Origin of the sequence: Enterobacter sp. BIGb0383 (genome assembly GCF_003751845.1) — a bacterium.
Classification (GTDB): domain Bacteria; phylum Pseudomonadota; class Gammaproteobacteria; order Enterobacterales; family Enterobacteriaceae; genus BIGb0383.
The window spans coordinates 1-57442 of the sequence record NZ_RJKQ01000003.1 but is presented as its reverse complement, the minus strand read 5'-3'; the positions used below and the strand labels follow the sequence as shown (position 1 = coordinate 57442).

Sequence of the window (57442 nt, the reverse complement as noted above, 5' to 3'; positions counted from 1 at the left end):
CGAGCAGTCCCGGGTGTCGCCAACCATGGCGCTGGCGGTAAAACCGGGCGTGGAGTGGCTGGATCTGTATACCACCTACGGGCGTTCCTGGCGTCCACCGGCGATCACTGAAACCCTCACCAGCGGCAGCGCCCACGGCGATTCCACGCAATACCCTAACCCGTTCCTGCAGGCGGAGCGTTCTAAGGCCTGGGAAGTGGGCGTGAATGTGCTGAAGTCAGGTCTGTTGCTGGACGAGGATCGTCTGGCGTTCAAAGCGGCCTACTTCGATACCCGGGTGTCGAACTATATCAGCATGGCGATTAACCGTGAGAAGCCCGGTATCACGCAGCCGGGGCTCGGCAATACCGCGTATGTGAATAACCTCAACAGCACCCGTTTCCGGGGAATTGAGTATCAGCTTAATTACGATGCGGGCTTCATTTATACCGATTTTACCTACACGCACATGATCGGCAAAAACGAATTCTGCTCGCGGAAAGCCTGGCTGGGCGGTAAGCAACAAGGGGCCGGGAGCGCCAATAACTGGTACTGGGAAGCGAATGATGATGCGAACAACTTCGTTGTCTGCGACGGCGGCAGCCAGTTCAGCTCCGCATCGTTTCTGCCCGGCGATCGTGGCTCGTTTACCCTCGGCGGACGCGCGTTCGACCGCAAGCTGGATGCCGGTGTCACGGTACGTTTTGCGCCGGGATATCAGGACCATAGCGTCCCGAGCAACGCCCCTTACCTGGCCGACTGGCCGCGTTACACCCTGTTTGATCTCTACGCCAGCTATCGCGTAACGGACAATCTGACGCTACGCGGGTCCGTTGAGAACGTCTCTAACCGCGCCTATGTGGTCAGCTACGGCGAAACCCTGGGCAATACCTTAGGCCGTGGACGTACCGTGCAGGGCGGCATCGAATATCGCTTTTAACCCCGTATGACGCGGCGCTGTTCGGGCGTGCCTGGCACGTAAAAAGGCCGCGATATCTGTAATATCAGGAGACCAATATGGCATTTTCAGTGAATTACGACAGCTCTGTAGGCAGCTATAGCATTCATGATTATTTGACTGAATGGTCAGCTACGTTTGGTGATGTTAACCACACCAACGGTAATGTGGATGACAGCAACACCGGCGGCTTCTACGGCGGTTCGCTGTCCGGAAGTCAGTACGCGATCACCAGCACCGCGAACAATATCACCTCATTCGTAGCAGAAGGAAACTTAACCTATACCCTGTTCGCTGACCCGGCGCACACGCTGTACGGTTCTGTGGATGGTCTGTCATTCGGTGACGGTCTCCAGGGCGGCTCTTCTTCGCCGTACAACATCCAGGCGCTGGACGTCAGCTTCAGCGGACTCGGTCTGAACAGCGCGCAGTCTGAAGGTCATAACGGCGTCGTGCACGAAGTGGTGTATGGCCTGATGTCCGGCGATACCAGCGCGCTGGAAACGGCGCTGAACGGCATCCTCGATCAGTACAACCTGAGCATTGACTCAACCTTCGATCAGATTGCGGCAGTGGTGGGTACATCCGCTACCGCAGAGCATACGGATCTGTTGGCGGCATAACCCCTCCGTTTCCCCGCTGCGGCGGGGAAACGGTTCAGGCAGGAGAGATAATGAGCGTAATTCAGGGACCTCAGGCCGGACGTCAGGAGATTCTGTCGGCGTTAGCAACCTGCCGACGCGGCTTCTGGTGCGTGGCGCTGTTTACCGCCGTGATTAATATTCTGATGCTCTCACCGGCACTGTATATGCTACAGGTCTACGATCGCGTCCTGCCGTCCGGCAATCTGACGACGCTGACCATGCTGACCGTGATGGTGGTCGGCCTGCTGCTGTTTATGGGTCTTATGGAATGGGTGCGCAGCGGGCTGGTTATTCGCCTCGGCGCGCAGCTGGATATGCGCCTGAACGCCCGCGTGTTTGACGCCGCGTTTGGCACCAATCTGAAAACGGGTAATGTCCTGGCGGGCCAGGCGTTAAACGATCTCACCAGTTTACGACAGTTCGCTACCGGTAGCGCGCTGTTCGCCTTTTTTGACGCGCCCTGGTTTCCCCTCTATCTGCTGGTGGTCTATCTGCTGCACCCGTGGCTTGGCGTCCTGGCCACCCTCGGCGCGGCGCTGCTGCTGGCCCTGGCCTGGCTTAATCTACGCCTGAGCCAGCCGCTGCTGGAGCGTGCCGGGAAGGTGGCGCTTCACGCCAGCCAGAGAGCTAACGGTCAACTGCGGCAGGCAGAGGCGATAGAAGCGATGGGCATGTTACAAACTCTGCGTCAGCGCTGGCGCTGCCAGCACGCCGAGTTTTTACATTTACAAAGTCGCGGCAGTGAGAAAATGGCGCTGATCACCTCCCTGACGCGCACGCTGCGCCTGGCCCTGCAGTCGCTGATGCTCGGCTGCGGCGCGCTGCTGGCGGTCAACGGCGATATCACCTCCGGGATGATGATTGCCGGTTCTATTCTCATTGGTCGCGTGCTGGGACCTATCGATCAGCTGATTGGCAGCTGGAAACAGTGGCTGGCGGCGCGTGAAGCCTGGCAGCGTCTGCAGGTGCTGCTGGAAGCGAATCCCCCACAGCCGACGCGTTTACCGCTGCCGGTGCCTCAGGGCAATTTGCGCGTTGAACAACTGACAATTGCCGCGCCGGGCAGCCGACAGCCTATCCTTATGCAGCTGCAGTTTGCGCTGGCTGCAGGCTCCGTTCTGGGCGTGATCGGCGCATCCGGCTCGGGTAAAACGCAGCTGATGAAACAGCTGGTCGGCGTGCAGAAACCGCTCTCCGGCAGCGTGCGGCTGGATGATGCGGAAATCCATCAATGGGATAAAACGGCGCTGGGTCCGCATATCGGCTACCTGCCGCAGGATATCCAGCTTTTTGCCGGGACGCTGGCGGAGAACATCGCCCGCTTTGGCGAGGTGGATGCCGACAGCGTGGTCCTGGCCGCGCAGATGGCCGGGATCCACGCGCTGATTTTACGCCTGCCGCAGGGCTATGACACGGTGCTGGGCGAAGGCGGTAGCGGCCTGTCGGGCGGCCAGCGTCAGCGGGTGGCGCTGGCCCGTGCGCTCTATGGCTTACCGGCGCTGGTGGTGCTGGACGAGCCGAACGCCAACCTGGATAAAGAGGGAGAAACGGCGCTTCAGCAGGCCATTTTGACGCTGAAAGAGAAAGGGAAAAGTGTGGTTCTGGTTACGCATAAGCCGGACATTCTGGCGATTACCGATCGTCTGCTGGTGCTGGCCGGTGGGCGGATGCAGCACGAAGGCCCGAGCGCCGAGGTGCTGAAAAAAATGCCGGGTATGGCCCGGCCGCAAACGACTGCCGCGGTCACTCCCATCGGCGCGGGCCGTCACGGCGGCTTTAACGTCGGCTATACCGCGGTATCGCCACGGGCGCGCGCTGAGGGGAAATCATGAAAGCGCTGGCGTTATCGGAGCAGCTGGCCGGGTATGAGGCCACCTTCAGTGAACGCGCCTTTTTACGCTGGGGCATGTGGCTGGTTATCGTCGGATTCGGCGGTTTTCTCAGCTGGGCCAGCTTCGCACCGCTCGATCGCGGTGTGCCCGTGTCCGGGAGCGTAGTCGTGACGGGCAACCGCAAAGCGGTGCAGCATCCTGGCGGCGGCGTGATTGCGCAGCTGCGCGTTCATGACGGGGAAAAGGTGCAGGCAGGCCAGGTGCTGGCGGTGATGAACACAGTGAGCACGCAGACCCGACGCGATGCGTTGCAAAGCCAGCTGCGCAGCCTGCAATTGCAGATGGCGCGCCTGCGGGCGGAGAGAACGGGGGAAAGCGATCTGGAACTGCTGCCGGAGCTGCTCGCGGCCAGAGATGAACCAGAAGTGATCGAGCAGCTGGCGCTTCAGCGCCAGCTATTGATTAACCGCCGGGCGGCCTTGCGCAGCGAGCTGGCGGCCATTGATGAAGGGGTTGCCGGTACCGAGGCGCTACTGGCCGGGATGCAGTCTTTACTGCGCAGCAAGCAACAGCAAAAACAATTGCTTAACGAGCAGCTCTCCGGCATCCGGGGCCTGGCCGCAAAAGGCTATGTGGCGCGTAATCAGCTCCTGTCGATGGAGGGACAACTCGCCAGCGTGGAGGGTGAAATTGCCGAAACCCACGGCAGTATCGGGCGTCTGCAGCGGCAGATCATCGAGCTGCGTTTACAGGCGCAGCAGCGTCGGGATGAGTACAGTAAAGAGGTCAATACCCAGCTGGCGGACGGCCAAGCGCAGATCGCCGCGTTGAAAAATCAGCTGGAGAAAGCCGAGGCCGACCTGCAGGACACCCAGATCCGCGCGCCGGTGACGGGCACCGTGGTCGGTATGGCGGTGTTTACAGAAGGCGGCGTTATTCAGGCAGGACAGCAGCTGATGGAGATTGTGCCCGAGGATTCACCGATGGAAGTCGAAGCCCGCGTGCCGGTGGAGCTTATCGATAAAGTGCACCCGGCCCTGCCGGTCGAGCTGCTCTTTTCAGCCTTCGACCAGAGCACCACGCCGCGCGTGGCAGGGGAAGTGACGATGGTGGGTGCGGACCGTTTAGTGGATGCCCAGACAGGTAAACCCTATTACGCGCTGCGCGTTAAGGTCACGCGGGAGGGTATGGATAAGCTGCAGGGATTAACGATTCGTCCCGGTATGCCGGTGGAGGGGTTTATCCGCACGGGCGAACGCTCGCTGATGAACTACCTACTTAAACCGTTGACCGACAGGCTGCATCTGGCGCTGACGGAGTCGTGATGGTACAGATGTTAAAACAGGGCCTTTCGGCCCTGTTTTTGTTTACTTCACTACGCGCAGTGCCGGTCGGCCACCGCCGCGAGGAGGCGGTTCGTCATCCGGACCGTCTTCGCTGTCGTCAGCATGATCGGGTTTGTCGCCGTCGATAACCGACATCACCGTTTCGCTTTCGCTGGCGGTAACGTCGCCGTCATCGTTCAGGCTGACAACGCCTTCATCATACGCGGCTTCCGGTTCAAACATCGTCCCGGCACCGTTTTCACGGGCGTAGATAGCCAGCACTGCCGCCATCGGCACGGAGACCTGACGCGGAATCCCGCCAAAGCGGGCATTAAAGCTCACTTCGTCGTTAGACAGTTCAAGCCCACCCACCGCACGCGGGGCAATGTTCAGCACGATCTGCCCGTCACGCGCATACTCCAGCGGCACACTGACGCCGGGTAAGGTGACATCAACCACCAGATGCGGCGTCAGCTGGTTGTCGAGCAACCAGTCATAAAACGCCCGCAGCAGGTAAGGACGACGTGGAGTCAGCTGAGACACATCCATTCAATTAACCCCGACCAAGGCGCATTTCACGCTCAGGTTCGGTTAAAGATGCCAGGAAGGAGTCACGCTCAAAGACGCGCGTCATATAGCCTTTCATCTCTTTCGAACCGGCACCGTTCAGATCAACACCCAGCACCGGCAGACGCCACAGCAGCGGGGCCAGGTAGCAGTCGACCAGGCTGAACTCGTCGCTCAGGAAATACGGCTTCTGGGTAAAGAGCGGAGCAATAGCCAGCAGCTCTTCACGCAGCTGCTTACGCGCGGCGTCAGCCTGTGCAGCAGTGCCGTCGACGATGACGTTCATCAACGTGTACCAGTCTTTCTCAATACGCTGCATATACAGGCGGCTTTCACCACGCGCAACCGGGTACACCGGCATCAGCGGCGGATGAGGGAAACGCTCATCCAGATATTCCATAATGATGCGTGACTCCCAAAGAGTCAGTTCGCGATCCACGAGCGTCGGCACGCTTTGACTTGGGTTGAGGTCAATCAGATCCTGAGGCGGATTATCCTTTTCCACATGCTCGATTTCGAAGCTGACACCTTTTTCGGCCAGCACGATGCGGACCTGGTGGCTATAGATGTCAGTAGGACCAGAAAACAGCGTCATTACCGAACGTTTGTTGGCAGCGACAGCCATGACAACCTCCAGCTATATTCAGAATTTTTACTGCAACCGACCACGCGTGGCCAGCCAGTGTGGGTATGCCATCCGTCGGTGTTCATGTCGGCTCAAAAGCGAACGCGCCATAAAACTCCCCCGATCTTTGGGCAGAAAATTGGTACGTAGTTTACCAGATTTTGTGGTCGTTGTGGTGAAGGGATACTGGAAATGCTGAAAAAGAGGTGATAAACAAATTATTCCTGTGGATAACGCGCGTTTTATCCATAAAAAAACCCGCCGAAGCGGGTTTTGTCGCCAATCGTTCTGCGTAAGCAGAAACGGATTAACGTTTGGAGAACTGCGGACGACGACGTGCTTTACGCAGGCCGACTTTCTTACGTTCAACTTCACGAGCATCGCGAGTTACGAAGCCAGCTTTACGCAGTTCAGAACGCAGAGATTCGTCGTACTCCATCAGAGCGCGGGTGATACCGTGACGGATCGCACCAGCCTGACCAGAAGTACCACCACCTTTAACGGTGATGTACAGATCGAATTTCTCAACCATGTCGACCAGTTCCAGCGGCTGACGAACTACCATGCGGGCAGTTTCACGACCAAAGTACTGTTCCAGCGAACGCTGGTTGATTACGATTTTACCGTTGCCCGGTTTGATAAACACGCGAGCGGCGGAGCTTTTGCGGCGACCAGTGCCGTAGTATTGATTTTCAGCCATTGCCTATAATCCCGATTAGATGTCAAGAACTTGCGGTTGCTGTGCCGCGTGGTTGTGCTCGTTGCCCGCGTAAACTTTCAGTTTACGGTACATAGCACGACCCAGCGGGCCCTTTGGCAACATGCCTTTAACCGCGATTTCAATGACGCGCTCAGGACGGCGAGCAATCATCTCTTCAAAGGTCGCTTGTTTGATACCACCGATGTGGCCAGTGTGGTGATAGTACACTTTGTCAGTACGCTTGTTGCCGGTAACAGCAACTTTTTCTGCGTTCAGAACAATGATGTAATCGCCAGTATCAACGTGCGGAGTGAATTCCGCTTTGTGCTTACCGCGCAGACGACGAGCCAGTTCGGTAGCCAGACGGCCCAGAGTTTTACCGGTCGCGTCAACAACATACCAGTCGCGTTTTACGGTTTCTGGTTTAGCTGTAAAAGTTTTCATTAAAAGCTTACCCAAATAAATAGTTTCACGTTGGTGAACGCCCAAACGCTTGAAATCAGTCGAGGTTCACACGATATCGTCCAGTAAACCCACCCCTTCGGATCTGTTTAACCGGCACACAAGGTTTTGGGAAAAAAACACTTGTAGTAACGTGGGGTCGCAGGATTATAGAGAAGTCGGGGTCAAAAATCGACCCCTATTTGTGATTTGATGCAGGTTTTACGGCATATGCTGGCGCTTGAGATATTCTTCGCTCTGCATCTCCTGCAAACGTGACAGGCAGCGCTGGAATTCAAACTTCAGTCGCTCTCCCTGATAGATGCTGTACAGCGGCTCCTGGGCGCTCACCACCAGCTTAACGTGGCGCTCATAGAACTCATCCACCAGCGCGATAAAGCGGCGCGCCTCGCTCTCCATCAGCGGTGACATCACCGGCACATCGAACAGCATTACCGTATGAAAAAGCCGGGACAGAGTAATGTAGTCATGCTGGCTACGGGCATCCATGCAGAGGGTCGCAAAAGAAACCGCCAGAGTTTGATTTTCTGCGCCCAGCGTCGGCAACGGTCGGTGGTTAATTTCCAGCGTCGCCGCCGCCGTGCGCTGCACGCCCGCGAGCGCCAGCCACAGCTTATCCATCTGCCGGGTCGTCTCTTCATTCAGCGGCGAAAGCCAGAGATGCGCCTGGGTCAGGGTCCGCAGACGGTAATCGATCCCGGCATCGACGTTCATAATGTCGCAGTGCGTATTAATGGCGTCAATCGCCGGCAGAAAACGGGCGCGCTGCAGACCGTTACGGTAGAGCTCATCCGGCGGAATGTTCGAGGTGGCCACCAGCGTAATACCGCGGGCAAACAGCGCTTTCATCAGGCCACCCAGCAGCATCGCGTCGGTGATATCAGAGACGAAAAACTCATCGAAACAGAGCACGTCCGTCTCCTGTTTGAAACGGTCAGCGATAATCTCCAGCGGATCGCTCTGTCCCTGCAGGGCGGTCAGCTCTTCATGTACCCGCAACATAAAGCGGTGAAAATGAAGCCGCTGCTTACGCGTGCCGGGGAGGCTCTGATAAAAAAGATCCATCAGCCAGGTTTTCCCGCGCCCTACGCCGCCCCACATATAGAGGCCGCGAACGGGCGCTGCCGTCGTGGCATCGCGTTTACCCAGCCATTTCCCGAGGGTCGCTCTCAGACCGCCGCCCGCAGCCGGGGCGTCCGGCCGGGCGATCAGCGACTGATAGATCGTCTCCAGGCGGTCAACCGCCTTTCGCTGAACATCATCTGGCTGGTGGCTGCCCTCATTCAGGGCCTGAAGGTAACGCGATGTCGGGGAAAGGCTTTGCATGATGGGGTTAATATTCCTTGATTTAATGCATGCAGCAGGTCACAGCTGACCAAAAAAAAGCCACTCTACACTACGCGATGCCGCCGCAGGATTCCACTTCTGTAGAAGAAGCGGTTATAGTGGCACTATCGGGCACGGGCAGGGAGACTCAAGCCGGTCCCCTTACCCTACGGAACCACAAAACAACGGGAGAAGTTCATGACCTGGGAATACGCGCTAATCGGTTTAGTCGTCGGTATCGTTATTGGTGCCGTCGCCATGCGTTTTGGCAACAGCAAGTTACGCCAGCAGCAGGCGCAGCAGTACGAACTGGATAAAAGCAAAGCGGAGCTGGAAGAGTACCGCGAAGAACTGGTCAGCCATTTTGCCCACAGCGCTGAGCTGCTCGATAATATGGCCGATGACTATCGCAAGCTCTACCAGCATATGGCCAAGAGCTCCAGCAGCCTGCTGCCGGAAATGTCAGCGGAAACTAATCCGTTCCGCAATCGTCTGGCCGATTCCGAAGCCGGTAACGATCAGGCACCGGTACAGATGCCACGCGACTATTCAGAAGGCGCGTCAGGCCTGCTGCGCGGTGCGGCGAAGCGCAATTAATCTGCTTTTTACGGGCGCATCCCCTGCGCCCGTTACCTCTTTCCCCATCCCCACTATGATTTAGTCATTGCCCTCTTTGTTACCAGGCCGTAAATTCAATAACATCAGCGCGTTTTTACGTCGTTTTCCTTACACCTCAGGTTATGAGAGCCAGCATCAATGAAGAAACAAACCCTGCTGTTAAGTGCATTAGCGTTAAGTATCGGGTTAGCCTTCTCCGCGCCGTTCACCGCGTCGGCGGCGCTGCCGTCACAGGTTCCCGGCCAGGCCGAGGTGCCGAGCCTGGCGCCGATGCTGGAAAAGGTTTTGCCTGCGGTGGTCAGCATTCAGGTTGAAGGGACGGCCGTACAGGCACAGAAAGTGCCGGAAGAGCTGAAAAAATTCTTCGGGGAAGGCGGTGGTGGCGGACGTCAGGCCCAGCCGTTTGAAGGCCTGGGTTCCGGGGTGATTATCGATGCGGCGAAGGGTTACGTGCTGACCAACAACCACGTCATCAACCAGGCGGAAAAAATCAGCATCCAACTGAACGACGGACGCGAATTCGACGCGAAGCTGATTGGCAGCGATGACCAGAGCGATATCGCCCTGCTGCAAATCCCCAACCCGACCGGCCTGACGCAAATTGCCATCGCTGACTCCGATGCCCTGCGGGTCGGTGACTTTGCCGTTGCGGTCGGTAACCCGTTCGGGCTGGGCCAGACCGCCACCTCCGGGATCGTCTCTGCGCTGGGCCGCAGCGGGCTGAATCTGGAAGGGCTGGAAAACTTTATTCAGACCGACGCCTCCATCAACCGCGGCAACTCGGGCGGCGCGCTGCTTAACCTGAAAGGCGAACTGATCGGGATTAATACCGCCATCCTGGCGCCGGGCGGCGGCAGCGTCGGGATTGGTTTTGCGATCCCCAGTAATATGGCGCGTACCTTGTCTCAGCAGCTGATCCAGTTCGGCGAAATCAAACGCGGACTGTTGGGTATTAAAGGCACGGAGCTGAATGCCGATCTCGCCAAAGCCTTTAACCTGAACGTTCAGCGCGGAGCCTTTGTCAGCGAAGTGATGCCCAATTCCGGGTCGGCAAAAGCCGGTGTGAAATCCGGAGATGTGATTGTCAGCCTCAACGGCAAGCCTCTGAGCAGCTTTGCCGAACTGCGCTCGCGGATCGCCACCACCGAACCGGGTTCAAAAGTGAAGCTTGGGATGCTGCGCGACGGCAAACCGCTTGAGGTGGAAGTGACCCTCGATAAAAACTCCACCTCCTCCGCCAGCGCGGAACTGATCGCCCCAGCGTTGCAGGGCGCGACCCTGAGCGACGGCCAGCTGAAAGACGGCACCAGGGGCATCCGCATTGATGAGGTCGAGAAGGAGAGTCCTGCCGCGCAGGCCGGGCTGCATAAGGATGATGTGATCATTAACATCAACCGCACCCGGGTGCAGTCGATCGCTGAAATGCGCAAGCTGCTCGAAACCAAACCGCCCGTTATCGCGCTGAACGTGATGCGTGGCAATGACAGCCTCTATCTGCTGATACGCTAACCGCGCTATGCCGGACATCGCCACAGCGTGGGATGTCCGGTTAACTCGTGATATGCTTTTAGCACTCTACTTCTTAACGATATCCGCATCATGCCTGTGAAGCTGCTACGCTCGGTAACAATCGGTCTGATTGTCGGCTGCCTTCTGGTGGTCGCCATCCCCTCATTGCGCCAGATGACCCCTATCTCAGCCGCGCCGTTTGATACCGCGAATGAAACGCCCGTGAGCTACAGCCATGCCGTTCGCCGTGCCGCGCCGGCGGTGGTGAATGTCTATACCGGCAGCGTGAACAGCACGTCCAGTAATCAGCTGGAGGTCCGCACCCTGGGTTCCGGGGTGATTATGGATGAGCGTGGCTATATCGTGACCAATAAACACGTTATCAATAATGCCGACCAAATCGTCGTCGCCCTGCAGGATGGGCGCGTCTTTGAGGCTCAGCTCATTGGCTCCGACGTGCTGACCGACCTGGCGGTCCTGAAAATTACCTCCAATAATGGGCTGCCGACGATCCCCATCAACCGCAAACGCATACCCCATATCGGCGACGTGGTGCTGGCGATTGGCAACCCCTATAACCTCGGGCAGACCATTACCCAGGGCATTATCAGCGCCACCGGGCGCATCGGTCTGAATCCAACCGGTCGCCAGAACTTCCTCCAGACCGACGCGTCAATCAATCACGGTAACTCCGGCGGCGCGCTGGTCAATTCGCTGGGCGAACTGGTCGGGATTAACACGCTCTCCTTTGATCAAAGTAACGACGGCGAAACACCGGAGGGGCTGGGCTTCGCCATTCCTTTCCAGCTCGCCGCCAAAATCATGGATAAGCTGATCCGCGACGGGCGTGTGATCCGCGGCTATTTCGGCATCAAAGGCGGGACGAGCGCAGGCCTTGAGCAAATCCAGGGAATTGTCGTCACCGAAGTCTATGACGGTGGCCCGGCGGCCGAAGCCGGTATTCAGATTCACGACGTGATTACCTCAGTGAACGGCAAACCGGCCCTTTCCACTCTGGAGACCATGGATCAGGTGGCGGAAATCCGTCCGGGGTCCGTGATCCCGGTAGAGGTCATGCGTAACGACCGCAAGCTCACCTTCCAGGTCACCGTCCAGGAATATCGCGACGAAAAGTAACGGACAAAAAAAACCGGAGCACAGTGGCTCCGGTTTTTTTATAGGGCGAGGATCTTATTTGTTAACAAACTCTTCGCCGAGCTGAATATCTTTCTTCAGGGTGTCGAGCATCCCTTCCAGCGCGTTCTGCTCAAAGGCGCTCAGTTGCCCAATCGCCTGGCGCTCTTCAATACCGTTTTTACCCAGCAGCAGCGGCTGTGAGAAGAAGCGGGCATGCTGGCCATCGCCTTCGACATAAGCGCATTCAACAACGCCTTTCTCGCCCTGCAGCGCACGCACCAGGGAGAGACCGAAACGTGCAGCAGCCTGACCCATAGAGAGGGTCGCAGAGCCGCCACCGGCTTTGGCTTCCACCACTTCGGTCCCGGCATTCTGAATACGTTTGGTCAGATCGGCCACTTCGTCTGCGGAGAAGCTTACGCCCGGGATCTGCGACAGCAGCGGCAGAATGGTCACGCCAGAGTGTCCGCCGATAACCGGCACGTCAATTTCCGTCGGCTGTTTGCCTTTCAGCTCCGCCACAAAGGTATTGGAGCGGATGATATCCAGCGTGGTCACGCCGAACAGTTTGTTTTTGTCATACACGCCGGCTTTTTTCAGCACTTCAGCAGCAATCGCCACCGTGGTGTTAACCGGGTTAGTAATAATACCGATGCACGCTTTCGGGCAGGTTTTCGCAATCTGCTGTACCAGATTTTTCACGATACCGGCGTTAACGTTAAACAGATCGGAACGGTCCATGCCCGGTTTACGGGCCACGCCCGCAGAGATCAGCACCAGCTCGGCACCTTCCAGCGCAGGCGTCGCGTCTTCGCCCGCGAAGCCTTTAATTTTTACCGCAGTCGGGATATGGCTGAGATCGACTGCCACACCCGGGGTAACGGGCGCGATATCATACAGGGAGAGTTCTGAGCCTGAAGGCAGTTGGGTCTTAAGTAGTAGGGCAAGCGCCTGGCCGATACCGCCAGCAGCGCCGAGGACTGCAACTTTCATCCTAAACTCCTTATTATGGTTAGTTTGAACCAGGCGTTGTCCGCAACGTCAGGCTGCAGGACACCACCCGTTATAACTCCGTTGCGGCGACCTTAATTCACGAGATTGCTAATTACAATCGTCATGCACAAAGAATGCGGTATGGCACCCGCCATTCTTCAGGATAGTCGCTGATGGTGACGAACGTCAGGATACGCGACAAGCCGAAACAACGTCTCAACAGGCGGTTACATTACACCCTCTTTAACTTTCAAAACAACATCATTTTGATAACATTTAATTTACTTTTAAGCTTATTTCACTCCCGTGATGTAAGCATGTTCCTCGATAACGTTTTTTGATAAAATCCGCCCCTTTCATAACATTATTTCAGACTTTCCCCTGGTAGATCGTTTGCATAAAAATTCATCCATATGCATAATAATGTTGTTCTTATCGCCATTACACGGGTGACTTATGCGCAGCTCCGCAAAACAAGAAGAATTAGTTAAAGCATTTAAGGCGTTACTTAAAGAAGAGAAATTCAGCTCTCAGGGCGAGATCGTGCAGGCTCTGCAGGACGGTGGCTTCGAGAATATCAACCAGTCCAAAGTATCGCGGATGCTGACTAAATTCGGTGCCGTTCGCACTCGTAATGCCAGAATGGAGATGGTTTACTGCCTGCCGACGGAGCTGGGCGTGCCGACCACATCCAGCCCGCTGAAGAACCTGGTCCTGGATATCGATTACAACGAATCAATGGTGATTATCCATACCAGTCCTGGCGCAGCACAGCTTATTGCTCGCCTGCTCGACTCCCTGGGCAAATCCGAAGGCATTCTCGGCACCATCGCCGGTGACGACACGATCTTCACGACGCCAGCTCGCGGTTTCTCGGTTAAAGACCTCTACGAAGCTATTCTGGTGCTGTTCGATCAGGAACTCTGATTCCCCCTCTTCTTTAGCTTTCTGTTTAACCTCCTGATGAGCATCAGGGGGTCGATTCCTCTATAGAGAATTTGACAGATAGTGCGATCTACTACCTTCCTTATGTGTCAAAGTGATTACTCCGGCGAAATAAAGCACAAAAGGTCAAATTGACTTATCGCCATGATTTTCCTCATTTTTCCTCTCTGCATGGCACTAACCCCGCTGTTTTTTATTCTCTTTCGCTATAAGAAATCATTCATTTATCACCTAATACCGCACGAAACAATTAGCAGGGTATTAATTTATCGGGTGATTAGTGTATACTTGATTTTGTGATGAGGGTCACGAAACGAAGACCCCAATAAATAATGAATACGACGAGGTAAGCAAAATGAAAACCACTATCGCTGCACTAAGCATCCTTTCTGTTCTCTCATTTGGCGCATTCGCTGCAGATTCCATCAGCGCCGAACAGGCCCAAAACCGCGAATCTATCGGCACCGTCTCCATTGGCTCCGTCAGCTCAACGCCGATGGATATGAACGCGATGCTGAATCAGAAAGCCGAACAGCAGGGCGCTTCCGCATACCGCGTGATTGAAGCCCGTACCGGCGACAACTGGCACGCCACCGCTGAACTGTACAAATAAGTTAAGTCCGGTCTGAAAGATGACAACGACGGGAAACCAGACGCCTGAAGCGCCGTCCCGTCGCTGAACACCCCTATTATTTTTGGAGTAACAATTATGAAACGCACATCTATCGTTGTATCACTGGGTCTGGCTTCCCTGGTCTCTTTCGGCGCCAGCGCCGCCGTTCACCAGGTCTCTGCTGAGCAGGCACAAAATCTGCAGCCTATGGGGACTATCTCTGTTTCTCAGACAGGGGGTTCACCGATGGATATGAGAGAGTTGCTGAACCAGAAAGCTGACCAGCAGGGCGCATCCGCTTACCGCGTGATTGAAGCCCGTACCGGCGACAGCTCGCACGCCACTGCAGAACTCTACAAATAGACCCTCGTCGTCTGTCCGACGACTTTTGCCCCCACGCTTGTCGGGGGCTTTTTTATGCCCGTCGTCAGCCCTGACGCACGTTAAAACGCAGACGCCCTTCCAGCTCCTCTTCCGCCTCATCAAACAGCAGGATTAGCGCGCCATAGCGGCGGCGACGCCGTTCCGTCAGATGCACAAATTCGATCTCCAGCGGTAAAGGCAGCGTCCCGCCCGTCACCACATCCCACAGGGAATCGAGATCGTGAACCTTTTCCGGTTCGAGATCTAACTGCCGGGCGAAGGCCCGGAAGAAAGCGCTTTGATTCGTAATCACATCAAAGTCAAAGGTATAGATATTCATTGCCAGACACCCAACCCGATCGGGCGGCTTCCGCCGCCTCTGTGCTTATAATCCCCCAAGGTGCAGGGTTTTCACTTGCAGAAACTCCTCCAGACCCAGAACCGAACCTTCTCGTCCCAGCCCGGACTCTTTCACCCCGCCAAACGGGCCCAGCTCGGTGGATACGGCACACTCATTAATGCCGATCATGCCGCTTTCCAGCGCCTGCGAGACGCGGAAGACGCGCTGCAGATTCTGCGTGTAGAAGTAAGCCGCCAGCCCGAAGGGCGTATTGTTGGCACGCTGGATCACCTCATCTTCCGAGGTAAAGCGGAAACAGGCCGCAACAGGGCCAAACGTCTCCTCCTGCGCCAGCTTCATGCCGTCACTACACTCGCCCAGCACCGTCGGCTGCCAGAAGTTACCCCCGTTAGCATGTGGCTTGCCTCCCACCAGCGCTTTTGCGCCTTTCGCCAGCGCATCCTCAACGTGTTCGCGTACTTTATCCACGGCGGAGGATTCAATCAGCGGGCCAACCTCAATACCCTCATCCAGCCCGTTGCCAACCCGCAGCGCCTGCACGGCTTTGCTGAGCCTGCCGACAAAATCGTCATAGACGGATTCATGGATATAAAACCGGTTAACGCTGACGCAGACCTGACCAGCATTACGGAATTTATTGGCGATTGCCCCTTTCACCGCCGCGTCGATATCCGCATCGTCAAAGACGATATAGGGCGCATTGCCCCCCAGCTCCATGGACACTTTTTTCATCGTTTCTGCCGCGTTGCGTACCAGCGTTTTACCGACGGAGGTTGAACCGGTAAACGAGATTTTACGCACCGCGTGGCTGGCCATAATGGCATCGCTGATTTCCTGCGTATTCCCGGCTACGGCGTTAAGTACGCCATCGGGAATACCGGCTTTTTTCGCCAGAGCGAGCAGCGCAAAAGCGCTTAACGGCGTATTGTTCGCCGGTTTAATCACCCCGGTACAGCCTGCGGCCAGAGCCGGGCCGAGCTTGCGGGTGAGCATCGCCATCGGGAAATTCCACGGCGTAATGGCCGCAACCACGCCGACGGGTTCACGGGTGGCCAGAATGCGCGAGCCGGGTTTGGCCTGGGGAATAATCTCCCCGTTTGCACGCTTGCCCTGCTCGGCAAACCACTGAATAAAGCTGGCGGCGTACTCGACTTCGCCCTCCGCTTCTTTCAATGGTTTGCCCTGCTCGGTGGTCATCAGCCGCGCCAGCCAGCTTTTATGCTCAATAATCAGCTGATACCAGCGGTACAGCAGTTCCGAACGCTCTTTTGCGGTTCTCGCCCGCCAGGCAGGGAACGCACGGCTGGCCGCGGCAATCGCTTCTTCCGTCTCTTTCGTGCCGGCTTTGGCGACTTTCGCGACAACCTCGCCCGTCGCCGGGTTAAGCACATCAAAGGTGGTCGACAGAGGTTTCCAGACGCCATCGGCCAGATAGCCTGTCTGGAAGAGTTCATTATCCTGGAGAGTCCGACGGGTCATTGTTCCTCCTGTTACGTCATTTTCCCGGGTACCGAATAAGTATAGCCATAAAAAAACCGACGCCTCTGGCATCGGTTTTCAGGGTTAACTCAGGGTCAGCGCATGCTGGTAACGATGCAGCATCCCGGCCAGCCTTTTGACCGGCTCGGTCACCTGCGGCGGTGCCTGGCAGAGAGACAGTTTCTCCTGGTAGACCTCCAGCTCTTCCAGCAGGCGGGAGAAATAGTAACGCCGCTTTTCGTCGCTGCCGGCAGAGATCACTCTGTCCGCCGTGCGACGCATCTGGCGGTGAAACGCCGAAAGATCGTCATTAATCGGCACCGGCGCATCCCGCAGCCGCTGGTGAGCAATAATCATCGACAGGGCCAGGCGGAATTTCGCCACATCACCGGGAAACTTATTCAGCAACAGAAACAGCTGCTGATAGAGCGCCGGAAGATGATTCTCTTTACGCCGGGCGCTGTTGGTCGTGAGCGAAGAAACCGCTGCCGCCACAAACTGGTTCAGCAGCATCCTTCCCGTCCGCGCCTGCGAGTTGTCCCGCACCAGTAAAATCACCATCAGCGCCAGCACGCAGCCAACAATCTGGCCCAGGGCGCTATCGAGGAACTGGCTGAAGTGGAAGGTCATCGGGTTATCCAGCACGATAATATTAATGGTGCTGGCCAGCGCGCCCAGCGAACCCAGCCGTCGCTTCTGCACTTCAATACCGATAAAGAACGCCAGCACCGCCAGGCTCAGGCAGAGCAGCAGCATACTTTGCTGGGTCGACGGAATGACCACAAGGAAATAGAACGCCCCAATCGGCAGGGCCGCAAACGTACCGTAGACAAAATCAATCGCCACCATTCGCGGATTCGGCAGGCGCATCGCCAGCGAGGTCACCACCGCGATCATCACCATGGTGCCGTTACCCGACGTCCAGCCGGTCCACAGCCAGAAAAGCGCGCCGAGCATGCAGGAGATCGTGGTGCGCCAGAAATTGACCATCGCGTGGTGACGCTCGGCAGAGGCCGCTTTCACCACCACTTCACCTTTAAGCACGTCTTCTTCAACGGCGCTGATACTGGTGTTGCCCGTCACGCCGCGTTTAAGCAGAAGATAGCGCGTTGCCGCCCCGACCCAGCTATAGATTGTCACCGGCGTATCGCGCTCTCCGGTCCAGACAATCGCCCGCCGCATGCGCTTAAGCTGTTTACGCACGTCCTGTACGTTCTCCACCGGCTCGGCAAAAAGCTCGCGGAAGGTGTCGGTTATCAGCTCAGGGCGGGTATTCTGAATCAGGTACGTTTCACAGGACTGGGTGATCAGCGTCAGCGAGAGGGTATCTATCCCTTTCAGCCGCCGTACCGCACGCGCCCAGCGGGAGGACTCCATATTCAGGTTGCTGCGCATTCCCGCCAGCCCGGTCGTCCGACGCACCAGCGCACCCCAGGCTTTATCCACCTCTTCGCTGTCGCCATGTTTAATACAGAGCTGCATCAGCTGGTACTGGGCGACGATCAGGCTATCCAGTTCGCGATCGATTTCCTGCTTGATGGAGCGCGGGGAGAACAGCAGATCCGCCACGATAGCACAGACGATCCCGACGACGATTTCGCTACAGCGCTCGACGGCAAACTGCGGAGTCAGCAGCGGCTCCGTCTGAATGGTGATCACAATGATCAGCGCCGTATAACCGGCCAGCCCCCAGGCGTAGGAGTTTTCAACGCGAACCAGCGAGGAAACCCAGGTGCAGAACCCGGCCCAGACGCAGCACACCATTACCATCAGCAGCGGCGCACGGATCATCAGCATAATAATGATCAGCGCCGCGATACAGCCAATGAAGGTGCCGATAATACGCAGCATCGCGCGATAGCGGATCGCCCCGGAGTAGGGTTCCCCCCCGGCGGCAAAGGCCGGTCCTGCCGTGACGATCGCCGCAGTAAGCACCGCCCAGCGCGGCGTTTCCAGCTGAAAATGAAAGCCAATAAACAGCGCCAGCACGATGGCGCTGGCCAGCTTCAGCGCAAAGCGCACGTGCTGGCTGGCAATGGAGAAAATGCCCATAACGATTAACCAAACTCACGCAGACGATGAACCACCTTCTGCATAAAGTTCATCTGGCGGCTATCTGGATCGCTGGCACCGGTAATGACCACCGTGGCAGTCGTCCCCGCCGGCCAGAGATTACCCTGCTCTTCGCTCAGGCGAATACGCACCGGTACACGCTGCGCCAGACGCACCCATTCCAGATTTGAATCGACCGTTGCCATGCCTTTGCTGTCACTGCTGCTGCTGGCATTGGTCACGCCCGCCGCCACGCTATCGACCACCCCTTTCAGCGTCCGGCTGCTGCCCAGCGGCGTGATTTCGACATAATAGCCGGGACGCACGCCCTCCAGCTTGGTCTCTTCCAGATAGGCCAGCACATAGAACGAATGCTGTTTGACCAGCGCCACCGCCGTCGAACCACGGGTTATAAACTCACCTGCGTAGACGTTCAGGTTGGTGACCCAGCCGTCCGCCGGCGCGCGGATCACGGTGCGATCCAGATCCAGCTTAGCCAGATCGCGCGTCGCCTGTGCTTTTGCCAGCTGGTGCTGCACGGTCTGCAGAACGTTGTTAGCCTGATCGATCTCTTCCCGCGACATCGCCTGGATCCCAAGCTTATTACGCCGTCCGGCTTCCAGACGCTTCTCGGTCGCCAGCGCCTGATAGTAGGCAACGTCGGCCTGCGCCTCTTCCAGCGCCTTCTGATAGCGCGGCTGGTCGATGGTAAACAGCACCTGGTTTTTCTTCACCAGTTGGTTATCCTTGACGCTCACCTGGGTAATCAGCCCGGCAACATCCGGGGCGATAGCGACCACGTCCGCGCTAAAGCGCGCATCACGCGTCCACGGGGATTCTGTGTAGTAAGCCCAGGCGCGAAAAATGGCAATAAAGGCCAGCACGACAAGGACAAGCGTGATGGCAGTGCGGGAGATTTTTGTTGTTAGTGTTTTCACATCTACCTCAGACAAACAGGCGCGATAACAGATAAAACAGGCAGCAATAGAGCGCGGCATTAAACAGCGCCGGGTGCCAGACGAAGTCGTAAATGCCGGTCGGAACCAGCAGACGACGCACCAGCCAGAAAATCGCCAGTGATAAGAGCAATTCAAAGAAGATCGGCGGGAAAGAGAGGCCGAAAATCACAATAACGGGAAACAGACTCATGTTGACCTTGATTAGAGAGTGCAGGCGAGCGCGGTGTATTAGTTACTCAGCTAACAATATATTAACGTAACTGTTATGCCTTCATCTATAATGTGTGATCTAAATCACTTTTAAGCCAGAGTGAACAATGGAACGATTAAAACGTATGTCGGTGTTTGCCAAAGTGGTCGAATTTGGCTCCTTTACCGCCGCCGCCAGAAATCTGGAAATGAGCGTTTCGTCGGTCAGCCAGACCGTCGCGAAGCTGGAAGATGAATTACAGGTCAAGCTGCTCAACCGCAGCACGCGCAGCCTCGGGCTGACCGAAGCAGGCAAAATCTACTATCAGGGCTGTCGGAGAATGTTGCACGAAGTCCGCGACGTGCATGAGCAGCTTTACGCTTTTAATAACACGCCAATTGGCACGCTGCGCATCGGCTGTTCTTCAACCATGGCACAAAATGTCCTCGCCGGGATCACCGCTGAGATGCTGAAAGAGTATCCTGGCCTCGCCGTGGATCTGGTCACCGGCATCCCGGCACCGGATCTGATCGCCGACGGTCTGGACGTGGCGATCCGCGTCGGCGCGCTGCAGGACTCCAGCCTTTTCTCGCGACGTCTGGGGGCTATGCCGATGGTAGTCTGCGCCTCGAAAGGTTACCTGGCCCAGTACGGCAACCCGGAAAAACCGGCCGACTTAGCCAACCACAGCTGGCTGCAGTACAGCGTCCGCCCGGACAATGAATTCGAACTGATCGCCCCGGAAGGCATCTCAACACGCCTGATCCCGCAGGGTCGCTTTGTCACCAACGATCCGATGACGTTAACTCGCTGGCTCACGGCGGGCGCCGGGATCGCCTACGTCCCGCTAATGTGGGTGATCGACCAGATCAACCGGGGCGAGCTGGAGATCCTGCTCCCGCGCTACCAGTCGGATCCGCGTCCGGTTTACGCCCTGTATACGGAAAAGGATAAGCTCCCGCTGAAGGTGCAGGTCTGCATTAACGCGCTGACGGACTATTTTATTGGCGTGGCGAAGATTTATCAGGAGATGCACGGACGGGGAAGAGAGAAATAGGAGATGCCCTCTCCACCGGAGAGGGCAAGGCCGTTAACTCAGGCAGTACCGCCGACGGTCAGGCCGTCGACTTTCAGGGTCGGCTGGCCGACGCCAACCGGCAGGCTCTGACCCTCTTTGCCGCAGACACCCACGCCGCTGTCCAGCTTGAGATCGTTACCGACCATCGAGACCTGCTGCATCGCTTCGATGCCGGAGCCAATCAGCGTCGCGCCTTTCACCGCCTTCGTCACTTTCCCTTTCTCGATCAGGTAAGCTTCGGAGGTGGAGAACACAAACTTGCCGGAGGTAATATCGACCTGACCGCCGCCAAAGTTCGGCGCGAAAATACCGTAATCCACGGACTCGATAATTTCCTGCGGCGTGGATTTACCCGCCAGCATATAGGTGTTGGTCATACGCGGCATCGGCAGGTGCGCATAGGATTCACGACGGCCGTTGCCGGTAGGCGCAACGCCCATCAGACGCGCATTCAGCTTGTCCTGCATATAGCCTTTCAGCACGCCGTTTTCGATCAGCACATTGTACTGGCCCGGTGTCCCTTCATCGTCAATGGCCACGGAACCGCGACGATCGACCATCGTGCCGTCATCGACAATGGTGCAGAGTTCTGACGCCACCAGCTGGCCCATCTGGCCGCTGAAGACGGAAGTGCCGCGACGGTTGAAGTCGCCTTCCAGGCCATGACCCACCGCTTCATGCAGCAGTACGCCCGGCCAGCCGGCGCCCAGTACCACGGGCAGCATGCCCGCAGGTGCCGCGACCGCAGACAGATTCACCAGCGCCATTCGCACGGCTTCTCTCGCCCAGGCATCGGCACGCACATCGCCGTCGACGTCGGCCAGGAACCAGTCATAGCCAAAACGTCCGCCGCCGCCGCTGGCGCCGCGCTCGCGTTTACCGTCGTCTTCCACCAGCACGCTGACGGAGAGACGCACCAGCGGACGTACGTCCGCAGCGAGGGTGCCGTCGGTCGCCGCCACCAGAATCAGCTCATAGACGCCGGTCAGGCTGGCTGAGACTTCCTGCACGCGTTTATCTTCCGCCCGCGCCACGCGATCGACCCGGCGCAGAATATCCAGTTTCTCTTCACGGCTCATGCTCTGCAGCGGATCGAGCGTGGTATAGAGCGCCGGGTACTCGACCGCACCCAGGGTTTTCACCCGGCCATCGCCGCTGTCGCGCACGATGGTACGTGCGGCCTGGGCACTTTTCTCCAGCGCCTGCAGGCTGATCTGGTCCGCATAGGCGAAACCGGTTTTTTCACCGCTCACGGCCCGGACGCCAACGCCCTGATCGATGTTGTAAGAACCATCTTTGATGATGCTGTCTTCCAGAACCCAGGATTCGTGGTAGCTCGACTGGAAATAGAGATCGCCATAATCCAGACGGCGCTCGGTCAGCTGACCAAGGATGGCAAACAGATCCTGATGATTCAGGCCATTCGCAGAAAGCAATTGTTCACTTACCCGATTCAGACTCATTATTTCGCTACTCTTCTGTTGCCGCGTCAACGCGGTAAAAGTTCCTGATATTAGGGTGAGGCAATTAACCGCCGTCGTCAAATCATTGCGCTTTCTCGCTGCGCGGCTGGCGCAGCACCTCGTTAACGCGAGGCTGATCGACAGGGCCGGTGATGCGGTAGCGCAGAATGGAGACTTTATTCCACAGCGGCCCCAGCACTTTACTGGCGGCGAAAACCGCCGCGCCGACGATAGGGTTAACGGCAAAGGCGGCCGCCACGCCGACGGTGGCGGAAATTTCCGGCGCGACGACGGCTTCCAGATCCAGCTCGCGCCGGACCAGGTCAACGGAGCCTTTCATGGCGATATCCGCTTCCAGACCGTCAACCAGGGTATCGTCCGTATGCAGAATGCCGTCTTTAATCCAGGCGGTACTGCGGATGGAGTCAAAATAGAATCCTTCGCTGAAGGTATCGCTGAAGTCAAAACGCAGTTTGCGCAGCAGGGCATCGACGCTGAGCAGGCGCAGCAGCTGCCCGGCATGGCCGGTACTCAGGTCGGCGATTTCCCCTTTGCCGATCCGCGCACGCAGGATCCCGTTCAGCGAGGCTTCTTCCGGTTTCCAGGGCTGATTGCGCCAGTGCAGATCGTAGTCAATATCGAAGGAGGAGCCGCGGACCGGCGTCGACAAACCGAAGAAGCTCATCGCAGAATCCACTTTATTCCCGTGCAGCTTGCCCTTCAGCGAGGTGCGCACGGTATCCGCGCCGTTCACCCAGACGCCGTCGGCGGTCAACCGCGCAAAACCGGTGTCCAGCAGGCCGTTACTGAGGGTCAGGGTATCACCGCTAATCGCCACGTCAGCATCGATACGCCCGTATTTCTGTCCCCACAGCCAGCACTCGGCACAGCGCAGCTGCACGTCAGGCCAGCCACGGAAATCAATCTGGCTGTCGTTGTCCAGCGGGAAGCTGGCGCTGGGATCGCCGCCGCTGACGCTGGATTTCATCATCGGGTTGTAATAGAGGTAGCCAATCGACGCCTGCCAGGGCGCATTGTCCCGCAGGGTCAGCGTGGCTTTGATTTCCCGGCCCTGAGCGTCAATCACGGTGCCGTTTGCCGACGGGCGAGAGGTCAGGCTGACATTATTCCACTGCTGCCCGCCCAGCGATAATGAGGGAGTACGCAGGGTCACGCGCTGCGGGAACTGCGCGGCGCCGCTGGCGTTATCCGCCGCCCCCTGGCGGAAGAGCGCCAGCCACTGCGCACCGTCCAGCGGCGGCAGGTTCAGCTCCACGCCGGATTCTTCCGGCAGCGGCGGCAGCGTCCGGCTGTCCGACGTCCAGATAGCGCGGTCGAGAGTCAGCTTGCGGTTCAACAGCCAGCGGCTGTTAACGTGATTATCGCCCCCGACGTTGCCGGTCAGATCGAAGTGATTCATGTCGCCGTCGACGTTAATTTTCACCGGCAGCGCGTCGCCGGAGGATTTTGCCAGCGGTGAAGGTAAGCGACTGCTCACATTTTTTAAGTCACCGCTGATATCCACCCCATAGTGCACCCCGCCACGGTAAGGCAGCTCGACCGCCAATTTACCCTGCCAGGGCACGCTACCGCTGAGGGCGTCGTTGAGCTGCGTCGGGAGCATCCCGGTGCGCGACGGCTGCCAGTCGGCGTTCATATTGACCGCCACCTGATAGGCTTTGTCCCCTTCGGTGGTGGAGAAATCGACGTTCAGCGGCTGATTAAACCAGCGGGCCGTCAGCGGCTCGCTCTGCAGATTACCGTTTTCAAAGCTGAATTTGCCGTTCAGATTATGCAGCGTGCTGTTAATCGGCTTGATAAACAGGCTGTTATCACGCAGCGCGACCTCGCCTTTGGCGGTGGTCATCTTACCGTCGAGCGGGATATCAAGATGTAAGCGAGCGCTCACATCACCGTCCAGCTGGAGCTCATCCAGCGTCGCACCCAGAGAGTCAGCCAGAGGCGTATCTTTGAAGTACGGCCCAACGGCCTTGCCTGGACCGGCAATGTCCGCATCGATCAGCAGCTTCTCTTTACTGTAATCGGGGATAATCGCCGACAGGTTGCTGGCCGTCACGCCGCCCAGCGCCACGCGATCGGTCTTCATCCACAGGCCGTCATTGATAAAATCGAGGGTAATATCCAGGTCTTTCAGCGCGGGCCAGTCCGGCTGGAAGGCGAAGGTGGCGTTACGCAGCGGCACCAGCACTTCAAACTGGCCTTCATTATGCTTATACGGGAACTGCTGCGGATTGCCGCCGTAGACCAGGGTGGCGTTATCCACCTGCCCGCCCTGAATCGCGCCGCTGAGATAGTCGGTGAGTTCCTTGCCCATCAGGTTTTCCGGGAAGTAGCGCCAGGACTGAGAAGCATCATCGGTACGGATCCCGGCCAGAATACCGAGCCACGGCTCGTCTCCGGTCGGCTGCAGATAGCGGAAGCCGCCGCGGGCGCGTAGCGCTTTCGCCTGCACGTCGATATCACGACCGTCGAGCATAAAGCCGTCGGCGTTCTTCAGCCAGCTCAGAGTCGCGACGCCTTTTTCGATCTCCAGCGGCGCACGGAATACCGTCTGATACGGCATCGTCGCCTGCGTCATACTGGCGCTCAGGCGGCCGTTTTCGACGCTGCCGTCCAGCTGGCCGGAAAAGTGCTCCGCGCCCGGCAGCAGCTTCCACTGGGACCAGGCCAGATCCTGCCAGCTGGCATGAAAACGCGTTTTTTCCGTGGCCTGTAGCGGGATATCGAGCGCCAGGCTATCGATCTTCCCGCGCGGCTGCGTCGCTCGCCAGATTTCGCCCAGCGACGGAGAGAGTTTTTCTGCGATGGGCAGCAGCCCTTCCAGGCCACTCAGCTCCAGGCTGCTGGCGCGAACGCGCAGTTCATCGCTGCGTACACCGGCGGTGCCGCCCACGTCCTGCTGCGGGATCCAGGCCAGCGACAGCGCGCCCTGCGGCCAGGGTTTGTTATCCAGCGTGATTCGGGTATCGGGAATGGAGAACACCCATCCGCCTTTCTCGCGGGAAAGATGCGTCGTTAAGTTATCGACCGTCAGCTGATGGATTTTGTCATCGCCACGCCAGCTGGCTCCGCCCTGTTTCAGCCAGACATCGCCCCCGGCAACATCACCCCGGGCAATGTCCACCCAGCCTTCGAGACTAAAGCGGGCAGTTTCCAGGGCGACTTTGTCCTGCATCCACTGACCCAGCCACGGCTTGACGTCAATATCATCCGCCTGCAGCCAGATTTTACCGTTATTCAGCAGGCCGTTATCATCGCGTAAATCCATCCGCACCTGCATCACGCCGTGCTGCCCGGTGAGGCTGGAGAGACTGACCTGGCCCTCAGCGCGATGGCGATTCTTGCCGTTTACCCAGGTCAGCTGGGGGATCGCCAGTTCGGCACGCTGGCCGGAAAGGGTCAGGAAACTGATACGGCTGTCGCGCAAATCGAAGTGATCGAACTGGCTGAGGAACAGATCGCGCATCCGGTCCGTTCCCATGCCCTCGCCGCCGTCCTGCTGGAGGGGCGTATTGGTGTGGACCTGAAGCTGCCAGAAAGTGAGATCGCGAAACTGCCAGCGCAGATGCAGCAGGCTCTGCCAGACGTCGAGCGCGAGAGTCACCCGGCTGACGGACATTTCGCCGCCGTCCTTCAGGCTCGCTTTCACGTCGCGGACTTCAAGGGTGGGTCCGAAGTTTTGCCAGCTGGCTTGCAGCTGGCCGGCCTGAACCGGTACGCCGGTCGCGTTTTCAATCCGGGTCAGCAACTGAGGACGCCATTGATCGAGATGAGGCAGCACCAGGCGCAGACCGCTGACCAGCAGGGCAATAATGACCACCAGCGTTGCACCTGTGAGCAGCAGAATCCCCGGCAGTCGCCTCACGCATCTCTCCTTGTTAGCCTGCTGACAGGCTGAGTCTGTGTTGCCACTGAACGTGCGATTACATCATCACCACGTCGAACTGCTCCTGATTATAGAGCGGCTCAATCTGGACCTTGACCTGTTTGCCAACGAAGATTTCAACCTCGGCCAGCGCGTGCGACTCTTCCCCTTTCAGGGTTTCAGCCACCGCAGGTGAGGCGTAGACCAGGAAGCGATCGGAGTCGTAAGCATGATGCACGCGAACAATTTCACGCATGATTTCGTAGCAGACGGTTTCCACCGTTTTGACCGTTCCGCGGCCATGGCAGGTCGGGCATTCATTGCACAGGACATGCTCAACGCTTTCGCGGGTGCGCTTGCGGGTCATCTCGACCAGCCCAAGCTGCGAGAAGCCGTTGATGCCGGTTTTGACCCGATCCTTATTCAGCGCCTGCTCAAGAGAGTGCAGCACCCGACGACGGTGATCTTCATTATTCATATCGATAAAATCGATGATGATAATCCCGCCCAGGTTACGCAGCCTCAGCTGACGGGCAATCGCCTGGGTGGCTTCAATATTGGTATTAAAGATGGTGTCATCAAGATTGCGGTGGCCGACAAAGGCCCCGGTATTGATGTCGACGGTGGTCATCGCTTCGGTCTGATCGATAATCAGATAGCCGCCGGACTTCAGCTCAACCTTGCGCTCCAGCGCACGCTGGATCTCATTTTCCACGTCGAAAAGATCGAAGATCGGCTGGCGGCCAATATAGTGCTCCAGCTTGCTGGTCATCTCCGGGATATACTCGCCGGTAAACTCCAGCAGCGCTTCATAGGTCAGACGGGAGTCAACGCGAATGCGGTCCAGCTGCGCATCGGCGAAGTCGCGCAGTACGCGCTGGGCCAGCGCCAGCTCGCCGTACATTTGATAGCGGGTTTGCGGGCGTTTTTTACGCTCCATCACTTTGGTCCAGACGCGCTTCAGATAGGCCGCATCCGACGCCAGGTCTTCTTCGCACACGCCCTCTGCGGCGGTACGGATAATAAACCCGCCCTGCTCATCGCAGTATTCGGCGACCACCTGCTTAAGGCGTTCACGTTCGGTTTCGCTTTCAATACGCTGGGATACCCCAACGTGCGACGCCCCCGGCATAAAGACCAGGTAGCGAGAAGGCAGGGTAATGTCTGTGGTCAGACGCGCACCTTTGGTGCCCAGCGGATCTTTTACCACCTGCACCATGAGGTCCTGCCCCTGGCGCACCAGCTCGGAAATATCACGGACGGTAAACTGCTTTTGCTCTTCGCCCGCCACGCATTCGGTATGCGGCATAATATCGGAGGCGTGCAGGAAGGCGGCTTTATCGAGACCAATATCTACAAAAGCCGCCTGCATCCCCGGCAGTACACGACTGACACGACCTTTGTAGATATTGCCGACTATTCCGCGTCGCGCTTCGCGCTCAATATGAATTTCCTGCAGAATGCCGCCGTCAATATACGCCACCCGGGTTTCGGAAGGCGTGACGTTAACCAGTAGTTCAGCTGTCATCTGTATCCCTTTTCTCACGCAGTGCGTTGAAATTGCTCAGCAACTCATACGTTTCCACCAGCGGTAAGCCCACAACGGCGTGATAGCTGCCGTTAATCTTCCTGACAAAACAGCCACCCAGCCCCTGAATACCGTATGCGCCCGCTTTATCCATCGGTTCGCCGCTGGCAACGTAGGTCGCGATATCCTGTTCTGAGAGCACTCTGAATGTCACTTCCGTCATCACCAGGCAATCGAGCACCTGCTGGCGATCGGCAAGGGCAACGGCGGTCATCACCTGATGCGTCTGGCCGGAAAGCTGACGCAGCATTGCGGCCGCATGGGCAGCATCGCGCGGCTTTTCCAGCACTTCACCGTTGCGAATAACGATAGTGTCGGCACCGAGCACCGGGAGATCCCGCGCTGCCAGCGCCACGCCGGCCCGGGCTTTGTCCCGCGCCAGTCGCATCACATAGTCCTGGGCGCTTTCCTGCGCGTGGCGGATTTCTTCCACGCCCGGAACAATACGTTCGAAGGTAATGCCAAGCTGCGTCAGAAGTTCCTGACGGCGCGGAGAGCCCGAAGCAAGATAGATAGTCGTCATAGTACCCTTTATTGCACCGCGAACTGCTGGCGTACCTTACGCATCAGCAGGAAAACCCACGGCCAGAGTACGCCGTTCACTACACTACCCCAGAACACTTCCGGGCGGAAAGAGACGCTAGTCACTAAAAACTCCGCCCAGAAAACAATGAGTTCCGCCGCCAGTGAAATCACCATCACCATCAGCGCCTGTTGCCAGAGGGCCAGATTGCGGAAGAGCTGATACTTCAGCGCCACCAGGTAGGCAGCAATGCTGAAAGATAAGGCGCGAACGCCTAACGTTGAGCCGCTGATCAGATCCAGTATGGCACCCATCACAAAACCCGTACCAACATTTACGCGGTGCGGCAGGGCCAGGGACCAGTACAGCAGGATCAGCAGAACCCAGTTTGGCCGGTAGACAAGGATGTCATCCGGCCAGGGCATAATTTGCAGCAATAGTGCAATAAAGAACGAGAGCCAGATCACCCAGCGTCCCTGGCTACGATACGTTGACACTATTGCCCTCCCGGCGCGAGCTGTGGAGGAGGAACGACATCGGACGGCGGCGGCGTCAGGCCGGTCGCGGGCGCAGGAACAGGCGCGGGTGGCCCCATCGCGTCCGGTGACGGCAGCACCTGAGGCATCATTTGCGTCAGACGCTCGTTGGCCACGCGATGTACCTCTTCAGGCGGCATCGGGTTGGTGCCGTTGGTATCGGCACCCCACAGCAGCAGCAGATAGCGCAGGCGCTGCAGACCGGCGGTCGGACGAGCCTGAATAACGGTATAAGCGCGCTGGGTATCGAGCGTCACGGAAGACACCACCCCGACCGGATACCCTTCCGGGAAGCGTCCGCCAAGACCGGAGGTCACCAGCACGTCGCCGACGCGGATATCGGTATTCGCCGGCAGATGTTCCAGCTGCAGATCGTCAGTACAGCCGTTACCGGCCGCAATCACGCGGATATCGTTACGCAGAACCTGGATGGGCAGCGCATGGGTCGCATCGCAAATCAGCAGCACGCGACTGGTCATTTTCGCGACCGCGATAACCTGACCGACGACGCCTTTGTCGCTGATGACCGGCTGACCTTCATAGACACCGTTAACGCTGCCTTTGTCGATCACCACCTGATCGCTGTAAGGATCGTTGCTGGTGGAGAGCACCTGGGTCACCATTTTTTGCTCGTCCTGACGCAGCGGAGAACCCAGCAGTTCACGCAGGCGGGCGTTTTCCTGGCGATATTGACCCAGCATCAGCAGCTCGCTGTTCTTAAACAGCAGCTCCTGGCGCAGCGCACGGTTTTCGAGCTCAAGCTGATCTCGCGAGGCCAGCGTTTGCGAAACGCTATCCAGTAATTCACGCGGACCGTTGGAAATAAAGTAGAAAGGGCTGACGGCAGTGTCCATGTACGTTCGGATCTGGCTGAACGTACCGAGGCGACTGTCGGCAACAATGACGCCGAGCGCCACCAGCACCGCCAGAATAAGGCGAATCTGCAGCGACGGGCCACGGCTAAAAATGGGCTTCATAGGCTATGCGTACTCTTGGGCCAGACGATAAAGGGCAGCCTCTGGCCGCCCTTTATCACAGCTGGCTACTCTTCGCTGAACAAGTCGCCGCCGTGCATGTCGATCATTTCCAGCGCCTTGCCGCCGCCACGGGCGACGCAGGTCAGTGGATCTTCTGCAACTACGACAGGAATACCTGTCTCTTCCATTAACAGGCGGTCGAGGTTACGCAGCAGCGCACCACCACCGGTCAGAACCATACCGCGCTCGGAGATATCGGATGCCAGCTCCGGCGGACACTGTTCCAGGGCAACCATCACCGCGCTTACGATGCCGGTCAACGGCTCCTGCAGGGCTTCGAGGATTTCGTTGGAGTTCAGGTTAAAGCCGCGTGGAACACCTTCAGCCAGGTTACGCCCGCGCACTTCGATTTCGCGCACTTCGTCGCCCGGATAGGCAGAGCCGATTTCATGCTTGATACGCTCAGCGGTCGCTTCACCGATCAGTGAACCGTAGTTACGGCGCACATAATTAATGATGGCTTCGTCGAAGCGGTCGCCGCCGATACGCACGGAAGAGGAGTAAACCACGCCGTTCAGGGAGATCACGGCGACTTCGGTGGTACCGCCACCGATATCGACCACCATGGAACCGGTCGCTTCGGATACCGGCAGGCCAGCACCAATCGCGGCAGCCATCGGCTCTTCGATCAGGAAGACTTCACGTGCGCCTGCGCCCTGCGCAGATTCACGGATGGCGCGGCGTTCAACCTGGGTCGCACCGACCGGGACGCAGACCAGAACACGCGGGCTTGGGCGCATAAAGCTGTTGCTGTGCACCTGCTTGATAAAGTGCTGCAGCATTTTTTCGGTCACGAAGAAGTCGGCGATAACGCCGTCTTTCATCGGACGGATAGCCGCGATGTTACCAGGCGTACGGCCCAGCATCTGCTTCGCTTCATGACCGACGGCAGCCACGCTTTTCGGTGAACCAGCACGATCCTGGCGAATGGCCACAACGGAAGGCTCATTCAGTACGATGCCTTGTCCTTTTACATAGATAAGGGTATTCGCGGTACCCAGGTCAATGGACAGGTCATTGGAAAACATGCCACGAAATTTTTTCAACATACTAAGGGATAATCCTGAAAGCTGGGGCGGAAAACAAAATCCGCTTACTTTACCAACCACACGCAGCAGCGACAAGGCGCAAAAATCATCTGCAACGGTGAAAATTAGTGCAGTTTATGTCCTTTGTTACACTTCACCGTCGGCTCCCTGATGGCGGCAGACAACGATGACATATCTCACTCGGATTTGTAACCTGTCAAAGGTCAGAAACTGGCTTGTTTTACTGCAACGCGCTGGCGGGCAGACAAGCACGCCCCCAGAAGCCACAGCGCGAGTTATTCTACGTGAAAACAGAATAAACGGCAGGCTTAAACCGAGTATCTTTGTGAATATTTTTTCACGTTTGTATCAATTGGTTGTGAAGAGGCAAAAAAATCCCCCTGTCCACCCGTCAGGCCACACTCGGTGAGCGTCTGCCACTCGTTTCGGGTGCGAACGCCGGTGGCAAAAACGACCGTCGGCGTTCCTTTACAGGCCTCCACCAGACTCTGTGCCAGCAGCTGGTTTTCGGGCCGCTCTTCAATATTGCGTACCAGGCCCGGATGCAGCTTGATCAGCTCGACTTCCAGCTGCTTAATCCAGCTGGTGCTGACCATGGTTAATCCGGCCTGGGTGACCGCCACGCGTGTTCCCAGCGCGTTCATTAAACGAACCACCGGATGTAACCGACTGATATGTTGACAAACATCAGCCTCCGCAAGTTCAAAAATAATCCTCTGCCGATGCGATTTTTCACACTGCATCAGGGTATCGCGCAGCCAGCGCTGGAAACGCGGACGGATCAGAGACTCCACCGTGACCTGCAGCGCGAGGGTTTCTTCCGGCCAGAAGGTTAAGAAAGGCAGCAGACGGGTGATCTGCAGGCGGTCATACTCTTCCGCCAGGCCAAACTGCAGCACCATCGGCATATATTCAGCGGAAAGCACTTCCTCATTGCCGTCAAAGAAGCGACACATCAGCTCCCGGTGATGGACGTGGCCATCGAGCGTTACCGCCGGTTTTTGGTACAGACGCGGGCCGCCCCGACTGAGCATCTGTTCGACCAGCGTTCTCCAGCGGACGTTACCGCGCCCTTTTTCCGGCAGCGCGCTGTCATACACCGCCCAGTTGTTGGCTCCCTGCAGCACGGCATTACGCGTTGCCGCCTCCGCATGCTCGATCACCTGCTCCAGCGGCTGGCCGCTGCGCCAGGCGCAGATGCCAATGTGCATCATATCGGCGGGATCCAGCATTTTGGTCGGCGGCAACGCATCCACGGATTTCAGGAGCTGTCCGGCAATGCTGTCGGCTTCTTTCAGGGTTCGGTGGGGCAACAGGACGGTGAAATCACTGCGATGATAGCGGGCCAGCAGCGCGCCGGGATAGCGCATCGTGAAGGTCGACAGGAGGTTGATCAGCATAAACAGGTAATCCTGCGCGGCGGTACGTCCTCCGCTATCGCTCAGCAGATCAAAATCGGGCAGGCGGATCATCATCACGATGCCATAGGCCCCAACTTTTTCCTGGTCTTCCAGCAGCGTGGCCAGTTGGTTATCAAAGAAGACGCGATTGCTGAGCCCGGTGCGGGTATCGAGCGCCGCGTGGGAGCGGATCAGCGTATCGATGCGGCTGCGCTGATCGCTGGCAAACTGAATTTCAGAGAGGAGCATGTCGAGCGCGCTACTGGTACTCGTCGGCCATTCATAAACCGAACCGCGAACCTGGTGCCCGCGCTCGCCGTTAAGAATACGCACCGCACGCCTTTCCAGCAGTTCCTGGCCGGAGAGCTGCTGACGCACCCAGCGCACGGCCAGAAAGGTCGCCAGCACCATCAATATGATGGCCAGACTGAGCGGCACGCTGGGAATAAACCCGCGAACATCGCCGACAATCGGGTCGCGGTACTGTAGCCAGACCGCCATACCCGGATATTTCACCGAGGAAACCGTCAGCTCACGGTATTTGCTCATGCTGCCCGAGGGGCGATAAGCCCCCAGACGCTCATGGCTGAAGAGGGTTTCGTTGCCCAGCCTGACCCGGATCCGCACGATATCCAGCGGCACCATCAGTTCATCAAGCTGCGGCGCAAGGCCGTTAAATGGGGTGGTAATCAGATGGGTGTCGATAAAGGTCGCCACCGCCTGAACGCGATTTTCGACTCTATATTGAATGGCGTGATAAAAACTCAGCGAACAGCCGATCAGCGTGACCACAATCGTCAGGCCGATAACCAGGCTGATAAATGCTGAGAATTTCGTCGTTAATCGCATCCCTGTGTTAACTCCGTCGGTGTAAAGCGGCCAAAATCAGCCCTGACGCGTCAGGGCGCGGCGAGTAAAAAAAACGCATCCGCTTATCAAATGAACTGCGCATACTACCAAACCTGGCTTATCTGGCAATTTATTGCGTTAATCGGGCATCGCAGTTTTCTAAGCGAGTATAGTCTTGATGAATTAATTGCCCAACATCTATCAAATAGAGGAAAAATTATGCAGGCCTTAATTCTGGAACAGCAGGATGGAAAAACGCACGCATCCGTACAGCCGCTCACGGATAGCCAGCTTCCGGCAGGCAACGTCACCGTCGACATCCAGTGGTCCAGCCTCAATTATAAAGATGCTCTGGCCATCACCGGCACGGGCAAGATCATTCGCAACTTCCCGATGGTGCCGGGCATTGATTTCGCCGGAACGGTTCACACCAGCGAAGATCCGCGCTTCCATGTCGGCCAGCAGGTGCTTCTCACCGGCTGGGGCGTGGGTGAAAATCACTGGGGCGGTCTGGCGCAGCGCGCACGCGTCAACGGCGACTGGCTGGTGCCGATGCCGGAAGGCATGGACGGCCGCAAGGCGATGATTATCGGCACGGCGGGCTTTACCGCAATGCTCTGCGTGATGGCGCTGGAAGACGCGGGCATTCGTCCGACGGACGGCGAAGTCGTGGTCACCGGCGCAAGCGGCGGCGTGGGCAGTACGGCTGTCGCCCTGCTGCATAAACTGGGCTACCAGGTGGCTGCCGTTTCCGGCCGTGAAAGCACCCATGCGTATCTGAAAGAGCTTGGCGCACAGCGCATTCTCGCCCGCGACGAGTTCGCCGAAACCCGCCCGCTGGAGAAACAGATCTGGGCCGGTGCCATCGATACGGTTGGCGATAAAGTGCTGGCGAAAGTTCTGGCGCAGATGAACTACGGCGGCTGCGTGGCGGCCTGCGGCCTGGCGGGTGGCTTTGCGCTGCCGACCACGGTAATGCCGTTTATTCTGCGTAATGTCCGCCTGCAGGGCGTTGACTCCGTGATGGCACCAGCAGAGCGTCGCCTCGCGGCCTGGCAGCGTCTGGTGCAGGATCTGCCGGAATCCTTCTATCAGCAGAGCGCCACCGAAATCACCCTCGACCAGGCTCCGGCCGTGGCGCAGGCGATTATCAATAACAACGTGCAGGGTCGTACGCTGGTGAAGGTTGCCTGACCTTTAATTTTAGTAACACTCTGCGACTCGCTATAACGCCAACTCTCCGCCATGCTTAGTAAAACGCTGGCGGAGAGTATGATGAAACCCACGAAACTGACGGAAGCCGACGTCACGGCAGAATCCGTTTTTATGCTGCAACGACGCCAGGTGCTGAAGGCCTTAGGCATCAGCGCGGCCACCCTCTCCCTTTCCCCCGTCGCGCAGGCCGATCTGCTGGGCTGGTTCAAAGGCAACGATCGCCCCGCCGCGCCCGCCGGTAAACCGCTGGATTTCTCCCGCCCCGCCGAATGGCAAAACAGCCTGACGCTGACGCCGGAAGAGAAAGTCACCGGCTACAACAATTTTTATGAGTTCGGCCTGGATAAAGCCGATCCGGCCGCCAATGCGGGCAGCCTGGTCACCGATCCCTGGACGTTGACCATCGACGGCGAAGTCGCCAAACCTCTGACCCTGGATCACCAGGCGCTGACCACCCGTTTTCCGCTGGAGGAGCGTATCTACCGTATGCGCTGCGTAGAAGCCTGGTCGATGGTCGTTCCCTGGACGGGATTCCCGCTGCACAAGCTGCTGGCGCTGGTCGAACCCACCAGCAACGCACGCTATGTTGCCTTTAAAACCCTCTACGCGCCCGAGCAGATGCCCGGCCAGAAAGATCGCTTTATCGGCGGCGGTCTGGCCTACCCCTACGTCGAAGGGCTGCGTCTTGATGAAGCCATGCATCCGCTGACGATGCTGACCGTTGGCGTCTACGGTAAAGCCCTGCCGCCGCAAAACGGCGCGCCCGTGCGCCTGACGGTCCCCTGGAAATACGGTTTTAAAGGGATTAAATCCATCGTCAGTATTAGCCTGACCCGCGAGCGCCCGCCCTCCACCTGGAACCTGTCCGCGCCCGATGAGTACGGTTTTTATGCCAACGTCAATCCGCATGTCGATCACCCTCGCTGGTCCCAGGCCACCGAGCGGGTCATCGGTCCTGGCGGAGTGCTGGACGTAAAACGCCAGCCGACGCTGTTGTTTAATGGCTATGCAGATCAGGTCGCCTCCCTGTATCGCGGGCTGGATCTGCGGGAGAGTTTTTAAGTGCGCTTAACGGCAAAACAGATAACCTGGCTGAAGGTCGCTCTGCACCTGGCCGGTTTTTTACCCTTTATCTGGCTCTTCTGGGCGGTGAATAACGGCGGTTTCAGCGCCGACCCGGCGAAGGATATTCAGCATTTTACCGGTCGGATGGCGCTAAAATTTTTACTGGCCACCTTGCTGGTTTCGCCGCTTGCACGCTACGCTAAACAGCCTTTGCTGATCCGCACGCGTCGACTGCTCGGGCTGTGGTGCTTTGCCTGGGCGACGCTGCACCTGACCAGCTACGCCCTGCTTGAGCTGGGCGTGGACAATCTTTCTCTGCTGGGTCGGGAGCTGCTCACGCGGCCCTGGCTGACGCTTGGGATCGCCTGCTGGGGCATTTTGCTGGCGCTGACGCTGACATCGACCCGCTACGCGCAGCAAAAATTGGGCAGAAACTGGCAGCGATTGCACAATTTCGTCTATCTTGCAGCGATCCTCGCACCGGTTCACTACCTGTGGTCAGTAAAAATTTTATCGCCGCAGCCGCTCATATACGCCGCGATCGCCGTCGTTCTTCTGGCATGCCGCTACCGGACCTTTCGCCAGTGGTGGCGCTAGCTGAGCAGAGTGTGCAGCCTCCCACAAATTGCTTATCACAAACGGTTCTTTACACGATTACGATTGATAATCTTCTCTGATAAGACCAGTATTTAGCTGCCAAATGCTACGAAATCGTTATAATGTGCGACCTTGGTTTTCCCGACGGGGTTTTTAAGGCCCTGAAAAGGTGACAATCGCGCATCGAAGGTATATTTTGTTTTTTACCCGAGAATCGCAGGAGATAGCAGCATCATGGCCGATAAGTTTCACATTTTGCTTTTGAACGGACCGAACCTGAATATGCTCGGTACCCGCGAGCCAGAGAAGTACGGCACCCTGACGTTAACGGAGATTGTTAACCGTTTGCAGCAGGAAGCCGGGGCGCTGAATGTGACGCTTGACCATATGCAGTCTAACGCGGAGCACGTACTCATCGACCGTATTCATCAGGCTAAAGAGACCGTGGACTATATCCTGATTAATCCGGCCGCGTTTACGCACACCAGCGTGGCTATCCGCGATGCACTGCTGGCAGTGGACATCCCGTTTATCGAGATCCACCTGTCCAACGTGCATGCGCGCGAGCCGTTCCGCCATCACTCGTATCTGTCAGATGTCGCCGCTGGCGTCATTTGCGGTCTGGGGGCGGACGGTTATTCATACGCGTTACAGACGGCGGTACAACGCCTGTCACAATCACACTAAACAAAGAGTACGGAACCCACCCATGGATATTCGTAAGATTAAAAAACTGATCGAGCTGGTTGAAGAATCAGGCATCTCCGAACTGGAAATTTCTGAAGGCGAAGAGTCTGTTCGCATTAGCCGTTCAGCGCCAAATGCTGGCTTCCCATTGATGCAGCAGGCTTATGCTGCGCCGATGATGCAGCAGCCTGCCCTGTCTAACGCCGTTGCACCTGCTGTGACCCCGGCAATGGAAGCGCCTGCTGCAGCTGAAATCAGTGGCCATATCGTGCGTTCCCCGATGGTGGGTACTTTCTACCGCACCCCGAGCCCGGACGCGAAAGCGTTTATCGAAATCGGCCAGAAAGTTAACGTGGGTGACACCCTGTGCATCGTTGAAGCGATGAAAATGATGAACCAGATCGAAGCCGATAAGTCAGGCGTGGTGAAAGCCATTCTGGTTGAAAGTGGCCAGCCGGTTGAATTTGACGAGCCGCTGGTTGTCATCGAATAACGAGGCGAACATGCTGGATAAAATTGTCATCGCCAACCGCGGCGAGATTGCACTGCGTATTCTTCGTGCCTGTAAAGAACTGGGCATCAAGACTGTCGCCGTGCACTCCAGCGCGGACCGCGATCTGAAACACGTTCTGTTGGCGGATGAAACGGTCTGTATTGGCCCGGCTCCGTCCGTTAAAAGCTACCTGAATATTCCGGCGATTATCAGCGCGGCTGAAATCACCGGCGCAGTAGCTATCCACCCGGGATACGGCTTCCTCTCTGAGAACGCCAACTTCGCCGAGCAGGTGGAGCAATCCGGTTTTATCTTTATCGGACCGAAAGCCGACACCATTCGCCTGATGGGCGACAAAGTGTCTGCAATCACCGCGATGAAGAAAGCCGGCGTGCCGACCGTACCTGGCTCTGACGGCCCGCTGGGCGACGACATGGACGTTAACCGCGCCCATGCCAAACGCATCGGCTACCCGGTGATTATCAAAGCCTCCGGCGGCGGCGGCGGTCGCGGTATGCGCGTTGTGCGTAAAGATGCCGACCTGGCCCAGTCCATTGCCATGACCCGTGCGGAAGCCAAAGCGGCTTTCAACAACGACATGGTTTACATGGAGAAGTACCTGGAAAACCCACGCCACATCGAAATTCAGGTGATGGCTGACGGTCAGGGCAATGCTGTCTATCTGGCGGAACGCGACTGCTCCATGCAGCGTCGCCACCAGAAAGTGGTCGAAGAGGCACCGGCACCGGGTATTACTCCGGAACTGCGTCGCTATATCGGCGAGCGTTGCTCGAAGGCGTGCGTGGATATCGGCTATCGCGGCGCAGGTACCTTTGAGTTCCTGTTCGAAAACGGCGAGTTCTACTTTATCGAGATGAACACCCGTATTCAGGTAGAGCATCCGGTTACCGAGATGATCACCGGCGTTGACCTGATCAAAGAGCAGCTGCGCGTTGCTGCCGGTCAGCCGCTGTCCATCAAGCAGGAAGAAGTGATGGTGAAAGGCCATGCGGTCGAGTGCCGTATTAACGCCGAAGACCCGAACACCTTCCTGCCGAGCCCGGGTAAGATCACCCGTTTCCACGCGCCGGGCGGTTTTGGCGTGCGCTGGGAATCGCATATCTACGCAGGCTATACGGTGCCGCCGTACTACGACTCCATGATCGGCAAGCTGATCTGCTACGGTGAAACCCGCGATGTGGCGATTTCCCGTATGAAGAATGCGCTGCAGGAGTTGATTATCGATGGGATCAAAACCAACATCGATCTGCAGATGCGTATCATGACCGATGAAAACTTCCAGCACGGTGGAACCAATATCCACTACCTGGAGAAAAAACTCGGACTGCAGGAAAAATAATGGCCAGGGCCGACACGCTGTCGGCCCACGCCTTTATGCCGATAAACGCCGGGCTTTCTTTTGAAGGCCCGGCGTTTTGTTTTATCGCACCGTTTCCTCGATCTCCGTCGTATGCCGACAGATAAAATCGCGTAGCTCCTCCAGTCGGGAAGTGCCCTCCATAGGACCTCGCCGCGTGACGGCCAGCGCGCCGCAGGCATTGGCGTATTCCAGCGCCTGGCGTGCATCAAACCCCAGCTGGCGACAGGCGATATACGCGCCGCCAAAACAGTCCCCGGCCCCGGTAGGATCGACTTCCTGTACCGGATAGCTTTCGACGTGAAATTGCTCTTGCGCAGAGTAAAAGCTCGCGCCTTTACTGCCGCGCTTCACGATAACCTCTTTCACACCTTCGCCAAGAAAACCGCTAATCGCCCGCTCCGCCGTGGCGTGCGGCGACAGCAGCAGCACTTCGCCTTCGCTGGGCATATAAATATCCGTCAGCTCCAGCACAAAGTGCAGCGCATCGCGCATTTCGGGAATATCCAGCATCTCTTTGCGAATATTCGGATCGAAAGAGATCATGCCGCCATTCGCTTTGACCATCGTTACCGCTTTTTTGACCGCATCCACCATATGAAATGAAAATAACGATGAGCCCATAATATGAAAGTGCGTACAGTCTTTTAGCAGGTCGGCATCCACATGCTGAGCGGATAATTTACCGCAGGCGGCATTCTTGATATTGAAAATAAAATCCCGGTCGCCGGTTTGCTGATAGGTGACAAAGGCGCTGCCGGTGGCTTCCAGCGGCAGGACGGAGATCCCCCGGATATCGACGCCGTCGGCGGCCAGGCGGTGGATGTTAATATCCCCAAAGCCATCATTTCCGACGCAGCTGATGATGCCGCAGGGCACCCCGAGGCGCGTCACCTGATCGATAAAAATAGCGGGCGCACCGCTGGGATACGGCCCCTTCCACACGCCCGGTTGATCAAACGGCTGCCCCATTTTGTTCGCCATGATTTCAACCAGAATTTCGCCAATCGTGAAGACTTTAGCCATTTGATTAATCCCTTAAAATAATTAGCCACGTTTTCGTTTATTTCTGACATCCGCGTAAACCGCCACCAGAATGACGAGTCCCTTCACCACCATCTGGTAGAAATAAGGCACGTTCATTAAGTTCATTCCGTTGTTAATCACGCCAATGGTTAATGCCCCGATCATGGTCCCCACCACCGTTCCGTAGCCGCCGTTCAGGCTGGTGCCGCCGAGCACCGCCGCCGCAATGGCATCCAGCTCGTAGCTCAGCGCCGCGTTGGGCTGTCCGGAGTAGAGGCGCGAGGCGAGGATCATGCCGCTGACGCCTGCCAGGGCAGCGGTGAGCATAAACACCTGAATCTTCAGGCGAACCACGTTGATGCCGGAATAGATCGCCGCTTCTTTGTTGCCGCCGGTAATATAAATTTTTCGGCCAAACGTCGTTTTGGTCAGAATGAAATGGTTAACCAGCAGTAAGATCAGCAGGATCCAGATAGGGATGGGAATATAGAGAAACTCACCGTTGCCGATCGCCAGAAAAGCCTCGCTCTTGATCATGACCGGCGTGCCGTCGGTCATGATATAAGCAATACCGCGAAAGATACCCATCGTGGCGACCGTGACAATAAAAGACGGAATACCCGCCAGCGCGGTTAGCCCTCCGTTAATCATCCCCAGCAGCAGCGCGGCCACCATTGACATGGGCACCAGTAAAATAAAAGGAATGCCCCAGGATGCGCCCAGCGCGGCAAACGTACCGATTAACGCAATGGTGGAGCCGACGGACAAATCGATATCGCCCAGCAGTAATACATAGGTCATCCCATAGGCGGTGATGGCGATAATCGAGACCTGGAGGATAATATTGGTCATGTTATTGGTGGTGAAGAAACTGTCATTCATCAAACTGAACAGCACAATCAACACCAGCATACCCGTCAGAATACCGCCATATTGCTTAAAGGCTTTTTTAAATCCGCCCGCCGTAGACAGGCCCGGCGTTTTTAACACCGGCAGCGTTTTCTCCGTCATTTACCGCACTCCTGTTGCCGTCGCCATGACCTGCATCTGCGTTAAATTCTCAGATGAATAGATTTCAGCAATTGTTTTATTACGCATGACCGCCAGGCGATCGCTTAACGCCATCACTTCCGGCAGCTCGGATGACACCAGAATAATGGCCGTCCCGGCGGCGGCCAGCTGGCGGATCACGTTATAAATCTCAAACTTCGCCCCGACATCAACGCCGCGCGTCGGCTCATCAAGCAGTAAAATACGCGGCGTTTTTTCCAGCCATTTCGCCAGCACGATTTTCTGCTGATTTCCGCCGCTTAATACCCCGACCGGCTGGTGGATCGAACTGATTTTGGTGTTCATTCTCACCACGGATTCGTGCGTGCGCGCCTCCTCTTCGCGATGATGAATTAACCCCATCGCCGAGGCGTTATACTGAAAAGCAACGTGATGCGTATTGCTGTTCACATCGTGCATCAGCACCAGCCCCTCCTCTTTGCGGTTTTCCGTCACAAAGGCGATACCGTGTTCGATTGCCTGCTTCGGGCTGGCGATCCGCACCTCTTTGCCCTCAATCAGCAGGGTTCCCTGATACGGGATCAGGCCAAATAATGCTTTCATCACATCCGAACGTCCGGCACCCACCAGGCCAAAAAAACCCAGCACTTCTCCCGCCCGCACGGCAAAGCTCACCTGCTGAAAAAATAGCGGGTGGGTAAGATTTCTGACTTCCAGTTTCGCCGCAGTGCGCGAATCCGGCTTTTCCCCTATGCGCGGTGGCCAGATGTTTTTCATTTCCCGGCCGACCATCTGGGCAATCAGATGCTGAATGTGGCTGTTTTTCTTTTCATGCGTGGCAATATATTCCCCATCGCGGACCACGGAAATATCATCCGAAATACGCATAATTTCATCCATCCGGTGAGAAATATAAATAATAGCAGTGCCGCGCTGCTTTAATTTTTCGATAATACTAAATAAAATCCCGGCTTCATTATCACTGAGTGATGAGGTCGGCTCATCCATAATCACGACATCTGCCGGGTAGCTTAACGCTTTGGCAATTTCAACCAGCTGACGATGCGCCATAGACAGGTTCCCGACCCGGTCATAAGGATCAAGAGGAATACCCAGCGCCGTCAGGAATTGCTGGCAGTCGGCAAGCATCTTTTTATCATTAATGACGCCAAAGCGCCTCGGCTCATTATTCGCATAAATATTTTCCGCCACCGTCATATTATTACTCAGGCTCAGCTCCTGAAAAATAATGGCGATGCCGAGTTTACGCGAGTGCTGTGGGCTATGAATGGTGGTCTTTTTTCCACGCAGGGTGATTGTTCCGTGCGTCGGCGGATAAACCCCCGCCAGGATCTTCATTAACGTTGATTTACCTGCGCCATTCTCACCTAATAATGTGTGGACACGTCCTTTACGGATCGAAAGCGTAATATCCTTCAATGCCTGAACGTGACCAAATGCCTTCGCAATATGCGAAACATCAAGAATAACATCCGTCATAGTGGCCTCAGTATCACAACAAAACGCGGCGGCGTTTTGTTGTGAGGTGAAGAAGTGTATTACTTTCCGCGATACACGCCTGGCTGTACCGGGATCAGTTTTTCTACCGGCTTGCCATTCAGATGGTCAACCGCAGCGTCTATCGCCTTTGCGCCCATCTGGTCCGGGAACTGGCGGATCACGGCCGCAAATGTTTTTTCGCTGTCCACCGCATCACGCGCTTCGCTCATGCCGTCAAAACCGACGATCCTGATATTCTCATTACGGGCAGATTTCGCCGCAATCACCGCCGCCAGAGCCGCGTCATCGCCGAAGCCAAATAGCCCGTTAAGGCCGGGGTTGGCCTGCATAATATTCTGCGCGGTGGTTAAGGCCTCGGCGCGGGTCACGCCCGGCTGTTCCGCCACGATCTTAATGCCGGGCGTCTCACTTAATCCTTTCCTGAAACCGTCTACCCGTGCGACCACAGACTGCAGCGCCGGATAGGAGATGACGGCGACCGACCCTTTACCCCCCAACAGTTCCCCCATTAATTTACCGGCCTCCACGCCACCCGCGTAGTTATCCGTCGCCACGTGGGTGACCACCGGCACACCTTCCGCGGCAACGTCGACGGTAATGACCGGTATACCCGCCTTGTCGGCCTTAATAATCGCCGCCTGGACGCCTTTTGAATCAACGGGTGAGATAATGATGGCGTCGACTTTTTTGGTAATAAAATCTTCGACATCCGACAGCTGTTTATTCAGGTCCTGGTTAGCAATAGAAATGCTCAGGTCGACATTTTCTTTTTTCGCCTCATCCTTCATGGCGTTGGCCAGTTCGATATAAAAAGGATGCTGCTGGGTTAATAATGAGGCACCGATTTTATATTCTGCCGAAAACGTGCTTTGCGAGAACAGCGCCAGACTCAGCAAGATAGCGGAGCCGGATATTTTTATTTTTTTCATAAACAGTCCTTTGGTTGTGTGTAGGGTAACGCGTTGTTAGATCCTTCCTTCACTACCGCAAACGCCGATAATTCTCGCGGCAACCTCCCGCATGGCGGCCTTTGCCGGTTGCATATAATGGCGGGGATCGTTGGCGGCGGGGTTATCGTCGAAGTAGCCTTTTAGCGCATCGGCAAAGGCGATTTTTAATTCCGTGGCGACATTCACTTTGCAAATACCGCGCTGAATACACTTCTGCACATCCTGCTCCGTTAAGCCGGAAGCGCCGTGCAGCACCAGCGGAATATCGACGCGCTGGCGGATCTGTTCCAGACGTTCAAAGTCCAGGCGAGGCAGTCGGGTATACAGGCCGTGTGCCGTCCCAATCGCCACCGCCAGTGAGTCAATCTGCGTACGACGGACAAACTCCGCCGCCGCGTCAGGCGAGGTGTAGGCAGAATCTTTGTCCTCCACCACCAGATCGTCTTCCTGACCTCCGAGGCGTCCCAGCTCCGCCTCTACGCTGACGTCATAACGGTGGCAGAAGTCCGTAACCTCTTTAACCTGGGCGATGTTTTCTTCAAACGGCAGATGGGAGCCATCAATCATGACCGAGCGGATCCCGGCACGCACCTTATTAAAAATGTCCTCGTTCTCCTCGTGATGATCGAGATGGAGCACCAGCGGCAGCTGGTAGTCATGGGCCAGCGCCTTCACCAGTGAGATCAAATTTTCAACGCCGCCATAGCGGTAGGTTCCGGGCGTCCCCGCCAGTATCACCGGAGAGCGATATTGCGCTGCGGTCTGGACAACAACCTGCAACGTTTCAAGATTGTGAATGTTGAACGCCGGGACGGCGTATCCTTCAAGCTGCGCTTTCTTCAGCATGTTGTGACTCGAAATGATGTACATCTCTGCCTCCTTGTTTTGGCACTTCCCTTACAAAACGAAGAAATATAACTTTCACTTTGTAAGAAAGCTAACACAACAAAGACGCCAAAAAGCGTGACCAAACGCAAATCAGTGGAAATAATCGACAAAACATCCCCTTAACGACGGCGATCCTGTCAGAGATGAATTTCAAAATGCTGATGTACAGGAAGGATAACTTTCAAAGAAAAAAGCATGCGGATATAGTAGTACACATTACAGGCCCATCATGAGCGTTAACGTGCCGAGAAAATCTTCTAATCTTCTGAAACGCAGGCTTAAGATCGCTGAAATCGTCTCCACCCAGGGAGAAATAAAAGTCGATGACCTCTCCGCCCAGCTCGGCGTTTCCGGTGTCACCATCCGGGGCGATCTGAGCTACCTTGAGCAGCAGGGATGTTTAAAGCGTTCATTCGGCGGGGCCATTTCTACACCGCCACACCCCGTAGAGCCAGAGTCAACGCCGCACGTCACCCCGCCTTTAGCACAGCAGATGGAGATTGCCCGCCACTGCGCACGACTCATACGCCATCGGGACACTCTGTTCCTCGGCCACGGTGTCGTTTGCCGCAAGATCATCCCCCTGCTTAGCGAAGTGAAAAAGCTCCGGCTGATCACCAACGATCCGGAACATGCGCTGCTGGCAAATCAGTTTATTGACGGAGAGATCATTCTGGCAGGCAGCGAAATGTTACGCCCGGAGACGGTACTGGCCGGTAAATCCCTGGAACAGGCGCTTTCGCATTACGCCATTACTCATAGTATCCTGGAGATCGGTGCCATCGATACGGACGGCACGCTCCATGGTCATATGCCTGAACTGGCGTCCGCCTGGCAGCACTGTTTCGATCGTGCGCAAAACAATACCGTTATCGTCACCGCGGATTCTGCGTCAGCCCGCACGCCTGTCGGGCATCTTGCCAGTGCAGAGAATGTGATCGTCTGCCGCACGCTGAACGAGCAATATCACCCGCAGCTGCACGACGCGGATTTTGTCATCCTCTACACCAGCAGCGAGTGTTTTACCTGGTCTCATCGCGAACGCCTTCAGCAATGAACGTTTTCCCTGTCCTGTCAGTTGCCGTAGAATTGCCGCTTTCTCGCGTCCCCCATGAAGAGGAAACCTTCCGTGGACCCACGTTTTATACAGGCTAATAAAGAGGCGCGCTGGGCGCTCTGGCTGACGCTTCTTTATCTGGCCGCCTGGCTGGCCGCCGCGTATATCCCCGGCGTCAATCCCGGCATTACCGGCCTGCCTCGCTGGTTTGAGATGGCCTGCCTGCTGATACCTTTGCTGTTTATTCTGCTGTGCTGGGGCATGGTGAAATTTATCTATCGCGATATTTCGCTGGAGGATGACGATGCAGCTTGAAGTGATTCTGCCGCTGATCGCCTATTTACTGGTGGTGTTTGGTCTCTCCGTGTATGCCATGCGCCAGCGCACTACCGGCACCTTCCTGCAGGAGTATTTCCTCGGCAGCCGTTCAATGGGCGGGTTTGTGCTGGCAATGACGCTGACCACAACCTATATCAGCGCCAGCTCGTTTATCGGTGGCCCGGGCGCGGCCTATAAGTACGGTCTGGGATGGGTGCTGCTGGCGATGATCCAGCTTCCTGCCGTCTGGCTGTCGCTGGGCATCCTCGGTAAAAAATTCGCGATCCTCGCTCGCCGCTATAATGCGGTCACCCTGAACGATATGCTGTTTGCCCGCTATCAGAGCCGGGTGCTGGTCTGGCTGGCCAGCCTGAGTCTGCTGGTGGCGTTTATTGGCGCCATGACCGTACAGTTTATTGGCGGCGCACGCCTGCTGGAGACCGCGGCCGGGATCCCCTATGAAACCGGGCTGCTGATTTTCGGCGTCAGTATTGCACTCTATACCGCCTTCGGCGGGTTCCGTGCCAGCGTCCTTAACGACACCATGCAGGGGATGGTCATGCTGATTGGCACTATCGTGCTGCTGGTCGGTATCGTCCATGCGGCAGGCGGCCTTGGAACGGCGGTGGACACCCTTCGCCATATCGATCCGCAGCTGGTCACCCCGCAGGGCGCAGATGATATTCTGTCGCCCAGCTTTATGACCTCGTTCTGGGTGCTGGTGTGCTTTGGCGTGATTGGTCTGCCACATACGGCGGTGCGCTGCATCTCTTACAAAGACAGTAAAGCCGTGCACAGCGGGATTATTATCGGCACCATCGTGGTCGCGATCCTGATGCTGGGGATGCACCTGGCCGGCGCACTGGGCCGTGCGGTACTGCCCGACCTGAGCGTACCCGACCTGGTGATCCCGACCCTGATGGTCAAGGTGCTGCCACCGTTTGCCGCCGGGATCTTCCTTGCCGCGCCGATGGCGGCCATTATGTCGACGATCAATGCCCAGCTGCTGCAAAGTTCCGCTACGATCATTAAGGATCTGTATCTCAATCTGCACCCGGAACAGGTCAAGAATGAGCGCCGACTGAAGCGTATGTCGACGGGGATCACGCTGATCCTCAGCGTGCTGCTGCTACTCGCCGCCTGGCGTCCACCAGAGATGATTATCTGGCTGAACCTGCTGGCCTTCGGTGGCCTGGAAGCCGTATTCCTGTGGCCGCTTGTGCTTGGCCTGTACTGGGAACGGGCAAACGCCACCGGGGCGTTGAGCGCGATGATCGTGGGCGGCGTCCTGTACGCCGTGCTTGCGACCTTTAATATTCAGTACCTGGGCTTCCACCCCATTGTGCCTTCGTTACTGCTCAGTCTGCTGGCATTTTTGCTGGGGAACCGCTTTGGTCGTCCCGCGCCGCAGGCTTCCGTTATTACCGTGAATCAATAAAGAGTATTGCTATGCCATGGATCCAACTGAAACTGAACGCCTCTGGCGCCCACGCTGAAGAGCTTAGCGATGCGCTGATGGAAGCTGGCGCGGTGTCCATCACCTTCCAGGATACCCACGATACGCCGGTATTCGAACCGCTGCCGGGTGAAACCCGCCTGTGGGGTGATACGGACGTTATCGGCCTGTTCGATGCCGAAACCGACATGAAAGAAGTGGTCGCGATCCTCGAATCTCACCCGCTGCTGGGCACCGGTTTTGCGCATAAAATTGAGCAGCTTGAAGATAAAGACTGGGAGCGTGAGTGGATGGATAACTTCCACCCGATGCGCTTCGGCGAACGCCTGTGGATCTGCCCGAGCTGGCGCGACGTGCCGGATGAGAACGCGGTTAACGTGATGCTCGATCCGGGCCTGGCCTTCGGCACCGGCACCCATCCGACAACCTCCCTGTGCCTGCAGTGGCTGGATGGCCTCGATCTGGCCGGGAAGACGGTTATCGACTTCGGCTGCGGCTCCGGCATTCTGGCTATTGCCGCCCTGAAACTGGGCGCGGCTAAAGCCATCGGCATCGATATCGATCCGCAGGCTATTCAGGCCAGCCGCGATAACGCTCAGCGTAACGGCGTGTCCGAACGTCTTGAGCTTTATCTCCCGCAGGACCAGCCAGACGCCATGAAAGCCGATGTGGTGGTCGCCAACATCCTGGCCGGCCCGTTACGTGAGCTGGCACCGTTAATCAGCGTCCTGCCCGTTGAGGGCGGCCTGCTGGGCCTTTCCGGTATCCTTGCCAGCCAGGCTGACAGCGTCTGCGAGGCTTACACCTCTCTCTTCACGCTCGATCCAGTGGTCGAAAAAGAAGAGTGGTGCCGCATTACCGGGCGCAAAAACTGATCTTCCTCGCGTGGCCATACGGCCACGCTTTTCTTCCCTTCACTTGATCCAACCTACGCTTACTCCCTCGCCATTCTCGCTAAGATACCCATGTAACCATATGAGTTACAAAGAAAATTAGGATTTTCCTTAGCACTGGATAACAATCATGAAGATATCGATGTACAAGGCAGCGCTGCTGGCGCTGGGTATGAGTATGCTTCCGGCGGCCGCGTTGGCCGCCCACTGGGGATACGAAGGCGGAGAGTCACCGGAGCACTGGGGCGATATGGACGACGCCTTTAAGACCTGCCGGGCCGGGATGAACCAGTCTCCCATCAATATTGATGTCACCTTCAGAGCGCAGGTCGCGCCGCTGGTCACGCACTATACGGATGGGCCGATTACGCTACTGAACAACGGCCATACGATTCAGGCCGGCATGAGGCCCGAAACCCAAAACAGCATTACCCTCGACAACACCACCTGGACCCTGCAACAGTTTCATTTCCACGCTCCGAGTGAAAACACCGTCCACGGTAAACACTACGCCATGGAGATGCACCTGGTGCACACCAATGCGGAGGGGGAAATAGCGGTCGTGGCGGTGATGTTCGACAAAGGGCCTGCCAACCCGGAACTGGATGACCTCTGGCAGAATATGCCCGCGCAGGCAGAGCAGAATGCGGCCCTGAAGCCCGATCTGGATATCAATAAGCTGCTGCCGACGAATAAGACCTACTGGCGTTTCAGCGGCTCCCTGACCACGCCACCCTGCTCTGAGGGCGTCAGCTGGCTGGTACTGAAGCACCCTTTGACCCTTTCTTCAGCGCAGCTGGAGAAATTCACCGGCACTATGCATCACGACAATAATCGCCCGGTGCAGCCGCTGCACGGTCGTGTGGTGGTCGAATAACAGACAATTTATCCTTTGCGATCATCGACTAAAATTAGATCTGGATCGCATTTCAAGAGGATAATCTGCTGATAAAAACCGCAGATTATCCCGTTTTTCGCCCCTCAGGCTAAAGAAAACCAGAGAAGTTGAACGAAATTGTAAATGCCTGCGCGTCACGCAATAAACAATAACCCAATGATTTTTATGCCTTATTAATTTTTCATGCTCATAATGCAAGCGATTCATTGATCTACAACACAGGATTGGTCAAAGTTTGGCCTTTCATCTCGTGCGAAAAATGCGTAATATACGCCGCCTTGCAGTCACAGTATGGTCATTTCTTAACTCATGCGCATCGGACACCACCAGCTCAGAAATCGCCTGATCGCAGCTCCAATGGCCGGTATTACCGACAGGCCGTTTCGGACGCTGTGCTACGAGATGGGAGCCGGTTTGACCGTTTCCGAGATGATGTCTTCTAACCCGCAGGTTTGGGAAAGTGACAAATCTCGTTTACGGATGGTGCACATTGATGAACCGGGTATTCGCACCGTGCAAATCGCCGGCAGCGATCCGGAAGAGATGGCGAAGGCCGCACGTATTAACGTGGAAAGCGGCGCCCAGATTATTGATATTAATATGGGTTGCCCGGCAAAAAAGGTGAATCGCAAGCTGGCAGGTTCGGCCCTTTTACAGTACCCGGAGCAGGTGAAGTTGATCCTGACGGCGGTCGTTAAAGCGGTGGACGTTCCTGTTACCCTGAAGATTCGCACCGGCTGGGCGCCAGAACACCGTAACTGTGTAGAAATTGCCCAACTGGCTGAAGACTGTGGTATTCAGGCCCTGACCATTCATGGACGCACTCGCGCCTGTTTGTTCAACGGCAACGCTGAGTACGACAGCATTCGGGCAGTTAAGCATAAAGTTGCCATTCCGATTATCGCGAATGGCGACATTACTGACCCGCTTAAAGCCAGAGCTGTGCTTGACTATACGGGGGCTGATGCCCTGATGATAGGCCGCGCAGCTCAGGGAAGACCCTGGATCTTTCGGGAAATCCAGCATTATCTGGACACTGGGGAGTTGCTGCCCCCACTGCCTCTGGCAGAGGTTAAGCGCTTACTTTGCGCGCACATTCGGGAATTGCATGGCTTTTATGGCCACGCAAAAGGGTACCGAATCGCGCGTAAACACGTCTCCTGGTATCTCCAGGAGCACGCTCCAGATGACCAGTTTCGGCGCACATTCAACGCCATTGAAGATTCCAGCGAACAGCTGGAGGCGTTGGAGGCATACTTCGAAAATATTGCGTATACACATGATCATTCATAGTGCATCGCGGCGGTAGCCCGGCGAGTCCGTGGAAACTTACAGCGGTAAGCAACCCGGATAAGCAGAGCAGCCAACGACGAGGCAGCATGAAGGATGAAGTGTCAAACAGAAATAAAGAGCTGACAGAACTATGTTCGAACAACGCGTAAATTCTGACGTACTGACCGTTTCTACCGTTAACTCTCAGGACCAGGTAACTCAAAAGCCCCTGCGTGACTCGGTTAAACAGGCACTGAAGAACTATTTTGCTCAACTGAATGGTCAGGACGTTAATGACCTGTATGAGCTGGTACTGGCTGAAGTAGAACAGCCCCTGTTGGACATGGTGATGCAATACACCCGTGGTAACCAGACCCGCGCCGCGCTGATGATGGGTATCAACCGTGGTACGCTGCGTAAAAAATTGAAAAAATACGGCATGAACTAATCAGTTCATAACGGTTTAAAGGGCGCGCTCCTGCTGGATCGCGCCTTTTTTATTGCTCAGTTTACGACCATTTCACCACGCTTATCGCGTCTTCTCAGCCCTTTTATTTCGTGTATATTGCCGTCATTCTCGCAGGTTGATGGTAAGGGGCAGCAGGTGATTCGTAAGTACTGGTGGCTGGCGGTGTTCGCCGTCTCTGTTTTTATTCTTGATGCATTGATCATCCAGTTTATCGAATTGCTGACGACTGAAACCGAACGGTGCCGCAATATGGATTCGGTTAATCCACTTAAGCTAGTGAATTGCACCGACCTTAACTAATACTGCGGACGCGAAAAGTCACAAACGTGTCGATATCCCCTGCAAAACAGGGGATTTAAATCCCTTTTAGTCAACTTAAGACAATGATACTGTCAGCGCCCTTCCGTCCTGGACGATAGAAGCCACACTTTACGTTCAACGCGAATGAGTTCAGACATCATGCTGGTTAGTCAGTACGACCAAATCCTCGTTACGGTCTCTTTTATCGTCGCCATTCTGGCCTCCTGGACCGCCCTTAATATGGCAGGCCGGGTCTCCACCAGCAGTGGAAAATCGGCGCTCGTCTGGCTAATCGGCGGCGGCATTGCGATGGGCATCGGCATCTGGGCCATGCACTTTATCGGTATGCTGGCGATGGAAATGGCCATGACCATCAGCTACGACCCGATCCTTACCGGCATTTCCATGCTGATTGCCATCGGCTCCTCGCTCTTTGCCCTGTGGTTAGTGAGTACAAACAAACTTCGGATGCGCCGCCTTATCCCTGGTGCCTTTGTGATGGCTTCCGGCATCGTCGCCATGCACTATACCGGCATGGCGGCACTGCAGGTTTCACCGGGCATCGTCTGGCATACTGGCTGGATAGCCGTGTCGGTTATCATCGCGCTGGCGGCGTCATTTGCCGCGCTGTGGCTGACCTTCCGCCTGCGCCACGAAGCCGCCCAGGTCTCGCTGATGCGTTTTGGCGCGGCGGTACTGATGGGGATTGCTATCGCCGGCATGCACTACACGGGCATGATGGCGGCACAGTTTCCACACCAGATGGCAATGCACCATCACGGCGTCAATGTCAGCTGGCTGGCTATCGTGGTCAGCGTCGTCGCGCTGTCGATCCTCTGCCTGACGCTGATGCTGTCCATGTTCGATGCGCGCCTGCAGGCTCGTACCTCTCTGCTGGCCTCTTCACTGGCCGAAGCCAATAAAGAGCTGGCCCAGCTGGCCCTGCAGGATACATTGACCCGCTTGCCTAACCGCGTCCTGCTGGAAGATCGTCTCGACCAGGCCATCAACAAAGCCCGTCGCGATGGCTCATGCTTCGCGCTGATGTTTATGGATCTGGATGGCTTTAAGGCCGTCAACGATGCCTACGGCCACGATACGGGCGATAAGCTGCTGATTGCCGTCACGGAGCGTCTGCAGCAGCCGCTGAAGGGTCAGTACACGCTGGCACGTATCGGTGGCGATGAGTTTGTTCTGCTGTTTGAAATCAACACCCCTGACGATGCCGCCTCGCTGGCCAGCGCCCTGGTTCGCGCCATCGATAAGCCTTTTACTATCGCGCCTTATGAGCCGATTGTTACCCTCAGCGTGGGTATAGCGCTCTATCCGCATGACGGCAGTAATGAACGTGAGCTGATGTTTAACGCCGATGCCGCGATGTACCACACCAAGCATATGGGGCGTAACGGCTATCACTTTTTCCAGCCGTCGATGAACGCCCTGGCACAGAAGCAGTTGCAGCTTATGAACGACCTGTGGCTCTCTCTGGAGCGCGAAGAGCTGCGCCTGCTGTATCAGCCTAAGTTTCAGGCGCCCACCGGTCCTATTACCGGTTTTGAGGCCCTTATACGCTGGCAGCATCCAACACTCGGGCTGCTTACGCCGGATATTTTCCTACCGCTGGCGGAGAAGACCGGTTTGATTATTCCGATGGGCAACTGGGTGATAGACGAAGCCTGTCGTCAGCTGAGAGTCTGGCATCTGGAAGGACACCCTGAGTGGTCGGTCGCCGTGAATTTATCCACCCTGCAGTTTGAGCAGGCGGGCCTGATCGATACGGTGATGGAAAGCCTCGAACGCCACCAGATCCCGGCAGAAACGCTGATTCTGGAGGTGACGGAAACCACCGCCATGAATAACCCGGATGAAAGCGTCCGGGTACTGACGGCACTGACCGACGCGGGAGTTAAAGCCTCCATTGATGACTTCGGTACCGGCTATTCCAGTCTGCTTTACCTCAAGCGTCTGCCGGCCTGCGAGCTGAAAATCGATCGTGCCTTCGTCAATGAGCTTAGCGGTGAAGGCGACGATGCCACCATCGTGTCGGCCATTGTCGCACTGGCGAAAACGCTGAACCTGAAGGTTGTGGCCGAGGGCGTGGAAACGGAAGCGCAGCAGACGTTCCTGACGAAGATAGGCTGCAATACGCTCCAGGGCTATCTGCTGGGGCGCCCGGTGACCGCCGATGTGGCGACCCAACTGGGCAGAGAGGCGCTGGCCGCCCACGCTTAATCTTCCTCTTCGCTCAGACCCGCCGCGTGCGGGTCTGCTTTATTCAGGTGCAATTTCGTCACCTCTGTCACTCCCCCGAAAAACAGCCGCAATCATCACGCCTTTTTTGCTCCAGAATGTGGCGGCCGTTATGTTTTTGCACCGTTTCTGCGCGCTGCATTTTTTTAATCCTGCCTAAACTCATCTTAATGCGCACGAAAAGCCCAAAAACTCTCGTTCGCAAACCTGGCACTACCTTTGCTTAAGAGAGTATGGCCATAGCCACAGACAGGTTTCAGGCGTTTCCCGAACGCCTTACATATAACGATAAGTCTCACCACACAGGATGCATTATGAAAAAGATTGTGATCGCCAGCCTGGCCGCTGCCGGTGCGCTGTTTGCTGTTGCCAATCAGGCTCATGCAGGTGCCACCTTTGATGCCGTTAAAAAGAAAGGTTTCGTTCAGTGCGGTATCAGTGACGGGCTGCCAGGTTTCTCCTATGCGGATGCCGACGGCAAATTCTCTGGTATTGACGTTGATGTGTGCCGTGGCGTTGCCGCTGCCGTATTCGGTGATGACACGAAAGTAAAATATACCCCGCTGACCGCTAAAGAGCGTTTTACCGCGCTGCAGTCAGGCGAAGTGGACGTCCTCTCCCGTAACACCACCTGGACCTCCTCCCGCGATGCCGGCATGGGCATGTCCTTTACTGGCGTCACCTATTACGACGGCATCGGCTTCCTGACCCATAACAAAGCGGGCCTGAAGAGCGCAAAAGAGCTTGATGGCGCAACCGTTTGCATTCAGGCGGGAACCGATACCGAGCTGAACGTGGCGGACTACTTCAAAGCCAACAAAATGAAGTACACCCCGGTGACCTTCGACCGCTCTGACGAGTCGGCAAAAGCGCTGGAATCCGGCCGCTGCGATACGCTGGCATCCGACCAGTCCCAGCTGTACGCCCTGCGCATCAAGCTCAGTAACCCGGCTGAATGGCTGGTGCTGCCGGAAGTTATCTCTAAAGAGCCCCTGGGCCCGGTTGTCCGTCGCGGTGACGATGAGTGGTTCTCCGTCGTACGCTGGACGCTGTTCGCCATGCTGAACGCGGAAGAGATGGGCGTTACCTCGAAGAACGTCGACGAGAAAGCGGCGAATCCTGCAACCCCGGATATGGGTCACCTGCTGGGCAAAGAGGGGGATTACGGTAAGGATCTGAAACTCGACAATAAGTGGGCCTACAACATTATCAAACACGTCGGTAACTATGCCGAAGTCTTTGAGCGCAACGTTGGCTCTGAAAGTCCGCTGAAAATCAAACGTGGCCAGAACAACCTCTGGAACAACGGCGGTATTCAGTACGCACCGCCGGTTCGCTAAGCGCCATTGCTGTAACGGGCGCCGCCTCTGCGGCGCCCAGTCTGGACTACTGGTTACCGAGGTTTTCTTATGTCGCTTCGCCGCCCAACCGTAAAAGGATCGCTCTCCTTTACCAACCCTGCGGTTCGTGCCTGGCTGTTTCAAATTATCGCGATCGTGGCCGTCGTCAGCATCGCCATTTATTTGATACACAATACCGTTACTAACCTGAGCAACCGGGGGATCACCTCCGGGTTCGCCTTCCTCGACCGCAGCGCAGGATTCGGCATTGTTCAGCACCTGATTGATTATGAACAGGGTGATACTTATGGCCGGGTGTTCCTGGTCGGATTGCTCAATACCCTGCTGGTTTCCGCTCTCTGCATTGTCTTTGCTTCCCTGCTGGGCTTTTTCCTCGGGCTGGCGCGCCTGTCGGATAACTGGCTGCTGCGTAAGCTCTCAACCTTTTATATCGAAACGTTCCGCAATATTCCGCCGCTGCTGCAGATTTTTTTCTGGTACTTCGCGGTGCTGCGTAATTTGCCCGGGCCGCGTCAGGCGGTAAATGCTTTTGACCTGGCCTTTCTCAGCAATCGCGGACTGTATATTCCGGCACCGCAGCTGGGCGAAGGCGTTCTGGGCTTTCTTGCTGCCGTCGCCGTCGCTATTGCGGTAACGATCGGCCTTTACCGTTACAACAAGGCGCACCAGATTAAAACCGGGCAGCTGCGTCGAACCTGGCCCGCTGCGCTGGGGCTGATTATCGGCCTTCCGCTGCTGGCGCACTGGACCTTTGGCGCGGCAATGCACTGGGACGTACCGCAGCTGCAGGGCTTTAACTTCCGCGGCGGTATGGCACTGATCCCGGAACTGGCTGCGCTGACCCTGGCGCTGTCGGTGTATACCTCGGCGTTTATCGCCGAGATTATTCGCTCCGGTATTCAGGCGGTGCCTCATGGTCAACATGAAGCGGCCCGCTCTCTGGGTTTGCCCAATCCGGTCACGCTACGCCAGGTCATTATTCCGCAGGCCATGCGCGTCATTATCCCACCGCTGACCAGCCAGTATCTGAACATTGTAAAGAACTCTTCTCTGGCCGCGGCCATCGGCTACCCGGATATGGTGTCGTTGTTTGCCGGGACGGTGCTCAATCAGACCGGCCAGGCAATAGAGACTATCGCCATCACGATGTCGGTCTATCTGATTATTAGTCTGAGTATTTCGCTGCTTATGAATATTTATAACCGCCGTATTGCGCTGGTCGAACGCTAAGGAGCCATGATGACAAAAGCTATCCTGTCTCAACCGCCGCGTTCAACGGGCGCACGGCCTGCCAGAGTGATTGCCTGGACGCGCAAAAATTTATTTTCCAGCTGGAGCAACGGGCTGCTGACGGTTTTCTGCCTGTGGCTGCTGTATCAGATGCTGCCACCGCTGCTGAACTGGGCGTTTCTGGAGGCCAACTGGGTAGGATCGACACGCGAAGATTGTACGAAAGCCGGCGCATGCTGGGTGTTTGTTCATCAACGTTTCGGTCAGTTTATGTATGGGCTTTATCCCCACGATCAGCGCTGGCGCATTAACACCGCGTTGCTTGTCGGGCTGTTATCGATAGTCCCAATGTTCTGGAATAGCCTGCCACGCCGGGGCCGCTATATTGCCTGCTGGGCAGTGGTGTATCCCGTTGTGGTCTGGTGGCTTATGTACGGCGGTTTCCTGGGGCTGGAGCGCGTAGAAACGCGCCAGTGGGGCGGGCTGACGCTGACGCTGATTATCGCCTCCGTCGGTATTGCCGGTGCGCTACCGTTAGGCATTCTGCTGGCGCTGGGGCGTCGCTCAACCATGCCGGTGGTGCGCGTGCTGTCGGTGGTCTTTATCGAGTTCTGGCGCGGCGTCCCGCTGATTACGGTGCTGTTTATGTCCTCCGTCATGCTGCCGCTGTTTATGGCGGAAGGCACCAGCATCGATAAGCTTATCCGCGCTCTGGTTGGGGTGGTGCTGTTCCAGTCCGCCTACGTGGCTGAAGTAGTTCGCGGTGGGCTGCAGGCGCTACCAAAAGGGCAGTACGAGGCAGCAGAATCGCTGGCGCTCGGCTACTGGAAGACCCAGGGCTTGGTGATCCTGCCTCAGGCGCTCAAGCTGGTGATCCCGGGGCTGGTAAACACCATTATCGCCCTGTTTAAAGATACCAGCCTGGTCATCATCATTGGTTTGTTCGATTTGTTCAGCAGCGTGCAGCAGGCAACGGTGGACCCGACCTGGCTCGGAATGTCGACCGAAGGCTACGTGTTTGCCGCACTCGTTTACTGGATTTTCTGTTTCAGCATGTCGCGCTACAGCCAGCATCTGGAAAAGCGCTTTAACACCGGGCGTACACCGCACTGAGGGATCCCATGAGTCAAATAATTACACCATCAACCCACGCGATGATTACGCTGGAAAGTGTCAATAAATGGTACGGGCAGTTCCACGTCCTGAAAGATATCAATCTGCATGTTCAGCAGGGTGAGCGCATTGTACTGTGCGGGCCTTCCGGGTCCGGTAAGTCGACCACCATCCGCTGTATTAATCATCTTGAAGAGCATCAGCAGGGTCGTATCGTTGTTGACGGTATCGAGCTGAACGATGACATTCGCAATATTGAGAAAGTGCGCCAGGAAGTCGGGATGGTATTTCAGCACTTTAATCTGTTCCCTCATCTGACCGTGCTGCAGAACTGCACCCTGGCACCGATTTGGGTACGCAAGATGCCGAAGAAAGAGGCTGAAGCGCTGGGGATGCACTATCTGGAGCGCGTGCGCATTGCCGAACATGCGCATAAGTTTCCGGGTCAGATCTCCGGTGGGCAGCAGCAGCGCGTGGCCATTGCCCGCTCTCTCTGTATGAAGCCGAAAATCATGCTGTTTGATGAGCCGACGTCTGCGCTGGATCCTGAGATGGTGAAAGAGGTGCTGGATACGATGATTGGTCTGGCAGAGTCCGGGATGACCATGCTGTGCGTAACCCATGAAATGGGCTTTGCACGAACGGTCGCTAATCGGGTGATCTTTATGGATCGCGGTGAGATCGTGGAAGAAGCGCCGCCGGAAACCTTCTTCTCCAGTCCGAAGTCAGAACGTACCCGTGCGTTTTTGTCGCAGGTTATTCACTAGAAGGCGTCTGGATGTTCAGGGCCACCCGACGGGTGGCCTTTTTTATGACCCGATCCAGATAAAACAAAAGGCCCAGTCTTTCGACCGAGCCTTTCGTTTTATTTGATGCCTGGCAGTTCCCTACTCTCGCATGGGGAGACCCCACACTACCATCGGCGCTACGGCGTTTCACTTCTGAGTT

The 57442-nt window shown here is 56.6% G+C and carries 55 protein-coding genes (1 of these 55 cut by a window edge); 30 read left to right on the top strand and 25 right to left on the bottom strand.

Annotated elements, in window-relative coordinates:
• The 4 genes from EDF81_RS15860 to EDF81_RS15845 all read left to right on the top strand — a co-directional run.
• A protein-coding gene (locus EDF81_RS15860; protein WP_123349129.1) for a TonB-dependent receptor crosses the window boundary here: on the top strand, nucleotides 1-919 show its end. It extends 1736 nt beyond the left edge of the window; only the last 919 of its 2655 coding nucleotides appear in the window; its start codon lies beyond the left edge, outside the window; it ends in the stop codon at nucleotides 917-919.
• 77 nt (nucleotides 920-996) lie between these two features.
• Nucleotides 997-1560, top strand: coding sequence for a heme acquisition protein HasA (locus tag EDF81_RS15855; protein ID WP_123349128.1), 564 nt, complete (start codon nucleotides 997-999; stop codon nucleotides 1558-1560).
• A gap of 50 nt (nucleotides 1561-1610) precedes the next feature.
• Nucleotides 1611-3413 carry a type I secretion system permease/ATPase gene (locus tag EDF81_RS15850; protein WP_123349127.1) on the top strand — a complete coding sequence of 601 codons (1803 nt, stop codon included), beginning with the start codon at nucleotides 1611-1613 and terminating at the stop codon, nucleotides 3411-3413.
• The gene (locus EDF81_RS15845) at nucleotides 3410-4738 is read left to right on the top strand and encodes an HlyD family type I secretion periplasmic adaptor subunit (protein ID WP_123349126.1); all 1329 of its coding nucleotides are present in this window, start codon (nucleotides 3410-3412) and stop codon (nucleotides 4736-4738) included. Before EDF81_RS15850 ends, EDF81_RS15845 begins: the two co-directional genes overlap by 4 nt.
• A 42-nt stretch (nucleotides 4739-4780) precedes the next feature.
• On the opposite strand, the gene sspB is transcribed toward EDF81_RS15845, so the two are convergent.
• From sspB to zapE, 5 genes are all read right to left on the bottom strand, one after another.
• Complete coding sequence (sspB, locus tag EDF81_RS15840) at nucleotides 4781-5287, bottom strand: ClpXP protease specificity-enhancing factor (protein ID WP_123349125.1); 507 nt, start codon at nucleotides 5285-5287, stop codon at nucleotides 4781-4783.
• 4 nt (nucleotides 5288-5291) lie between these two features.
• Nucleotides 5292-5930: a stringent starvation protein SspA gene (gene sspA, locus EDF81_RS15835; RefSeq protein ID WP_123349124.1), complete on the bottom strand. Its 639-nt coding sequence runs from the start codon at nucleotides 5928-5930 to the stop codon at nucleotides 5292-5294.
• 307 nt (nucleotides 5931-6237) lie between these two features.
• Nucleotides 6238-6630: a 30S ribosomal protein S9 gene (gene rpsI / locus EDF81_RS15825; protein WP_123349122.1), complete on the bottom strand. Its 393-nt coding sequence runs from the start codon at nucleotides 6628-6630 to the stop codon at nucleotides 6238-6240.
• Nucleotides 6631-6645: 15 nt separating this feature from the next.
• Nucleotides 6646-7074: a 50S ribosomal protein L13 gene (gene rplM, locus EDF81_RS15820; protein WP_123349121.1), complete on the bottom strand. Its 429-nt coding sequence runs from the start codon at nucleotides 7072-7074 to the stop codon at nucleotides 6646-6648.
• Between the two features lie 219 nt (nucleotides 7075-7293).
• Nucleotides 7294-8418, bottom strand: coding sequence for a cell division protein ZapE (zapE, locus tag EDF81_RS15815; RefSeq protein ID WP_123349120.1), 1125 nt, complete (start codon nucleotides 8416-8418; stop codon nucleotides 7294-7296).
• A gap of 198 nt (nucleotides 8419-8616) precedes the next feature.
• Between zapE and zapG the strand changes: the two genes are divergently transcribed.
• The 3 genes from zapG (at nucleotide 8617) to degS (ending at nucleotide 11682) form a co-directional block, all read left to right on the top strand.
• Nucleotides 8617-9015 carry a Z-ring associated protein ZapG gene (gene zapG, locus EDF81_RS15810; protein WP_123349119.1) on the top strand — a complete coding sequence of 133 codons (399 nt, stop codon included), beginning with the start codon at nucleotides 8617-8619 and terminating at the stop codon, nucleotides 9013-9015.
• Nucleotides 9016-9174: 159 nt separating this feature from the next.
• A complete protein-coding gene (gene degQ, locus EDF81_RS15805; protein WP_123349118.1) occupies nucleotides 9175-10545 on the top strand; it encodes a serine endoprotease DegQ in 1371 nt (456 codons plus the stop codon).
• A gap of 90 nt (nucleotides 10546-10635) precedes the next feature.
• Entirely contained in the window at nucleotides 10636-11682 is a 1047-nt protein-coding gene (gene degS, locus EDF81_RS15800; protein WP_123349117.1) for an outer membrane-stress sensor serine endopeptidase DegS, read from the top strand.
• A gap of 54 nt (nucleotides 11683-11736) precedes the next feature.
• On the opposite strand, the gene mdh is transcribed toward degS, so the two are convergent.
• Nucleotides 11737-12675 (bottom strand): malate dehydrogenase, encoded by a 939-nt coding sequence (gene mdh, locus EDF81_RS15795; protein WP_123349116.1) that lies wholly within the window; start codon nucleotides 12673-12675, stop codon nucleotides 11737-11739.
• Nucleotides 12676-13131: 456 nt separating this feature from the next.
• Here mdh and argR point away from each other — a divergent pair, with 456 nt between their 5' ends.
• The 3 genes from argR to yhcN (EDF81_RS15780) all read left to right on the top strand — a co-directional run bounded on the left by argR (nucleotide 13132) and on the right by yhcN (EDF81_RS15780) (nucleotide 14596).
• Nucleotides 13132-13602: a transcriptional regulator ArgR gene (gene argR / locus EDF81_RS15790; protein WP_123349115.1), complete on the top strand. Its 471-nt coding sequence runs from the start codon at nucleotides 13132-13134 to the stop codon at nucleotides 13600-13602.
• Between the two features lie 373 nt (nucleotides 13603-13975).
• The gene (gene yhcN, locus EDF81_RS15785; protein ID WP_123349114.1) at nucleotides 13976-14233 is read left to right on the top strand and encodes a peroxide/acid stress response protein YhcN; all 258 of its coding nucleotides are present in this window, start codon (nucleotides 13976-13978) and stop codon (nucleotides 14231-14233) included.
• 96 nt (nucleotides 14234-14329) lie between these two features.
• Entirely contained in the window at nucleotides 14330-14596 is a 267-nt protein-coding gene (yhcN, locus tag EDF81_RS15780) for a peroxide/acid stress response protein YhcN (RefSeq protein WP_123349113.1), read from the top strand.
• A 64-nt stretch (nucleotides 14597-14660) separates the two neighbouring features.
• Here the strand turns inward: yhcN (EDF81_RS15780) and EDF81_RS15775 are convergent, their stop codons facing one another.
• The 5 genes from EDF81_RS15775 to aaeX form a co-directional block, all read right to left on the bottom strand.
• Nucleotides 14661-14936 carry a barstar family protein gene (locus EDF81_RS15775; protein WP_123349112.1) on the bottom strand — a complete coding sequence of 92 codons (276 nt, stop codon included), beginning with the start codon at nucleotides 14934-14936 and terminating at the stop codon, nucleotides 14661-14663.
• A 45-nt stretch (nucleotides 14937-14981) separates the two neighbouring features.
• Complete coding sequence (locus EDF81_RS15770) at nucleotides 14982-16436, bottom strand: NAD-dependent succinate-semialdehyde dehydrogenase (RefSeq protein ID WP_123349111.1); 1455 nt, start codon at nucleotides 16434-16436, stop codon at nucleotides 14982-14984.
• Between the two features lie 84 nt (nucleotides 16437-16520).
• The gene (aaeB, locus tag EDF81_RS15765; protein ID WP_123349110.1) at nucleotides 16521-18488 is read right to left on the bottom strand and encodes a p-hydroxybenzoic acid efflux pump subunit AaeB; all 1968 of its coding nucleotides are present in this window, start codon (nucleotides 18486-18488) and stop codon (nucleotides 16521-16523) included.
• A gap of 5 nt (nucleotides 18489-18493) precedes the next feature.
• Nucleotides 18494-19426, bottom strand: coding sequence for a p-hydroxybenzoic acid efflux pump subunit AaeA (aaeA, locus tag EDF81_RS15760; protein WP_123349109.1), 933 nt, complete (start codon nucleotides 19424-19426; stop codon nucleotides 18494-18496).
• A gap of 7 nt (nucleotides 19427-19433) precedes the next feature.
• Nucleotides 19434-19637, bottom strand: a complete 204-nt coding sequence (gene aaeX / locus EDF81_RS15755) for a p-hydroxybenzoic acid efflux pump operon protein AaeX (protein ID WP_123349108.1) — start codon at nucleotides 19635-19637, stop codon at nucleotides 19434-19436.
• Between the two features lie 127 nt (nucleotides 19638-19764).
• Between aaeX and aaeR the strand changes: the two genes are divergently transcribed.
• Nucleotides 19765-20694 carry an HTH-type transcriptional activator AaeR gene (aaeR, locus tag EDF81_RS15750; RefSeq protein ID WP_123349107.1) on the top strand — a complete coding sequence of 310 codons (930 nt, stop codon included), beginning with the start codon at nucleotides 19765-19767 and terminating at the stop codon, nucleotides 20692-20694.
• Between the two features lie 38 nt (nucleotides 20695-20732).
• On the opposite strand, the gene tldD is transcribed toward aaeR, so the two are convergent.
• The 8 genes from tldD to csrD all read right to left on the bottom strand — a co-directional run bounded on the left by tldD (nucleotide 20733) and on the right by csrD (nucleotide 33046).
• Nucleotides 20733-22178: a metalloprotease TldD gene (gene tldD / locus EDF81_RS15745; protein ID WP_123349106.1), complete on the bottom strand. Its 1446-nt coding sequence runs from the start codon at nucleotides 22176-22178 to the stop codon at nucleotides 20733-20735.
• An 82-nt stretch (nucleotides 22179-22260) separates the two neighbouring features.
• Nucleotides 22261-26064, bottom strand: a complete 3804-nt coding sequence (gene yhdP / locus EDF81_RS15740; RefSeq protein WP_123349105.1) for an AsmA2 domain-containing protein YhdP — start codon at nucleotides 26062-26064, stop codon at nucleotides 22261-22263.
• Nucleotides 26065-26122: 58 nt separating this feature from the next.
• The gene (rng, locus tag EDF81_RS15735) at nucleotides 26123-27592 is read right to left on the bottom strand and encodes a ribonuclease G (protein WP_123349104.1); all 1470 of its coding nucleotides are present in this window, start codon (nucleotides 27590-27592) and stop codon (nucleotides 26123-26125) included.
• Complete coding sequence (locus EDF81_RS15730; RefSeq protein WP_123349103.1) at nucleotides 27582-28175, bottom strand: nucleoside triphosphate pyrophosphatase; 594 nt, start codon at nucleotides 28173-28175, stop codon at nucleotides 27582-27584. Before EDF81_RS15730 ends, rng begins: the two co-directional genes overlap by 11 nt.
• Nucleotides 28176-28183: 8 nt before the next feature.
• Nucleotides 28184-28672 (bottom strand): rod shape-determining protein MreD, encoded by a 489-nt coding sequence (mreD, locus tag EDF81_RS15725; protein ID WP_123349102.1) that lies wholly within the window; start codon nucleotides 28670-28672, stop codon nucleotides 28184-28186.
• Complete coding sequence (gene mreC / locus EDF81_RS15720; RefSeq protein ID WP_123349101.1) at nucleotides 28672-29688, bottom strand: rod shape-determining protein MreC; 1017 nt, start codon at nucleotides 29686-29688, stop codon at nucleotides 28672-28674. Before mreC ends, mreD begins: the two co-directional genes overlap by 1 nt.
• 65 nt (nucleotides 29689-29753) lie before the next feature.
• Nucleotides 29754-30797: a rod shape-determining protein MreB gene (mreB, locus tag EDF81_RS15715; protein WP_123349100.1), complete on the bottom strand. Its 1044-nt coding sequence runs from the start codon at nucleotides 30795-30797 to the stop codon at nucleotides 29754-29756.
• Between the two features lie 308 nt (nucleotides 30798-31105).
• Nucleotides 31106-33046: an RNase E specificity factor CsrD gene (gene csrD / locus EDF81_RS15710; protein ID WP_123349099.1), complete on the bottom strand. Its 1941-nt coding sequence runs from the start codon at nucleotides 33044-33046 to the stop codon at nucleotides 31106-31108.
• Between the two features lie 219 nt (nucleotides 33047-33265).
• Between csrD and EDF81_RS15705 the strand changes: the two genes are divergently transcribed.
• The 6 genes from EDF81_RS15705 to accC all read left to right on the top strand — a co-directional run bounded on the left by EDF81_RS15705 (nucleotide 33266) and on the right by accC (nucleotide 38463).
• Entirely contained in the window at nucleotides 33266-34240 is a 975-nt protein-coding gene (locus EDF81_RS15705; protein WP_123349098.1) for an MDR family oxidoreductase, read from the top strand.
• A 78-nt stretch (nucleotides 34241-34318) separates the two neighbouring features.
• On the top strand, nucleotides 34319-35323 hold the full coding sequence (gene msrP, locus EDF81_RS15700) for a protein-methionine-sulfoxide reductase catalytic subunit MsrP (protein WP_404851506.1): 1005 nt from the start codon (nucleotides 34319-34321) through the stop codon (nucleotides 35321-35323).
• Nucleotides 35324-35923, top strand: coding sequence for a protein-methionine-sulfoxide reductase heme-binding subunit MsrQ (gene msrQ, locus EDF81_RS15695; RefSeq protein ID WP_123349097.1), 600 nt, complete (start codon nucleotides 35324-35326; stop codon nucleotides 35921-35923).
• Nucleotides 35924-36157: 234 nt separating this feature from the next.
• Nucleotides 36158-36610, top strand: coding sequence for a type II 3-dehydroquinate dehydratase (gene aroQ / locus EDF81_RS15690; RefSeq protein ID WP_123349096.1), 453 nt, complete (start codon nucleotides 36158-36160; stop codon nucleotides 36608-36610).
• A 22-nt stretch (nucleotides 36611-36632) separates the two neighbouring features.
• Complete coding sequence (gene accB, locus EDF81_RS15685; protein WP_123349095.1) at nucleotides 36633-37103, top strand: acetyl-CoA carboxylase biotin carboxyl carrier protein; 471 nt, start codon at nucleotides 36633-36635, stop codon at nucleotides 37101-37103.
• 10 nt (nucleotides 37104-37113) lie between these two features.
• Nucleotides 37114-38463 (top strand): acetyl-CoA carboxylase biotin carboxylase subunit, encoded by a 1350-nt coding sequence (gene accC / locus EDF81_RS15680; protein ID WP_123349094.1) that lies wholly within the window; start codon nucleotides 37114-37116, stop codon nucleotides 38461-38463.
• An 81-nt stretch (nucleotides 38464-38544) separates the two neighbouring features.
• Here the strand turns inward: accC and EDF81_RS15675 are convergent, their stop codons facing one another.
• From EDF81_RS15675 to EDF81_RS15655, 5 genes are read right to left on the bottom strand one after another with little or no spacing between them, the layout of a single operon-like run.
• Nucleotides 38545-39507 (bottom strand): sugar kinase, encoded by a 963-nt coding sequence (locus EDF81_RS15675; protein WP_123349093.1) that lies wholly within the window; start codon nucleotides 39505-39507, stop codon nucleotides 38545-38547.
• Nucleotides 39508-39528: 21 nt separating this feature from the next.
• On the bottom strand, nucleotides 39529-40518 hold the full coding sequence (locus EDF81_RS15670) for an ABC transporter permease (RefSeq protein ID WP_123349092.1): 990 nt from the start codon (nucleotides 40516-40518) through the stop codon (nucleotides 39529-39531).
• Nucleotides 40519-42018, bottom strand: coding sequence for a sugar ABC transporter ATP-binding protein (locus EDF81_RS15665; RefSeq protein WP_123349091.1), 1500 nt, complete (start codon nucleotides 42016-42018; stop codon nucleotides 40519-40521). It abuts the gene before it with no gap.
• 59 nt (nucleotides 42019-42077) lie between these two features.
• Nucleotides 42078-42968: a substrate-binding domain-containing protein gene (locus tag EDF81_RS15660; protein ID WP_123349090.1), complete on the bottom strand. Its 891-nt coding sequence runs from the start codon at nucleotides 42966-42968 to the stop codon at nucleotides 42078-42080.
• 36 nt (nucleotides 42969-43004) lie between these two features.
• On the bottom strand, nucleotides 43005-43859 hold the full coding sequence (locus EDF81_RS15655; RefSeq protein ID WP_123349089.1) for a tagatose bisphosphate family class II aldolase: 855 nt from the start codon (nucleotides 43857-43859) through the stop codon (nucleotides 43005-43007).
• A 244-nt stretch (nucleotides 43860-44103) separates the two neighbouring features.
• Here EDF81_RS15655 and EDF81_RS15650 point away from each other — a divergent pair, with 244 nt between their 5' ends.
• The 13 genes from EDF81_RS15650 (at nucleotide 44104) to EDF81_RS15590 (ending at nucleotide 57261) form a co-directional block, all read left to right on the top strand.
• On the top strand, nucleotides 44104-44934 hold the full coding sequence (locus tag EDF81_RS15650) for a DeoR/GlpR family DNA-binding transcription regulator (protein WP_123349088.1): 831 nt from the start codon (nucleotides 44104-44106) through the stop codon (nucleotides 44932-44934).
• 72 nt (nucleotides 44935-45006) lie between these two features.
• On the top strand, nucleotides 45007-45249 hold the full coding sequence (locus EDF81_RS15645; RefSeq protein WP_123349087.1) for a DUF997 family protein: 243 nt from the start codon (nucleotides 45007-45009) through the stop codon (nucleotides 45247-45249).
• Complete coding sequence (gene panF, locus EDF81_RS15640; RefSeq protein WP_123349086.1) at nucleotides 45239-46690, top strand: sodium/pantothenate symporter; 1452 nt, start codon at nucleotides 45239-45241, stop codon at nucleotides 46688-46690. Before EDF81_RS15645 ends, panF begins: the two co-directional genes overlap by 11 nt.
• An 11-nt stretch (nucleotides 46691-46701) precedes the next feature.
• Complete coding sequence (prmA, locus tag EDF81_RS15635) at nucleotides 46702-47583, top strand: 50S ribosomal protein L11 methyltransferase (RefSeq protein WP_123349085.1); 882 nt, start codon at nucleotides 46702-46704, stop codon at nucleotides 47581-47583.
• 148 nt (nucleotides 47584-47731) lie between these two features.
• Nucleotides 47732-48478 (top strand): carbonic anhydrase, encoded by a 747-nt coding sequence (locus tag EDF81_RS15630; RefSeq protein ID WP_123349084.1) that lies wholly within the window; start codon nucleotides 47732-47734, stop codon nucleotides 48476-48478.
• A gap of 330 nt (nucleotides 48479-48808) precedes the next feature.
• Nucleotides 48809-49792 (top strand): tRNA dihydrouridine synthase DusB, encoded by a 984-nt coding sequence (gene dusB / locus EDF81_RS15625; protein WP_123349083.1) that lies wholly within the window; start codon nucleotides 48809-48811, stop codon nucleotides 49790-49792.
• A gap of 130 nt (nucleotides 49793-49922) precedes the next feature.
• Entirely contained in the window at nucleotides 49923-50219 is a 297-nt protein-coding gene (gene fis / locus EDF81_RS15620; protein ID WP_000462905.1) for a DNA-binding transcriptional regulator Fis, read from the top strand.
• Nucleotides 50220-50375: 156 nt separating this feature from the next.
• The gene (locus EDF81_RS15615) at nucleotides 50376-50540 is read left to right on the top strand and encodes a DUF2556 family protein (RefSeq protein ID WP_123349082.1); all 165 of its coding nucleotides are present in this window, start codon (nucleotides 50376-50378) and stop codon (nucleotides 50538-50540) included.
• A 159-nt stretch (nucleotides 50541-50699) separates the two neighbouring features.
• Nucleotides 50700-52772: a bifunctional diguanylate cyclase/phosphodiesterase gene (locus EDF81_RS15610; protein ID WP_123349081.1), complete on the top strand. Its 2073-nt coding sequence runs from the start codon at nucleotides 50700-50702 to the stop codon at nucleotides 52770-52772.
• A 332-nt stretch (nucleotides 52773-53104) separates the two neighbouring features.
• A complete protein-coding gene (locus EDF81_RS15605; RefSeq protein WP_123349080.1) occupies nucleotides 53105-54130 on the top strand; it encodes an amino acid ABC transporter substrate-binding protein in 1026 nt (341 codons plus the stop codon).
• Nucleotides 54131-54199: 69 nt separating this feature from the next.
• Nucleotides 54200-55381 carry an amino acid ABC transporter permease gene (locus tag EDF81_RS15600; protein ID WP_123349079.1) on the top strand — a complete coding sequence of 394 codons (1182 nt, stop codon included), beginning with the start codon at nucleotides 54200-54202 and terminating at the stop codon, nucleotides 55379-55381.
• 9 nt (nucleotides 55382-55390) lie between these two features.
• Nucleotides 55391-56494 (top strand): amino acid ABC transporter permease, encoded by a 1104-nt coding sequence (locus EDF81_RS15595; RefSeq protein WP_123349078.1) that lies wholly within the window; start codon nucleotides 55391-55393, stop codon nucleotides 56492-56494.
• 8 nt (nucleotides 56495-56502) lie between these two features.
• Entirely contained in the window at nucleotides 56503-57261 is a 759-nt protein-coding gene (locus EDF81_RS15590; protein ID WP_123349077.1) for an amino acid ABC transporter ATP-binding protein, read from the top strand.
• On the opposite strand, the gene EDF81_RS24145 is transcribed toward EDF81_RS15590, so the two are convergent.
• On the bottom strand, nucleotides 57251-57442 hold a 192-nt coding region (locus EDF81_RS24145), incomplete at its 5' end, for a hypothetical protein (RefSeq protein ID WP_221180824.1). The genes EDF81_RS15590 and EDF81_RS24145 overlap by 11 nt on opposite strands.

Bases quoted from the DNA above. Each gene is read 5' to 3' on its own strand.
- EDF81_RS15855 (WP_123349128.1), top strand. From the start codon at position 997: ATGGCATTTTCAGTGAATTACGACAGCTCTGTAGGCAGCTATAGCATT.
- EDF81_RS15850 (WP_123349127.1), top strand. From the start codon at position 1,611: ATGAGCGTAATTCAGGGACCTCAGGCCGGACGTCAGGAGATTCTGTCG.
- EDF81_RS15845 (WP_123349126.1), top strand. From the start codon at position 3,410: ATGAAAGCGCTGGCGTTATCGGAGCAGCTGGCCGGGTATGAGGCCACC.
- sspB (WP_123349125.1), bottom strand. From the start codon at position 5,287: ATGGATGTGTCTCAGCTGACTCCACGTCGTCCTTACCTGCTGCGGGCG.
- sspA (WP_123349124.1), bottom strand. From the start codon at position 5,930: ATGGCTGTCGCTGCCAACAAACGTTCGGTAATGACGCTGTTTTCTGGT.
- rpsI (WP_123349122.1), bottom strand. From the start codon at position 6,630: ATGGCTGAAAATCAATACTACGGCACTGGTCGCCGCAAAAGCTCCGCC.
- rplM (WP_123349121.1), bottom strand. From the start codon at position 7,074: ATGAAAACTTTTACAGCTAAACCAGAAACCGTAAAACGCGACTGGTAT.
- zapE (WP_123349120.1), bottom strand. From the start codon at position 8,418: ATGCAAAGCCTTTCCCCGACATCGCGTTACCTTCAGGCCCTGAATGAG.
- zapG (WP_123349119.1), top strand. From the start codon at position 8,617: ATGACCTGGGAATACGCGCTAATCGGTTTAGTCGTCGGTATCGTTATT.
- degQ (WP_123349118.1), top strand. From the start codon at position 9,175: ATGAAGAAACAAACCCTGCTGTTAAGTGCATTAGCGTTAAGTATCGGG.
- degS (WP_123349117.1), top strand. From the start codon at position 10,636: ATGCCTGTGAAGCTGCTACGCTCGGTAACAATCGGTCTGATTGTCGGC.
- mdh (WP_123349116.1), bottom strand. From the start codon at position 12,675: ATGAAAGTTGCAGTCCTCGGCGCTGCTGGCGGTATCGGCCAGGCGCTT.
- argR (WP_123349115.1), top strand. From the start codon at position 13,132: ATGCGCAGCTCCGCAAAACAAGAAGAATTAGTTAAAGCATTTAAGGCG.
- yhcN (WP_123349114.1), top strand. From the start codon at position 13,976: ATGAAAACCACTATCGCTGCACTAAGCATCCTTTCTGTTCTCTCATTT.
- yhcN (WP_123349113.1), top strand. From the start codon at position 14,330: ATGAAACGCACATCTATCGTTGTATCACTGGGTCTGGCTTCCCTGGTC.
- EDF81_RS15775 (WP_123349112.1), bottom strand. From the start codon at position 14,936: ATGAATATCTATACCTTTGACTTTGATGTGATTACGAATCAAAGCGCT.
- EDF81_RS15770 (WP_123349111.1), bottom strand. From the start codon at position 16,436: ATGACCCGTCGGACTCTCCAGGATAATGAACTCTTCCAGACAGGCTAT.
- aaeB (WP_123349110.1), bottom strand. From the start codon at position 18,488: ATGGGCATTTTCTCCATTGCCAGCCAGCACGTGCGCTTTGCGCTGAAG.
- aaeX (WP_123349108.1), bottom strand. From the start codon at position 19,637: ATGAGTCTGTTTCCCGTTATTGTGATTTTCGGCCTCTCTTTCCCGCCG.
- aaeR (WP_123349107.1), top strand. From the start codon at position 19,765: ATGGAACGATTAAAACGTATGTCGGTGTTTGCCAAAGTGGTCGAATTT.
- tldD (WP_123349106.1), bottom strand. From the start codon at position 22,178: ATGAGTCTGAATCGGGTAAGTGAACAATTGCTTTCTGCGAATGGCCTG.
- rng (WP_123349104.1), bottom strand. From the start codon at position 27,592: ATGACAGCTGAACTACTGGTTAACGTCACGCCTTCCGAAACCCGGGTG.
- EDF81_RS15730 (WP_123349103.1), bottom strand. From the start codon at position 28,175: ATGACGACTATCTATCTTGCTTCGGGCTCTCCGCGCCGTCAGGAACTT.
- mreC (WP_123349101.1), bottom strand. From the start codon at position 29,688: ATGAAGCCCATTTTTAGCCGTGGCCCGTCGCTGCAGATTCGCCTTATT.
- mreB (WP_123349100.1), bottom strand. From the start codon at position 30,797: ATGTTGAAAAAATTTCGTGGCATGTTTTCCAATGACCTGTCCATTGAC.
- csrD (WP_123349099.1), bottom strand. From the start codon at position 33,046: ATGCGATTAACGACGAAATTCTCAGCATTTATCAGCCTGGTTATCGGC.
- EDF81_RS15705 (WP_123349098.1), top strand. From the start codon at position 33,266: ATGCAGGCCTTAATTCTGGAACAGCAGGATGGAAAAACGCACGCATCC.
- msrP (WP_404851506.1), top strand. From the start codon at position 34,319: ATGATGAAACCCACGAAACTGACGGAAGCCGACGTCACGGCAGAATCC.
- aroQ (WP_123349096.1), top strand. From the start codon at position 36,158: ATGGCCGATAAGTTTCACATTTTGCTTTTGAACGGACCGAACCTGAAT.
- accB (WP_123349095.1), top strand. From the start codon at position 36,633: ATGGATATTCGTAAGATTAAAAAACTGATCGAGCTGGTTGAAGAATCA.
- accC (WP_123349094.1), top strand. From the start codon at position 37,114: ATGCTGGATAAAATTGTCATCGCCAACCGCGGCGAGATTGCACTGCGT.
- EDF81_RS15675 (WP_123349093.1), bottom strand. From the start codon at position 39,507: ATGGCTAAAGTCTTCACGATTGGCGAAATTCTGGTTGAAATCATGGCG.
- EDF81_RS15670 (WP_123349092.1), bottom strand. From the start codon at position 40,518: ATGACGGAGAAAACGCTGCCGGTGTTAAAAACGCCGGGCCTGTCTACG.
- EDF81_RS15665 (WP_123349091.1), bottom strand. From the start codon at position 42,018: ATGACGGATGTTATTCTTGATGTTTCGCATATTGCGAAGGCATTTGGT.
- EDF81_RS15660 (WP_123349090.1), bottom strand. From the start codon at position 42,968: ATGAAAAAAATAAAAATATCCGGCTCCGCTATCTTGCTGAGTCTGGCG.
- EDF81_RS15655 (WP_123349089.1), bottom strand. From the start codon at position 43,859: ATGTACATCATTTCGAGTCACAACATGCTGAAGAAAGCGCAGCTTGAA.
- panF (WP_123349086.1), top strand. From the start codon at position 45,239: ATGCAGCTTGAAGTGATTCTGCCGCTGATCGCCTATTTACTGGTGGTG.
- prmA (WP_123349085.1), top strand. From the start codon at position 46,702: ATGCCATGGATCCAACTGAAACTGAACGCCTCTGGCGCCCACGCTGAA.
- EDF81_RS15630 (WP_123349084.1), top strand. From the start codon at position 47,732: ATGAAGATATCGATGTACAAGGCAGCGCTGCTGGCGCTGGGTATGAGT.
- dusB (WP_123349083.1), top strand. From the start codon at position 48,809: ATGCGCATCGGACACCACCAGCTCAGAAATCGCCTGATCGCAGCTCCA.
- fis (WP_000462905.1), top strand. From the start codon at position 49,923: ATGTTCGAACAACGCGTAAATTCTGACGTACTGACCGTTTCTACCGTT.
- EDF81_RS15610 (WP_123349081.1), top strand. From the start codon at position 50,700: ATGCTGGTTAGTCAGTACGACCAAATCCTCGTTACGGTCTCTTTTATC.
- EDF81_RS15605 (WP_123349080.1), top strand. From the start codon at position 53,105: ATGAAAAAGATTGTGATCGCCAGCCTGGCCGCTGCCGGTGCGCTGTTT.
- EDF81_RS15600 (WP_123349079.1), top strand. From the start codon at position 54,200: ATGTCGCTTCGCCGCCCAACCGTAAAAGGATCGCTCTCCTTTACCAAC.
- EDF81_RS15595 (WP_123349078.1), top strand. From the start codon at position 55,391: ATGACAAAAGCTATCCTGTCTCAACCGCCGCGTTCAACGGGCGCACGG.
- EDF81_RS15590 (WP_123349077.1), top strand. From the start codon at position 56,503: ATGAGTCAAATAATTACACCATCAACCCACGCGATGATTACGCTGGAA.